We start from the raw sequence: 56467 nt of genomic DNA, 5'->3' as shown, positions 1-56467 counted from the left end.
TGGCGCTCGGTGACTCGATCACCGGGTCGCCGGGCTGCTGGCGGGCGCTGCTGTGGCAGAAGCTGCCGGCCGCCGCGGTGGACTTCGTGGGCACGTTGCCGGGGCAGGGGTGCGGATTCGCGTACGACGGGGAGAACGAGGGACACGGCGGGTTCCTGGTGACCAACGTGGCCAACCAGAACCAGCTCGTCGGCTGGCTGTCCACGACCGACCCGGACGTCGTGCTGATGCACTTCGGCACCAACGACGTGTGGAACAACATCGCGCCGGCCACGATCCTCACGGCCTACACGAAGCTGGTCCAGCAGATGCGCGCCTCCAACCCGTCCATGAAGATCATCGTCGCGCAGATCATCCCGATGAACGCGTCCAACTGCGCGGACTGCGGGCAGCGGGTGGTGAATCTGAACGCGGCCATCCCGGGATGGGCGGCGTCGACGAGCACGGCGGCGTCACCGGTGACGGTGGTGGACCAGTGGACCGGGTTCAACACGGCGACGGACACGTATGACGGGGTGCACCCGAACGACTCGGGCAACGTGAAGATCGCCAACAAGTGGTACCCGGCGGTGGCGGCAGCCATCTCGTGAAGCCAGTCGCGGGCGGGCCGGGTCCCGCGACCCGCCCGCGACACCCACGGTCACGCCACCTTCATCTCGCCCAGCTCGCTCCAATCGTCCTGGTCGAGGGACTGGCTGACGATGCGCGGTGTGGCCGTCAAGTACTGCGGCAGGTCCTGCTGGGCCTGTTTGAAGTGGGCGGAGCCGACGTGCGCGGCACCCGCGTCGCCGTCGCGGAACGCCTCGACCAGTACGTACTCCTGGTCGTTGTCCAGGCTGCGGGACCAGTCGAACCAGAGACAGCCGGGCTCCGCGCGGGTGGCAGCGGTGAAGGGCCCGGCGATGGCCGGCCAGTCGTCGGCGTGCTCCGGCTTGATCAGGAACTTGGCGGTAATGAAGATCATTTGAACACCTTTCGCATCATAGGTCGGACCGCTTCCTTCATCATCGTCGGCGACGCAGGCTGAGGGGCATGAGCGGCAAAGGCGCCGGACTGCTGCAATCCGTCGAACGAGCGATGCGCGTGCTCGATCACGTCGCCTCGGCGGGCGGTCCGGTGGCCGCCAAGGACGTGTCGCGGGCGCTCGGTCTCACCCTGCCTACCACGTATCACCTGCTCACCACGCTGGTCACCGGCGGTTATCTGGTTCATCTGGCCGAGGAGCGGGCATACGCCCTCGGCCACCGCGTCGACGACCTGGCCCGCGCCCTGCACCGGCAGATCGCCGCACCCGCCGAGGTGTGCCGGGTCGCGGCGGTGGTGCACCGGCAGGCGCACGCCGCCGCCTACTACGCCGCGCTGCGCAACGCCGAGATGATCGTGGCGCACGTCGACGAGTGCCCCGCTCATCCGCGGATACGGATCCTCGGCGTCGGGTTCCATGAGGCGCCGCACGCCACCGCGTTCGGCAAGCTGATGCTCGCCACCCTGGAACCGGCGGATCGTGAGGCCGTGCTGGACCGCACCGGCACCCCGGCGGTCACCGCGGCCACCGTCACCGACCGGCGGCTGCTGCACCGGCAGCTCAGTCAGGTACGCGGCACCGGCCTCGCCGTCGAGGTCAACGAGTTCCAGCCCGACCTGAGCTGCATGGCCGCGCCGGTCAACGATGCCGCGGGACGGTTCGTCGGTGCGGTCGCCGTCTCGCTGCCCACCGGCCGGATGCGCGCCGACCGGTGGGCCGTGGAACGGGTGGTAAGGCTGGGCGCGGTCCGGGCCTCGCGAGCGGTGGCCCTGGAAGCAGCGATCAGAACCGGACGAGCTACCCGGTGAGCCCGTAGCGTGTCGAGAGCAGCCCACGGCAGAGCGCGGTGTTGCCGTCGACGCTCACCCGTACAGTGCGAGCGAAGCGCAACCACGCACCCAGCCGGTCCGCGGCGATCGGCCCGCCCTCGTCGTCGCAGATCGCCAGCTCACTGACCAGCCCGAGCCGCTCCCGGCGCCGGACCACCGCCGACGCCGCGTCCGGTGCGAGCAGCAGCGCCTCCGCCAGGCTCATGTCCGCCCGGAGCTCGGGACCCAGCGCCCGCGCCAGCCGCTCCTGCGCCGCCGTGTGCGCCTTGCGATCGAAAACGGCCCGCAAATCCGAGAGCGAGGGGTCCGAACCGTCGGTGTCGAAGCGGTCTGCGAAACCTCCCGCCGCCGCGTTGATCTCCTCAGCGGCGAAGTGATCAAGGAGGACGACGTCGACGTGGGCGGCGACCGTCAGGAGCGCGTCCCGCGCGTCAGCCACCATCAGCCAGGCGAAGTTGGGCGCGCAGAAATACGTCGGCAACCGTAGTTCTGCGCGTATCCCCTCGTCGTCGCAGGTCAGTGCGGCGACGAAGCCCAGATCGGTGATCGGCTGGTCCAGCTCGGGGTCGCGCACCGTGCTGAGCGCCGACCAGGCGAGGTCCCTCACAGCGAGGCCGATCCGACCGCCGGCCCGGTGTCGGCGGGTTCCTCCGGGACGTCGAACTCGCCGGGCACCTTGATGTCGTAGAGGCGAGCGGCGTTCAGTCCCAGGATCTTCTTCTTGATCGTGGGAGTCAGGACGCCGTACTCGCTCTGCATGTCCTCCGGGATCTGGAAGTCCACGAACTTCTCGATCAGCCACTTCGGCTGCCAGATCGCGTAGTCGCTGCCGAACAGGATCCGGTTCTCGTCGAGCCAGTAGAGCAGCTCGCCGATGATCTGCGCGAAGTAGCGCGGCCGGCTGTGGATGAACGGCATGGCCACGGCGAGCCCGCCGTACACGTTGGGCTCCTGGGTGGCGATCCAGCAGAAGTCCTCGAGGCGGGGCAGGCCGACGTGCTCGACGATGAAGTTCAGCTGCGGGAAGGCGGTGGCGGCGTCGTCCACGTCGGCCACGTCGAAGGCGTCCCGGTTCATCGGGTAGACGGTCGGGCCCTTGTGCACGTGGATATTACGTATCCCTAATTCCTGACATTTCTCTAGATATCTGTATGCCCATGGGTCGGAGAGCTTCCAGCCCTTGGAGTCGCCCTTCCACTCGGCGGTGTACAGCTTCACGCCACGAAGCTGCCACCGCTCGTGCAACTGCTCCAGCGTCTCCAGGCCCGCCTCGCCGTCACGCGGGTCCCACCGGCCGTTGACGATGAACCGCCCCGGATGCCGCTCGGCGAGGGCACCGTTCTGCGCCGTGGTGTTGAAGCCGTTGACGTACCAGTCGGTCAGGTACGTGGACTGCAGGATCGCGACGTCGTCGTACCCGTTCTCGAACAGGTCACGAATCATCCGCTCCTCGGAGTAGCGCTCGAACTCCTCGAGGCTCCACCTGTACTCGTCCGGGGAGAGGTTCGAGTGATAGTCGTGGAAGCACTTGATGAAGCCCTCGCCGTACCGGTTGATCTGATTGGCCGGGCTCCCGTCCCAGAAGTGGGTGTGGGCATCAACAATGAAGTTGTTTTGGTACATGTCCGATAAATCCTCTCAGGGAACCAGAATCGCACGGCCGGCGAGGCGACCAGTCGAGAGGTCGTCGATCGCCTCGTTGACAGCGGCCAGGGGATACGTCCTCGTGTGGAGCGTCACCCGGCCCTGAGCGGTGAGCGTCATCAATTCGTCCAGATCGGTGTACGACCCGACGAGATTCCCGACGATGTTCCGCTCCGTGGAGATCAGGTCGATCGTCGGAATGTGAACCGACCCGCCGTACCCGATCACGTAGTAGCTGCCCGCACGCCGGGTCATCGCCAGCCCCGCCGCCTCCGCACCCTGCTCCCCCACGAAGTCGAGCACCACGTGCGCGCTGTCGGCCAGGTCGTCGGCGCGGTCGAACACCTCGTGCGCGCCCAGCTCACGGGCGAGTTCCCGGGCCCGCGAACTCGGGTCCACCACGACCACTCTCGCCGCGGTCATGGCGAGCAGGCACTGGATCCCGATGTGGCCGAGCCCGCCGGCACCCACCACGACGCAGGTCGTGCCGGGATGAAGCAGCGGCACCGCCTTGCGTACCGCGTGGTAGGCGGTGAGCCCGGCGTCGGCGAGCGCGGCCACCGCGGCCGGTTCCAGCCCGTCCGCCAGCCTCACCACCGCGCGGGCGTTGGTGAGCAGCAGTTCCGCCATGCCGCCGTCGCTGTCGATGCCGGGGAACCGGGAGTTCTCGCAGTGCACGTCGTCGCCGCGGCGGCACGGCAGGCAGAGGCCGCAGGTCGCGAGCGGGTGGAGGATCACCGCGTCGCCCACGGCGACACCGGTCACCGCGGTGCCCACCTCACGCACCCAGCCCGCGTTCTCGTGACCGATGACGTACGGCAGAGCCACACCGGACTTCTCCGCCCACTGACCCTCCACGATGTGCAGATCCGTGCGGCAGAGGCCGGCCGCCCCCACCTGCACGAGCACGTCCATCGGACCGGTCACCGCCGGCTCGGGCACGTCGTCGACCGTGGGCCGCTTGCCGTAGGCGTGGACTCGGACAGCCTTCATCGGCCTCATCCCCTTTCGTACCGTGTCCCTGCCGGGACTCTGCGCAACCGGCACGGGCGGCGGAAAGCTCGCGTTCAGACTGTGACAACGCGGTGACGCGCGCCTATGGTGACGGGATGGCTGAGCTCAAGACGCAGCGCAACGACGACGATGTCGCGGCTTTCCTGGCCGCCGTGACGGACGAGAAGCGGCGCGCGGACGCCGAGGCCGCCTGTGCGCTCCTCGCCGAGGTGACCGGTGCGAAGCCCACGATGTGGGGCTCAGCGATCATCGGGTTCGGGACGTACCACTACCGGTACGCCACCGGGCGGGAGGGCGACTGGCCGGCGGTCGGGCTGTCCCCGCGCAAGCAGGCACTGACGCTCTACATCTCGGACGGCTTCGACGAGCGCGAAGATCTGATGAGCCGTCTCGGGCCGCACCGGACCGGGAAGTCGTGCCTTTATCTCAAGCGACTCGCCGACGTCGACCAGGCCGTGCTGCGTGACCTGATCAAAGCCAGTTTCGAGCACCTGGACGGGCGCACGGTCACGTCGGAACCCGGCTGAGACGGCATAATCATCCGGTGGACAATTGGGAATACGCGCGGCTGGAATACCGCGCGGCGGGCACGCTCGGCGGCGACCGCTACATGGACTGGACCGCGACCTTCCACCACCCCAGTGGCGTGCTGCGCTGGGGCACCGACGAGCGTTTCGACGACGTCCGGCACCTGAACCGGGCGGGTCAGGCCGGCTGGCAGGCGTACGACCGGGCGGTCATCCATGTGAAGGACGAACCGCACCGGCTGAGCAGCGTGACGTATTCGATGCGCCGCCCCATCCCGGCCGAGCCGCCGTCCACCCCCGGCGTGGCCTGAAGCGATGCCCCGTGAGACCGGAACCAAGCTGATCGCCTCGAACAAGAAGGCGCGTCACGACTACGCGATCCTGCGGACGTACGAGGCGGGGCTCGTGCTGGCCGGCACCGAGGTCAAGTCGCTGCGCCTGGGCCGCGTGTCGCTGGTCGACACGTTCGCCCAGGAGCACGAGGGCGAGATCATGCTGTACGGGCTGCACATCGCCGAGTACGGCTTCGGCAGCTGGACGAACCACGCGCCCCGGCGCACCCGCAAGCTGCTGCTGCACAAGGCCGAGATCATCAAGATCCTCAACCAGCTGGGCAACGGTCAGGGCCTGACGCTCGTGCCGTTGTCGCTCTACTTCAAGGACGGCTGGGCCAAGGTCGAGCTCGGGGTGGCGCGGGGCCTCAAGGCGTACGACAAGAGGCAGGTCATGGCGGAACGGGACGCCAAGAAGGAGATCGCCAGGGAGATGGGCCGGCGCCTGAAGGGCCGCCGTTAAGATCGTCCGGTGGTTGACTTCGGGCTCGACACCTTCGGCGATGTGACCACCGGCGCGGACGGCACGCGTCTCCCCTACGCGCGGGTGATCCGAGACGTGGTCGAGCAGGCCACCCTCGCGGACCGGCTGGGGGTGGACGCGTTCGGCGTGGGTGAGCATCACCGCGACGACTACGCGATCTCGGCACCGGAGATCGTCCTCGCGGCGATCGCCGCGAGGACCGAGCGGATCACCCTGGGCACGGCGGTCACGGTTCTCAGTTCCGACGATCCGGTACGGGTCTTCGAGCGCTTCGCCACCCTGGACGCGGTCTCGGGCGGCCGCGCCGAGATCATCCTCGGCCGAGGCTCGTTCACCGAGTCGTTCCCGCTGTTCGGCTACGACCTGGCCGACTACGAGCGGCTGTTCAGCGAGAAGCTGGACCTGATGACGCACCTGCTCGACGAGGGCCCGGTGACCTGGGAGGGCTCGATCCGGCCGCCGCTGCGCGACCAGCAGGTCTACCCGAAAACGGAGTCCGGCCGGATCCGCACCTGGATCGGCGTCGGCGGCAGCCCCGAGTCGGTGGTCCGCGCCGCGCAGTACGGCCTGCCGCTCGTCCTGGCGATCATCGGCGGCGCCCCGGCCCGGTTCGCGCCGTACACCGAGCTGTACCACCGGGCGCTCAAGGAGCTGGAGCAGGAGGAACAGCCGATCGCGGTGCACTGCCCCGGTTTCGTGGCCGCCACCGACGACGAGGCGGTCGAGGTGCTCTGGCCGCACGCGCGGCGGATGCTGGACCGGATCGGCAGGGAGCGCGGCTGGCCGCCGATGACCCGGGACCGCTTCCAGGCCGACGTCGAGGGCGGAGCCTGGCACGTGGGTTCGCCGGAGACCGTCGCTCAGAAGATCGCCGATACCGTACGCACACTCGGCGTCCAGCGGTTCGACCTGAAGTACTCGCACGGCACCCTCCCCCACGACCGCCTGATGACCTGCGTCGAGCTGTACGGCAGCCAGGTCATCCCACGAGTGCGGGAGCTTTTGTCCTAGGGTTCTGTTTCATGACCGAACGTCTGGACTGGGCCGACCCGACCGTACGCGAATGGGACTGCACCGTGGTGTGGTCCGACCCCGCCGACCCGGAGGCCGGCATCGTCCTGGACCGCTCCGCGTTCTACCCCGGCGGTGGCGGGCAGCCCCCGGACCACGGCGTGCTGCTCTGGGAGGGCGTGCAGACCCGGATCCTGGACACGCGCAAGGCCTCCGGGGGATCCCATGATCATTATTTGATTCCCGCTCCCGGTGACCCCGTGCCCGCCGCCGGTACGAAGGTCCGCGGCGCGATCGACGACGAGCGGCGCAGCAGCCTCATGCGGACCCACTCGGGTCTGCACATCCTCTGCGGCACGGTGTTCCGTGACTTCGGCGCGCTGGTGACCGGCGGGAACATGCAGCCGGGCGAGGCGCGGATGGACTTCAACCTGCCCGAGGTGCCGCCCGGTTTCAAACAGGCCCTGGAGGACGCGGTGAACGCCGAGATCGCCGCCGACCGGAAGATCGTCGCACGGGTGCTGCCGCGGGAGGAGGCTCTGGAGATCCCGACGCTGGTGCGGACCCAGGACGCCCTGCCGCCGCTCGATCACCCGGAGATCCGGGTGATCGACATCGTCGGCCTGGACGTGCAGGCCGACGGCGGGACCCATGTCGCCTCGACCGCCCAGGTCGGGCGGGTCGAGGTCGTCAAGGTGGAGAGCAAGGGCCGGCAGAACCGCCGGGTACGGATCCGGTTGTCCGGCCGGCCCTGACGAGAAATCAGTCGATGATGCCGGCGCGCTTGCACGCCGCCCGGTACTTCGCGGTGCAGAGCTCCTGCGCCGAGATGAACTTGTCGTCGACCACGAACTTGACGTTCTTGGCGGTGATGGCGACCGGGTCGAGGCTGACGAACGGCACGTAGGCGCCCGACTCCGGGTCCTTGAGCTTGTCGGTCACCTGCGGCTTGACGTCCTTGAAGAGGTTGATGGCCAGCTTCGCGGCCTCGTCAGCCTCCTTCTGGATGGACTTGTAGACCGTCATGCACTGATCGCCGGCGAGGATGTTCTGCAGGCCCTGCTTGGTCGCGTCCTGGCCGGTGACCGGCACGTCCTTGTTGCGGCCCTTCTCGCGCAGCACTTCGATGGCCGCGTTGCCGAGGCCGTCGTTGGCGGCGAGCACACCGTCGATGTTCGGGTACTGGGCGATCATCTCGGAGAAGATCGCGCGGCCCTCGTCGTTGTCCCACTCGGGCACGAACTGGTCCGGGCCCTTGGTGTAGGTGGCCGAGTCGTAGAGCGGCTGCAGCACCGAGTCGTAGCCGTTCTTGAACAGCGTCGCGTTGTTGTCGGTCCGCGACCCGTTGAGTTCGGCGATGATCGGGTTGGCGACCTTCTTCGCGCTCAGGCACTGCTGCAGATGCTGCCCCTGGAGCCGGCCGACGGCCTCGTTGTTGAAGCTGACGTAGTAGTCGGCGCCGCCGTTCAGCGTCAGCCGGTCGTAGTCGATCACCGGGACGTTGCGGCTCTTGGCGTTGTCGATGACCGCCTTGCCGCTGACCGCGTCGAGGCTGGCGATGACCAGCACCTTGACGTTGGCGTCGAGCATCTGCTCGGCGAGCCGCTTGAACTGCTCCTTGTCGCCCTCGGCGTTCTCGATCTTGTAGGGCACGTTCGCTTTCTTGAACGCCGCCTCGAGGTACTTGTTGTCGGCGGTGTTCCACCGGTCCGAGCTCTTGGTGTCCGGCAGGATCACGCCGATGCCGCCTGCGCCAGACGACTTCTCACCGCTCGATGTGGTCGCCCCGCCGTTGTCGCCACTGTCACCGGGCTCGGAGCCGTCGTCACATGCAGTGAGCGTCACCGATGCGAGGAGGCCGGCGGCGACCAGGGCGAGCAAAGACTTGCGCATCGCGATAGGTGTCCTCTCAGGGGGTACCCGAGCTGCGTGGGGCCGCCGAACGGTCCGCCAAGTATCGGCCAGCGGGACACGGACGCAACATCGGGAGGGGGGCCAGAGGACAAGATTATTCATTTCTCACGGGTGACTGCCAAACCATCACTGAAAGTAGTCACACAGTAATCATCCGTACCCCGCGTGAGGGCCGTTCACCCGATGGCGGGATGGCCCTTTCAGGTCATCAGGTACCGGATCAGGACAATACCCGGATGACCTTGCGAATCCGGCCGGCCGAGCCGTCCGATCTTCCGGCCCTGCGCGAGCTGATGGCCGCCGCCATCGGCGAGCTCCAGAAGGACTTTCTCACCGAGGCGCAGATCACCGCCAGCCACGAGATCATGGGCCTCGACACGCAACTGATCGAGGACGGAACCTACTTCGCGGTAACCGACGGTGACCTCGTCGGCTGCGGCGGCTGGAGCCGGCGGGCCACCCTGTACGGCGGTGATCACACCGCCGGCCGCGACGCCGCGCTGCTCGACCCGTCCCGCGACCCGGCCAAGGTCCGCGCGATGTACACCCATCCGCGCCACGCCCGCCGCGGCATCGGCCGGATGATCCTGGCCGAGTGCGAGCGGGCGGCCCGCGCGGAGGGATTCACCACGCTCGAACTGATGGGCACGCTCGCCGGCCGCCCCCTGTACGAGGCGGCCGGCTTCACGGTGGTCGAGGACCTCGAGGACTCCCGGGGCGGCGTCGCGGTGCCGCTGGTCCGGATGCGGAAGGCGATCCCTACCAGTTGACGGCGATGTACTTGGACTCCAGGTACTCCAGGAGGCCGTCGTGGCCACCCTCCCGGCCGATGCCGCTCTGCTTCACTCCGCCGAACGGCGCGGCCGGGTCGCTGACCAGGCCCCGGTTCAGCCCGACCATGCCGGCCTCGATCGCCTCACTGACCTGCAGTCCACGGGCCAGATCGGTGGTGTAGACGTACGCCACCAGGCCGAACTCCGTGTCGTTGGCGAGCCGGACCGCCTCGTCCTCGCTGTTGAACGTGACGATCGGTGCGACCGGCCCGAAGATCTCCTCGCGCAGGATCGCCGAGTCCGCCGCCACACCGGTCAGCACCGTCGGCGGGTAGTAGAAGCCGGGCCCTTCGGGACGCGTCCCGCCGGTGACCGCGGACGCGCCGCCCTCCAGCGCGCCCCGGACCAGCCCGTCGACCTTCGACACGGTGTCCTCGTTCACCAGCGGGCCCACCTGTGTCTTCTCGTCGGTGCCGGGCCCGACCACCAGGCCGGACATGCGCTGCGCGAGGCGCCGGGAGAACTCGTCGGCGACGGTGGACTCGACGTAGAACCGGTTGGCCGCGGTGCACGCCTCACCGCCGTTGCGCATCTTGGCGATCATCGCGCCCTCGATCGCGGCGTCCAGGTCGGCGTCCGCGAAGACCAGGAACGGCGCGTTGCCGCCCAGCTCCATCGACGTGTTCACCACGTTGTCGGCGGCCTGGGCCAGCAGGATCCGGCCCACCTCGGTGGAGCCGGTGAAGGAGAGCTTGCGGACCCGCTGGTCGCGCAGCATCGCCGAGACGACCTTGCCGGAGCTGCGGGACGGCAGCACGTTCACCACGCCCTCGGGCACGCCCGCCTCGGCCAGGATCGCGGCCATCGCGAGGGCGGTCAGCGGGGTGTCGCTGGCCGGCTTGAGGATCACCGTGCAGCCCGCCGCGAGCGCCGGGCCGATCTTGCGGGTGGCCATCGCTGCCGGGAAGTTCCAGGGGGTCACCAGGACGCAGACGCCGACCGGCTGGCGTACCACGAGGATGCGGTTGGCGCCGGAGGGTGCGGTCGCGACCACACCCTCGGCCCGGACGGCCTCCTCGGCGTACCAGCGGAAGAACTCGGCCGCGTACGTCACCTCGCCCTTCGCGTCGACGAGCGCCTTGCCGTTCTCCAGGCTGATCATCTTCGCCAGGTCGGCGGCCCGCTCGGTCATCAGCTCGAACGCCTTGCGGATCACCTCGGACCGCTGCCTCGGTGACGTCGCCGCCCAGCCCGGACCGGCTGCCGCGGCCGCCTCCACCGCGCTGATCGCGTCCACCTCGCTGCCGTCGGCCACCGACGCGATGACGTCGCCGGTCGCCGGGTCGAGGACGTCGAAGCGGCCACCCGACGAGGCCGGCACCCACTTGCCGCCGATGAACAGTTCGGTCTCCACAACAGCTCCTCACGTCGTTCCCAGGACCAGTCTCGTCCTGATCTCCATGCCCCGCCATGCTTCGGGCACACTGTCGCGGTGGTCGACTGGTGGCGGGCGGGCGTGGTCTATCAGGTCTACCCCCGCTCGTTCGCGGACGCCTCCGGTGACGGGGTGGGCGACCTCGCGGGCCTGACGGCCCGGCTCGGGCACATCGCCGGCCTGGGTGCCGACGCGATCTGGCTGACGCCGTTCCAGCGTTCACCGCAGAAAGATCATGGGTACGACGTGAGCGACTACCGCGACGTCGATCCGCTCTTCGGTGACCTGCCGGCGTTCGGCGCCCTGCTGGACCGGGCACACGCGCTCGGCCTGCGTGTCCTGATCGACCTGGTGCCGAACCACTGCTCCGCGGAGCACCCGGTGTTCCGGGCCGCCCTGGACGGCGACGCGTCCGCGCGGGCCCGCTTCCACTTCACGGACGCTCCCAACAACTGGCCGAGCGTCTTCGGCGGCCCGGCGTGGAGCAGGGCCCCGGACGGCTCCTGGTACCTGCATCTCTACGCGCCCGAGCAGCCCGACTGGAACTGGCGCGACCCGCGTACCGCGTCGTTCTTCGACGACGTCGTGCGGTTCTGGTTCGGCCGGGGCGTGGACGGGCTGCGGATCGACGTGGCGCACGGCCTGTTCAAGGCGCCCGGCCTGCCGTCGCTGCCGCCCGGGGTGGAGCCCGAACCGGGCCGGCTGCGCGGCAACCCCCTCGCCTGCGACCAGCCGGAGACGCCGGAGGTCTACCGGGGCTGGCGGGCGATCGCCGACTCCTACGACCCGCCGCGCGTCCTGATCGGCGAGGTGAACCTGGATCCGGAGCGGGCCGCACGCTACGTCGGCGAGGACCGGCTGCACCAGGCGTTCGGGTTCGGGTTCCTGGTCGCGCCGTGGGACGCCCGCGCGTGGCGGGACACCGGCGAACGGCAGTTGCGGCACCGGCCGGTCACCTGGGTCGTGGAGAACCACGACGTCGTGCGCGCGCCGACCCGGTACGGCAACGCGGACCGGGCCCGCGCCGCCCTGCTCACGATCCTCGGACTGCCCGGCGCCGCCTACCTGTACCAGGGCCAGGAGTACGGGCTGCCCGAGGCCGGCGTGCCTCCCGAGGCTCGGCAGGACCCGGCCTGGGCGCGGTCCGGCCACTCGCGCGACGGCTGCCGCGTGCCGCTGCCGTGGAGCGCGTCGCCGCCCGGCGCGTACGGATTCAGCCCGCCCGGCGCCGCACCGCCCTGGCTGCCGGTCCCGGACGGCTGGGGTGCCCAACTCGCTTCGCCCACGCTGCCGCTGTGCCGCGAGGCCGTCGCGCTGCGCCGCCGCCTGCACGCCGACGGCGTTCTGTCCGCTGACGACCCGGTGGAGTGGTCGGTCGACGGCGACGACCGGCTGATCGCCCGCCGGCCGGGCCTCACGCTGGTGGTCGCGATGGGCGAGGGCCCGGTGCCGCTGCCGCCCGGCACACCCGCGCTGACGAGCACCCCGCTGACCACCGAGGGCCTGCTCCCCCGCGACGCCGCCGCCTGGATTACATAGGTCACTTACATATGTAGTTGAGCTACGTATATGATCCCGGCATGAGCATGCGAGAACCGACCTACTTCATCCTCGCCGCGCTCCAGGACGAACCGCTGCACGGCTACGCGATCATCAAGCGGGCCGAGACCCTGTCCCAGGGTGCGGTGAAGCTGGCGACCGGGACGCTCTACACCGCCCTCGACCGGCTCACCGGAGAGGGATATCTGCACGTCGTCGAGGAGGAGATCGTGAACGGGCGCACCCGGCGGTATTACGCACTCACGCCGGACGGGCTCACCGCCCTCCGCGCGGAGGCGACCCGCCTCGCCGAAGCGGCGCGGGTGGTCATCGACCGCACCTCGCTCAGCGCCCGGCCCGAGGCGGGTCTCGCATGAGCGCGTCCCTGGAGCGGCGCTGGGCGCGCCTGCTGCGGCTCTACCCTGCCGAGTTCCGGCGGGCTCGCGGGGCCGAGGTCCTGGACACCCTGCTGGCCTCGGCCGAGGACGGGCGGATGCGCCCGGCTCGCCGGGAGGTCGCCGCGTTCGTGCTGGGCGCGCTCCGGGCCCACGCCGGCCGCAGCCGCCGGCCGGCCGCGCGCGACAGCTGGCTGACCGCCTGCTGGATCGCGGCCCTGATGCTGCTGGTGTCGGGTGTGGCGGACAACGCGCTGAGCTTCGGCGTCGACCTCGCCGTCCGCGGCCCGGACGAGTGGCCGGCCTGGCCGGCGGCCCCGGCCCTGGCGGCGCTGACGCTCGGGCTCGCGGCGATCTGGATGGTGCTGCGCCGGTGGCACCTCGCCGGTGCGCTGGTCGCCACGGCAGCCGTGGCGATGTCGGTCGTGGTCAGCCCGCCGTCGGCGATGTGGCCAGGGCTCGGTGCGGTCTGGCGGTTCCCGCTGGCCGTGGTCCTGCTCGGGATCGTGGTTCTGGCGCGGCGCCCGCCCGCAGCGCCGGCCGGCCTGCTGCGCTACCTCCCGCTGCTCCCGGTGTCGCTGGTGCTGACCGACCTGCTGTTCGGCCAGGTGTTCACGCAGGTCACCGGGATCCTCACGCGAGGGCTCTCGGTGGCGGTCCTGGCGGGTGCCCTGTTCTGGCTGCTGGTGGACGAGCGGGTCGCGATGGCCGTGGGGCTGTTCCTGCTCAACGGCCTGCTCGTCCAGGCGGTGTTCCTGGGCGGCGAGGGCCTGGGACCGGCCGACGTCGCGCTGCTGCTGGGCTTGAGCGCGCTGGGACCGGCCGTCCTGCTGTCAGCCTCGGCCACGGCGGCCCGGCGACAGGCACGCGTCTGAGGGGTCTAGGAGAACGTGCGGGCGATCGCCTCGAGTTCGGGGGGCTCGAGGCGATCGTCCAGCGTGTGCAGGTCGCCGGGACGGATCCACTCGTGCTCGATCAGATCGCTCTGCTCGTACGGTAAAAGCCCCTCCCGGACCACCGGCGGCCGTGACGTGCTGAACCGCGCGGCGAAGAACTGCTCGGGGCCCACGAAGTGGCGCCCCTTCCACCAGACGTCGCGTTCCACGTCGACGAAGGTCTCCCCGACCGCGGCCGCGGGAAGGCCCGTCTCCTCGGTGAGCTCGCGCCGCGCCGCTTCGAGGGGCGTCTCCCCCGGGTCGATACCGCCGCCCGGCGGCTCCCAGAGACGGGACCCGTTGCTCGGATCCTCCCAGTGCAGCAGCAGAATCCGGCCGTCGGAGTCGAAGCAGATCACGCGGACGGCGGGGCGGTAGACGGGGTCCATGGGAGCGACCCTAAGCTTCCAGGAGTGGCGAGGTACTTCGACGTGCACCCGGACAACCCGCAGCCGCGTTCGATACACCAGGTCGTGGACCTGGTGCGGCAGGACGGGCTGATCGCCTATCCCACCGACTCGTGCTTCGCGCTCGGCTGCCGGATGGGCAGCAAGGACGCGCTGGACCGGATCCGCGCGATCCGGCACCTCGACGACCGGCACCACTTCACGCTGATGTGCCACGACTTCGCGCAGCTCGGCCAGTTCGTGCAGATCAACAACGCGCTGTTCCGCGCGGTGAAGTCGTCGACGCCGGGGCCGTACACGTTCATCCTGCCCGCCACCAGGGAGGTGCCGCGGCGGCTGCTGCACCCGAGGAAGAAGACCGTCGGGGTACGCATCACCAGCCACGTCACGGCGCAGGCCATCCTCGCCGAGCTCGGCGAGCCGCTGGTCTCCAGCACGCTGCTGCTGCCCGGTGAGAAGGAGCCGATGACACACGGCTGGGAGATCAAGGAAGCCCTCGACCACCAGATCGACGCGGTGGTCGACTCCGGCGAGTGCGGCACCGAGCCGACCACGGTCATCGACCTGTCCGACGGCGTGCCGGAGGTGCTGCGGGCCGGCGCGGGCGACCCGGCCCGGTTCACGGACTGAGCTTGTCGCGCAGCGCCGCGGCGCCCGGGTGGTCCAGTTTCTCCAGCAGGGCGAGCGCGGTACGCCACTGGTGCACCGCCGACTCGGCGTCGTCGAAGGCCGCGTACGCGTCACCGAGGTGCTCCCGGATCTCCGCCTCGTTGAGCAGGTCACCGGCCGACCGGTAGAGGTCGAGCGCCCGCCGGTAGGCCTGGACCGCCCGCTGCTGGTCACCGAGGTGGTGGTGTGCCCAGCCGATGCTGTCCCAGGCCGCCGCCTCGCCGTACCGGTCGCCGAGCTCGTGCTGCAGCGCGAGGGCGTCCCGGCAGTGCCGCAGGGTCAGCTCGTAGCGGCCGTGATGCCCCAGGTACCAGCCGAGGGCGTTGAGCGCGCGTGCCTCGCCGACCCGGTGACCGGCCTCCCGGTACAGCTCCAGAGCCCGCGAGGTGTGCCGCAGGCAGTCGTCGTAGCGGCCCTGCTGCTCGCGCATCCAGCTGATGCTGAACAGCGTGTGCGCCTGGCCGACCAGGTCGCCGGTCTGCCCGTAGAGGCGGTCGGCGTCCCGGTAGTGCGGCTCGGCCTCGTCGTACCGGCCCAGCTGCACGTAGCCGCGGGCCAGGACCCGCTGGGCGAGCGCCTCGGCCTTGCGCTCGCCGCGGCGGTGCGCGGCGGCGACGGCGATCTGCCCGACGGCGATCCAGTCGTCCCAGTGCCCCTGCCGGTCGAGGAAGTCGATCAGCACCCAGGGCAGCTGCCAGCCGTAGTCGGCGAGGTCGGCCGCGTACCGGATCAGCGCCATCAGGTTGTCGTGCTCGGCGGCCAGCCACTGCAGCGCGACCGCCTCGCCGCCGACCGGTTCGGGGGTCACGCCGGGCGGGACGGGCGGCAGCGGCAGCGGTTCCCGCTGCGGGTCGAGACGCAGCGCGGCGCGGTGGCCGGTGTGCAGATGGTGGTCCAGCAGGCGGCGCACCGCCGGGTCGCGTTCCCCCGGGGCGGTGAGTTCATCAGCGTACGCGCGGAGCAGATCGTGCATCACGAAGCGTCCCGGCCGGTGCTCGCTGATCAGGCTGGCCGCGACGAGTTCGGCGAGGTTCTCCGCCGTCCGGTTCCCGGTGCTCGCCGAGGCCGCGGCCGCCGCTGACAGGTCCGGCCCGGGCAGCGCGCCGAAGAGCCGGAACAGGCGGGCCGCGTCCGCGCTGAGCGCCCGATAGGACCACGAGAAGACGGTGCGCGGATCGGTCGACTCGTCCGGGCCGTGCACGCCCGCTCCGCGGATCTCCGCCGCCAGCTCGGCGAGCGGCTGCCGGGCCCGCAGCGCCGCCCGGGCCGCGACCGCGACCAGGGCGAGCGGCAGCCCGGCCGTCGCGCCGACCAGTTCCTCCACGGTGCACGGCTCGGCGGCCAGGCGGCCGGGGCCGAGACGGCCGGCCAGCAGCTCGCGGGCCTGGCCGGCGTCGAGCGGCTCGAGCGGCACCGGGACGGCACCGTGCGACGCGACCAGCCCGGCGAGCCGGTCCCGGCTGGTCACCACGACCGCGCAGCCGCCGGCGCCGGGCAGCAGCGGGCGCACGTGGCCGGCGTCGCGGGCGTTGTCGAGCACCAGCAGCATCCGGCGCCCGGCCAGCACGCTGCGCAGCAGCCCGGTGCGCGCGTCCAGCCCGTCCGGGACGGCCCGGTCCGGCAGCAGCGCGACGAGCAGGTTGCGGGCCGCCTCGGCCGGGCTCATCACGTCGTCGCCGCGGTCGTACCCGCGCAGGTTCAGGTAGAGCTGGCCGTCCGGGAAGCGGTGCCGCGCCCGGTGACCCCAGTGGATGGCCAGGGCCGACTTGCCCACGCCGGGTGCGCCGGTGACGGCCGCGACCCGCAGGCCGCCGCCGAGCGTACGGTCCAGATCGGCCAGTTCCTCCCGGCGCCCGGTGAACGCGATCGGGTCGGCCGGCAGCTGTGCGGGTGTGCCGGGGCGCGGGCCTCTCTCCCACGGGCCGGCGTCGCCGCGCAGGATCCGGGTGTGCAGGCCGGCCAGCTCCGGGCCGGGATCGCTGCCCAGTTGCTCGGCGATGGCGTCGCGGGTGCGGGCGAACGTCTCCAGTGCCTGAGCCGGGCGCCCGGCCGCCGCGAGCGCGTTCATCTGCACCGCGATCAGCGCCTCGACGGTCGGGTGGTCGGCCGCGAACGGGGCGAGCCGCTCGGCGACCTCCTCGGCGCGGCCCAGGCGCAGCGCCACCCGGCCCAGTCGGGTCAGCACGTCGAGCTTCTCCCGGCCGAGGGTGTCGCGGACCCGTTCGGCCCAGGCGCCGGGTACACCGGCGAGGGCCTCGTCGCCCCAGTCCTGCAGCGCGGCCAGGAGCAGGCCGGCCGCGCGATCGTCGTCACCGGACTCCTCGGCGGTGCGAGCCTCGAAGACCTGGCGGCGCGCGCGGTGCAGGTCGACGAGGTCGGGGTCGCAGTCGATCAGGTAGCCGCCGGCGGCGTACCGCAGGGTGTCCGGGCCGAACACCGGGCCGAGGATGCGGCGCAGGCGGGTGGCGTACGGTGCGATCGGCGTGCCGGACCGCGGCGGGGTGTCGCCCCAGACCCGGTCGATGAGCGTGCTCGCCGGCACCACCTGGCGCGGGGTGAGCAGCAGCGAGGCCAGGACGCAGCGCTGTTTGCCGGGTCCCAGGTCGATCCCGGGTTCCGTGTCGCCTTCGAGCCGCATCGGCCCGAGCAACCGCCACCGCATCGCGCTTGTTCGCCCCCGTACTCTCGGCCGTTCGCTCGATCTTCGTGGCCGGTGCAATCGTTTTGCAAACGGGCACCGGCACCATGGTTCGGCGTCCACGGGGAGTAACGGGGGACCGTGGGCGCTCGCACGTCCCATTGGGGGGGCGACGCCGGGGACGGGAGTTGTGCCGTCCCCGGCATCCTCTTCCTGTGCCCGGGCCGGGCTCTTCAAATCGTATTTTTCCTGATTTGTTAGGTGAAGAGGTCGGTCGAGATCGCCGTCGCGAGGGCGGCCATGCCGGCGTCGCCGGGGTGCAGGTGGTCACCGCAGTCGTAGGCGGGCAGCATCCGCCTCGGGTCGGCCGGATCCCGGATCGCCGCGTCGAAGTCCACCACCGCGTCGAACTCGCCGGCCGTGCGCAGCCAGGCGTTGAACCGGGCCCGCTCCACCTGGTTGGCCGGGGTGTCGAAGTGTTCGGCGGCGCCGCCGAACGGCAGCATCGTGCCGCCGATCACGCGCAGACCGGCCCGGCGCCCGCGGGCGGCCAGCTCCCGGTGCCCGGCGATCAGGTCCTCGGCGGTGGTCCCCTTCGCACGGCCCAGGTCGTTGACGCCGATCAGCGTCACCAGGTGGCGTACGCCGGGCAGGGCGAGAACGTCGCGGTCGAAGCGGCGCAGCGCGGACTGGCCGACGTGCGCGGACCGGCCGGCGCGGCGGGAGGCGGGCAGTCCGGTGGGTACGTCGTACCCGCTGAGCAGCCGGTTCCCGCTGATCCCGGCGTTGAGCACGCCCAGGTCGCGGCCGGCGGCACGCAGCCGGGCGGCGAACAGGTCCGGCCAGCGGTGGTTGGCGTTCGCGCGGCTGCCGACACCGCAGGTGATCGAGTCACCGAGGGCGGCGATCGCGGTGGCGTCCCGGGTGGACCGGACGCTCACCCCGGCGAGGAGGAACCAGCGGCCGGTGCGCAGCCGCGGCGCGGGGTCGGCGGCAGCGGTGGTGTCGCCCCAGGTGACCAGTGTGGTCTGGAACGAGCGCGGGCTGGCGGTCTCGATCCGGGTCCGCTCCGGGAGGTGGATGCTGATCACCAGGTCGGCGCCGGCCGGCACGACGAGACCCACGGGGTCGCCGGCCAGGGTGCCACCGGCGGGGAGGACGGCGGTGCGCCGCCCGCCGAAGGTGAGCCGGCGCCTGGTCCCGGGCACGGTCCGCGTCTCGTTCCCGGCTCCGCGGGCGCGCAGCGCGACGGTGGCGGCGCCGATGTGGACGGGCTCCGCGCCGAACGCGTTCGTGAGGTGCACGACAGGTTGATCACCCCCGAGGCTGAGGTGGACGACCTGTCGTATCGTCTGGTCGGCCAGCACCAGGACGCGGTCGGGTTCGACGGCGGTGGGTGCGGTGGCCCACGTGGTGGCCCGGGTGGGCGTCCGGCGTACCGGATCCTGCTGCCCGGCCGAGCCGGGTGTGGCGGCGACCAGCGCGGCTCCCGCGCCGCCGAGCAGGAGACCGCGGCGCGTCAGGGCGCGCCCGGTGGCCCGATTGAGAATAATTTTCCGCTTTATGCCGATAAAGCTAAAGAACGCCGCTTCGCCACGTCAAGCCGCCGGACGAGGGACCGGCCCCGGCGGCATCGCCACCGGGGCCGGTCTCAGCGGGTTGTGATCAGGGAGATGTGCAGGTCAGGTTGTTGACCGACGGTGCTGTCGCACCGGAGACCAGGAACCCGAACGTGACATACCCGTTGGCCGGAACGCTGCCGTTCCACGACTCGTTCTTCACACTGACGAGCGAGCCGGTGACGGTGGACTTGCCGCTCCACACCTGTGCCAGCGTCTGGCTGCCGGGGAACGTCCAGTTGACGGTCCAGCCGCCGCTCACCGGCGCGGTGCCGGCGTGCACCATGACCTCGCCCTGGAACCCACCGGTCCAGGCCGACTTCACCGAGTACATCGCGGTGCAGCCGCCGTTGCCCGGGTTCGGGTTGCTCGGCGAGGCGCTCGGGCTGGACGGGTTGCTGGGGCTGGGGCTGGGGCTGGACGGGGTGCTCGGGGAGGGCGACTGGGTGCCGCCGTTGCCGATACCGGTGACCTCACCGTTGCCGCCGTCGAAGACCACGTCCGAGCAGCCGTAGAACGTCTCCGTGCTGTCCGAGCGCGACCACACCGAGTAGATCAGGTGCTTGCCGGTCTTGCCGGAGGGCAGCGTCGCGTTCCAGTAGTAGTGCCCGTCGTCGGTGCCCGGACCGCCGTTGGCCGGCGGGTTGGTCACCTGGTCGAACGGCGTCGGCTCCAGGTCGCCCCAGGCGAGCGGCTTGGTCGGGTCGTAGCCGTTCTTCGTGATGTACAGCGAGAAGGTGCCCGGGTGCTTGGCCCAGTTGTTGTACTTGACCTGGATGGTCCGCCCGGCCGTCAGGTGGGTCGTCGGCCAGTCGTTGCGGGCCAGGTTGAACCCGGTGAAGTTGTACGGCCCACCGGTGCCGCCGCTGCACAGCTGGCCGTCCGGGATGAACCCGTTGACCCGGCCGGCACCGTCCGAGCGGAGTACGGCGAACCAGTTGTAGAGCGAGTTGACCCCGCTCTGCGCCACCGCGGCGGAACAGGCGGCGTTCTTCGGCTCGATCGCACCCGTGTTCGGGTTACGGCCGTCCTGGTAGCAGAACCAGGTCCGGCTGCCCGGCACCTGGATGGCGCCGTGCGCCTCCGCCGGGGATGGCATTACCAGGAACCCGGCTGCCGCGGCGAACAAGGCCACGGCAGCCACGCGAAGGAATCGCATCTTCTCAGCCCTCCGGGAACAGGCGGGCGTAGTCGGCGTAGCCGGTGGCGACGTCGACCTGGGCCCAGAATCGGTGGTAGTTGAACGTGGGCGCCGCCCCGCCCTTCAGGTACGCGTCGACCTTCGGGAAGTCCGGGTCGCTGCGGTAGAAGGACCGGATGTCCAGGAAGGACACGCCCGGCTGGATGACGTCACCGTTCGGCATCTCGCCGCGCCAGCCCTGCGGGATGTAGATGCCCTGGCCGGTGGAGGCGTTGTAGGTGTCGTCCATGCGGTTGTAGTCGGCACGCGTCTCGGTGACCGACACACCCTTCGAGTCCTTGTGCGTCCAGATCGCGTCGAGCAGGTTCTTCGCCGCCGTCTTCGCCGCCGCGTTGCCGGACTTGGCGGCGTAGTAGGTCAGCACCTTGGCGAACGAGCCCGCCACACCGAGGTCCGTACCGTGACTGGAGACCGTCACGTGCAGGTTGGTGTTGGCGGCCGGGCTGGAGGGGTTCCAGGTGGCCGGCGCGCCCGACCAGGCCAGGTCGGACGGGATCGAGAAGCTGCTGGCCGAGATGGTGCTGTTGGCCAGCGCCCACGGCACCCACTTGTCCAGGATCGCCTTGGCCTTGGCGTTGCCGGTCACGTAGTACAGCTCGGCGAGCCGTTCCAGCGACCAGGTCTGCATGCCGAACCAGCGGTTGGACGGCGGGTCGGCGTAGACCGGCGCCTCGACGTAGGCCAGGCCGTAGAACGTCGGGGTGCCCGCCGGGCGGGCCGAGTAGTTGCCGTTCCAGCTGTTCGTCGCACCGCCGGCGATGCCGCCCTCGGACGACTGCAGCCACTGGTAGAACTCGAGCTGCCGGTCGAAGCTGGCCTGCCAGTCCGCCTTCGCGGTCGGCGACTTCGGCGTGAACGCGCTGACGTTGGACAGGACGTACGCCGCGAACGGGTTCTGGTACCCGAAGTGGCTGGTGCTGGAGCCGATCCGCCACGCCCAGCCGGCGTTGGTGTCGTACGCGCCGCCCCAGGCGTAGTACCAGGACATCAGGTGGTTCGAGCTGCTCTTGCCACTGCCCGCGGTGCAGGACGTGGAGGCGCAGCCCGGGTTCTTGAAGTACTTGTCGTAGAACGAGTACCTCAGGTAGTCACCCATCTTCGCGGCGTTGGCCACGGCCGCGGAGATCTGCGACGCCTTGCCCTGCGCGGTGGCCCACTGGTGCGCCCAGTAGGCGACCTGCACGACGCGGGCGTCCGCGTCCGGGGCGTTGGTGTACTTCCACTGCTTGGCGTACGAGGCGTCCTTGGTGAACAGGTCGAGGTAGCCGTTCGGGCCGCCGTGCGCGAACGTGTCGCAGGACGGCTGCGGGACGGTCTCGAACGTCGACTCCTGCGGGCCGCGCTGGAACGTGTTGATGTACGCGACGCGCGTGGTCCCGTCACCGCAGTGCCCGAAGCCGTACGTGTTGTCGACGTCGAGCAGCCAGTGCATGCCGTAGATGTCGTCGGTGCCGTACGCCGACTTCAGCTCGGCCGCGAGCGGGTCGGTGCCGACCGACACGCCAGTGTCCAGCTGGGACGGGTACTGCGACGGCGACGGGTACTCCGCCGCGTAGGTCGCCGGCTTCGACGCGTTGTAGTTCGCGTTGGTCGGCTGGTCGGCGTGCGACGGGATGATGTACTTCTCCATCGACGCCCAGGCGGCGTTGAACGGCGCCCAGTCGCCGCTGACCTGGCCGTGCTCGGCCTCCAGCCAGAGCCAGTAGCTGAACGCCTCACTGGTGGTCTCGTGGCCGTGGTCGGGCGCCTCGTCGATCAGCGTCTCGATCGAGTGGTACGGCACGCCCTCCGGGCTGAAGTACCCGTTGGCCGGGTTCTTCAGGTCGTTGTAGAGCTGCGTGAACCGGGCGTCGACCGAGCCCTCCTGGATCACCGTGACGCCGAGGTTGGCCGCGGTGTATCCGCTGGAGGTGGCCGAGATGGTGGCCGTCGCGCCGATCGCCGCCGTGGAGGCGGCCGCGACCGTCACCGCCTTGCCGGTGCTCCAGTCGGTCGGGGTGAAGGTGAGCGACGCCGGCGTCGCGGTGACGGCCGTGCTGCCCGCGCTGCGGGCCACCGCCACGGTGACGTTCGCCGTCGGCGCCTTGCTCAGCGCCACGGTGTAGGTGCCGCTCTTGCCGGGCGCGATCGCCAGCGAGGTGGCGCTGGCCACGATCGACGGCGTGGTCGACGCGTCGACGAAGACCGGCACGTCGGCGGTGCTGCTCTTGAGCCCGGCGTTGTCGTACGCCACCGCCTGCACGTGGTAGGCCGCCGACTGCGCGGGCACCCCGTCCCAGGAGTAGGTGTACGGCGACGAGCTGTCGCTGCCCAGCAGCAGGCCGTCGTGGTAGAACTCGACCCGGCTGATGCTCTGCCCGCTCGCCGCGGTCGCGGTGGCCGCGATCGGGATCGACGCCGGCGCGGTGTACCGGGTGTTCGCGGCCGGGCTGGTGATCTGCACGGTCGGCGCGTTCGCCGACTGGTTGCAGGCGGTGCCGTTGAGCGTGAACGCGGTGGGCACCGGGTTGGCGGAGGTGAACGTGCCGTTGAAGCCGGTCCCGACCGTGCCGTTGGTCGGCAGGTTGCCGTTCCACGCGGCGTTGTTCACGGTCACGTGCTGGCCGGTCTGACTGTAGACGCCGCTCCAGCCCTGGCCCGCCTTCTGGCCGGCGTCGGGGAAGTCGAACTCCAGCCTCCAGGTGGTCAGCGGGTCGCCGGTGTTCTTGATCTGGATGTCGCCGGTGAAGCCGCCGGGCCACTGGCTCTGCACCTTGTACACGACTGTGCAGCCGGCCGCGGCATAGGCCGGTGCGCCGGCTGCCAGGACCGCGCCGGCGCCGAGGACGGCAACGCCGGTGGCGGCCAGCCTGCGTCGCAGGCGTTGACGGACTGGTGTCACGGTGTTCCTTTCCGCCGGGGTGGTGGCGTCCTCGCGGTGTTCCGCACACCGCGAGGACGCCACCATCCCGTCAAGTGGGAGCGGGAGGGTGTTACCGGATGGAGCAGGTGATGGGGGACGGGACGGGGTTGGTGGTACCGGTGTTGCTGCCGAGGAACCCGAAGGTCGTGGATGCCCCGGACGAGAGGGCGCCGTTGTAACCGGCGTTGACGACGGTCACGGCGCTGCCGGACTGGGTGGCGGTGCCGCCCCAGCTCTGGGTGACGGCCTGGCCCGCGGTGTAGCTCCAGCCGACGGTCCAGCCGGTGGTGGTGGCGGTGCCGTTGTTCTTGACGGTCACCTCGCCCTGGAAGCCGCCACCCCACTGCCCGGTGACCCGGTACGTCGCCGTGCACCCTGATCCGGTGCTCGGGCTGTTACTCGGGCTCGGGCTGTTACTCGGGCTCGGGCTGTTACTCGGGCTCGGGCTGTTGCTGGGACTCGGGGAGACGGATGTCGACGGTGAGGCCGAGGACGAAACGGACGGTGAGGGCGAAACAGGTCCGCCGGTGCGGTCGGCGTAGAGGATGCCGCGGCCGTTGGTACCGAGGTACACACGGCCGTAGATCCGCGGATCACCGGCCAGGGCGTCACCGGCGTTCCCGTACTGATGCTGGTCGTCGTTGATCCGCACCCAGCTCGACCCGGCGTTGTCGGAGCGGAACACGCCCGTGACGCCGTCGACCGTGCCGACCAGGAAGACCGCGAGGTGACTCTGCCCCGGCGCGGCCTTGCCGAAAGCCACGTTGATGCCCGAGGTCACCGTGGTGACCTTGGTGAACGTCACCCCACGGTCAATGGACTTGAGCAGCCCGGTCTCCCCCGCGAGCCAGACCTCACCGGCCGTACCGGACACGGCCCTGAAGTTGACTCGCCCGGTCGTGGGCATCGCCGCCGCGGAGGCCGTGAAGGTGGCCCCGCCGTCGGTGCTCGTGTAGAACTTGCCGGCCGCGTACCCGTAGAAGGTCTTCGGCTCGACCCGGTCCGACTCCACCTTGGCGCCCGCCGGGATGCCGGACGACGCGGTCCACGTGCTGCCGCGCGTGGTGGAGTAGTGCACGCCAACACCCGCCGGGGACCAGACCACCGCGTTGGCGTCGGCGCCGACCGCCACCGTGCCGCCGCCGGTCACGCCGGACGGCTCCTGTCCCTGGTACCAGTTCTGGCCGCCGTCGTTGGAGATGCCGATGTGCGGCGCGGCGTCCGCGTTGCCGACCCGGACGAAGAACGACGGGCTCGCCTCGGCGAAGTCCAGGCCGGTGTTGCTGCCCAGCGCCGGGGTGTCGTGGAAGCTCGCCGGCACCGCGTCGAGGTTCGAGTGGTGGAAGCCGCCGACGTCGTACAGCGCGCTGACCAGCGGCGCCCCCGTGGGCGGGCTGGCCAGGTCCTGGACCGCGGTCTCCTCGATGCCCTTGGCGAACGGCCTGATCGAGAAACTCGTCCCGGCGTCCCAGTTGGTCAGCTGCGTGGTGCCGTAGATCGTGGCGCCCGTTCCGTAGAGCAGCCGGTTGGAGTCGAACGGGTCGATGGCGAGGGACTCGTTCATCCAGCCGAGCTTCGGGCTCTCCTCGGGCGCCTGCGCGGTGCTGTTGAAGTCCAGCCACGGGTTGGCCGAGATGTCCATGGTGTAGCGCTTGGCACGGCTGGGGTAGCCGTTCCAGTCCCAGATCCGGCTCCACGTGGCGCCGTAGTCGGTGCTGCGCCAGAAGATCGCGTCCGGCCACCAGGAGATCTGGGTGGCGACCATCAGCGTGCCCGGCTTCTTCGCGTCGACCGTCAGGCCGGAGTACCCGAAGTAGCGGTCGGCCACCGGCATCGGCGAGATGTCGGTCCAGGTGCCGGTCGTGGTGTCCAGGCGGGCGACCTGGCCGGCCGCGCCGTCGTACGGCCCGCCGGTGTCACTGGTCGCGATGAACAGGTACTTCCCCTGCACGACACCCTTGTGCGCGAGGTACCCGGTGGGCTGGCCGGGGATCCGCTCCCAGGTGGCGCCGGAGTCGAGCGACCGGTAGACCGGGTTCTCCTTGTCGGCGACGCCCACGTACACCGCCGGTGACGCGGGGTCGAAGGTCACCCAGGTCAGGCCCTGGTTCTGATTGAGGTAACCGTTCGTGTCGGTGGGGTCCTGCACGTAGTTGCCGACGTTGGGGAAGTTGCTGACTTTCGCCCACGTCACGCCGTAGTCGGTGCTGCGCCAGAGCCCGTTTCCGCCCTCGGCGGCGAAATAGACGTTCCGGTTGTTCCGCGGGTCGACGGCGAGCCGCTCCCCCATGCCACGGCCGGGCATGTTGCCGCCGACCTTGAACGGCAGAGCGGTCTTCTGCCAGGTCGCACCCTTGTCGGTGGAGCGCAGGATCGCACCGTTGTTCGGGTCCCAGCTGTTCGTGTACATGCCGACAGCGGCGTAGACCCGGCCGGTGGCGACCGGGTCGGGCGCGATGCTGAGGACGCCGTTGTGGCCCCAGTCGCTCTGGCCGACCCAGTCGAGCAGCGGGGTCCAGCTCTGCGCGGACTGGTTCCAGCGGTACGCGCCCCCGATGTCCGTGCGCGCGTAGATGAGGTTCTGCTCGCCGGGGTTGAAGACGATGCCGGGGACGAAGCCACCGCCGTCAATCCGTACGTTCTTCCAGGTGTACGGCTCGCTGGGAGCCGCCGTGGCGGAGTGTGGGCCGGACACGACCGCGACCGCCGTGGCGGCCGTGACGAGGGCGGCTATCAGCGCGCCGGCGGGGGACCTTCGCATGCAAAACCCTTCCATCGATGAACGTTCATCTGGGAGCGCTCCCAGAAGCGTCATGCGCCGTCATCGGTATGTCAAGAGCCGGAAACTTCGCGTTGATAACTGGCGACTTCTAAGCGACTACGCAGAGCGACGTCTCGCGCGGGACCTCGGTTCGCCGGCCGAATAGTGGGGTAGTCAAGCTCTCCGGAGGCCTCGCAGGCACGGACGAATACGGCCAGACATTGACAAAAGGACGGCTTTTCGTCTGTGTATCATTCGGCGGAACACGCAGGCCGACGCCACCGGAACGTCGCCGGCCGGCCCGCCGAGGGGCCGGCGGGACGCAGCCGGCGGTACGTGGCGTAACCGCGGCCGGCGTATCGGTGGAGGAGATTGCATGAAGGTTTGCGTTGTCGGAACCGGCTACGTCGGACTGACCACCGGTGTCAGCCTCGCTTTCCTGGGCCACGAGGTGACTTGCGTGGACCTCGACCAGGCGAAGGTCGACATGCTCCGGGCCGGGCGCTGCCCGATCTACGAGCCCGGCATGGAGGACCTGCTCGCCGAGGCCGCGCAGAACCTGACGTTCACCACCTCGTACGCGGAGGCGGTGCCCGGCGCCGACGTGGTGTTCGTGGCGGTGCAGACCCCGTCGGCCGACGACGGCAGCCCCGACCTGCGCTACCTGCGCAGCGCGGCGGAGAGCGTGGCGCAGTCGCTGGACAACGAGTTCACCGTCGTGGTGAACAAGTCGACGGTCCCGATCGGCAGCGGCAACTGGGTCGACGCCATCCTGCGCGACTCGTTCGAGCAGCGCGCCGAGCGCCCGGCCGGCGCCGAGTTCGCGGTCGCGTCGAACCCGGAGTTCCTGCGCGAGGGCAACGCGATCGCCGACACCCTCTATCCGGACCGGATCGTCATCGGCTCGGACAACCCGCGCAGCCTCGAGGTGCTCAACCGCCTGTACCGGCCGATCATCAACCAGACCTTCACGCCGCCGACCTTCCTCACCCGTCCCGAGGACGTCAACGCGGTGCCGCTGGTCTCCACCGACCTGGCCTCCGCCGAGCTGATCAAGTACGCGGCCAACGCGTTCCTGGCCCTGAAGATCAGCTACGCGAACGAGATCGGCCAGCTCGCCGCGAAGGTCGGCGCCGACATCACCGAGGTGGCCCGCGGCATGGGCCTGGACCAGCGGATCGGCTCCCGGTTCCTGCAGCCGGGCGTGGGCTGGGGCGGCTCCTGCTTCGGCAAGGACACCAAGGCGCTGATCGCCACCGCCGCCGAGTACAACCTCGAGATGCCGATCGTGAAGGCGGCCCGGGACGTCAACACCCGGCAGCGCGCGATCGCGGTGGAGCGGCTGCAGGACGAGCTGCGCATCCTGAAGGGCCGCAAGATCGGCCTGCTCGGCCTGGCGTTCAAGCCGAACACCGACGACCTGCGCGACGCGCCCGCGCTGGACATCGCGAACTCACTGCTCGCCCGCGGCGCCCGGGTGAAGCTGCACGACCCGGTGGCGACCGAGCGGTTCCGCGCCGAGCAGCCCGACCTCGCGCCGTACCTGAGCGAGACCATCGACGACCTGTTCGCCGACTGCGACGCGGTCGTGCTGGTCACCGAGTGGGCGCAGTACCTGGAGCTGGACTGGTCGAAGTTCGTGGGGCTGATGCGCTCGCCGATCGTGCTCGACGGGCGGCACGTGCTGGACGCCGAGCGGATGCGCCGGATCGGCTACAAGTACCTGGCCGTCGCCGGTTGATCGACACACTCGGATAGACTCGACCGCCGTGGTGGCGTTGCCACCGCGGCGGTTCCTTTTTGCGGCTTCGAGCGCCTTCCCCGAAGGATAACAAAACCGACTCACCGCCGCCGATAAGCCGGTTTAACACCGCAAAATCAGGGTATAACAGTTCGGATGGGCCACGCTCCCACGGTCCTCTACCGCCAATCTTCTTAACCGGTTAAGGTGCGCGGGTCTCGCCGCTATATCGTTACCGACTCGATCACGCGGAAATCATTGCGCAACGTGGCGGTTACCTCTTGACTGTTGGTCAAGAAGCGCTTCGGACGGCGACGTCGTCAAGACGTCGGAGGCGCTATATGACATAGGGAGCGGTATGTTCGGTCACAGTGGGAGTTCGCGATCCCGGGTCGCGCTCGCTGGTGCCCTCAGCGTCGGGCTGGCGTTCAGCCTGACCGCTTGCGGCGGCAGCGACGACTCCGAGGGCGGTTCCACCGACAGTTCGGCGGCAGCCATCGACTGCGCGCCCTACACGGCGTTCGGTGACCTCAAGGGCAAGACAGTCACGATCTACACCGGCATCGTGACCCCGGAGGACACCCCGCACAAGGAGTCCTACAAGCCTTTCGAGCAGTGCACCGGCGTCACGGTGAAGTACGAGGGCGACAAGGCCTTCGAGACCCAGATCCTGGTCCGCGCGCAGGCCGGCAACCCGCCGGACGTCGCGTTCGTGCCGCAGCCGGGTCTGCTGCAGCAGCTGGTCGCCACCGGCAAGGCCGTCGAGGCCCCGAAGGAGACCTCCGACAACGTCGACAAGTTCTTCGGCGCCGACTGGAAGGCGTACGGGACGGTCGACGGCAAGTTCTACGCCGCGCCGCTCGGCGCGAACGTGAAGTCCCTGGTGTGGTACTCGCCGAAGGAGTTCACCGACTCCGGCTACACCGTCCCCACCACGCTCGACCAGCTCAAGGCGCTCACCGACAAGATGGTCGCCGACAAGAAGAAGCCGTGGTGCGCGGGCATCAGCAGCGGTGAGGCGACCGGCTGGCCGCTCACCGACTGGATGGAGGACTTCATGCTCCGGCTCTCCGGGCCGGAGACCTACGACAAGTGGGTCAAGCATGAGATCCCGTTCAACGGCCCCGAGTCCACCGCGGCCCTCGACGCCGTCGGTGCGTACCTGAAGAACGACGCCTACGTGAACGGCGGCCTCGGCGACGTCAAGAGCATCGCCAGCACCACGTTCCAGGACGCGGGCCTGCCGATCCTCGACGGCACCTGCTCGCTGCACCGCCAGGCCTCGTTCTACGCGGCCAACTTCCCGGCCGGCACGAACATCGCCAAGGACGGCGACATCTTCGCCTTCTACCTGCCGGGCAAGGACGAGACCGCCAAGCCGGTTCTCGGTGGCGGCGAGTTCGTCCTCGCGTTCGCGGACCGTCCCGAGGTCAAGGCGTTCCAGACCTACCTGTCCAGCGACACCTGGGCCAACGCCAAGGCCAAGCTGTCGTCCGGCTGGGTCAGCGCCAACAAGGGCCTGGACCCGAACAACCTGAAGAACCCGATCGACCAGCTGTCCGCGACGATCCTTCTGGACCCGAACTCGCAGTTCCGGTTCGACGGCTCGGACATGATGCCCGCCGCGGTCGGATCCAACGCGTTCTGGAAGCAGACCACGAACTGGATCACCGGCCAGGACACCAAGACGACGGTGGACAACATCGAGAAGGCTTGGCCGAAGTAATGCACTAGCACCACCGCGGGGCCGGTCGGGATAGCCCGACCGGCCCCTAGCAGTCTCGGCATTCCTGCATTTCACTAGTCTTCTCTCGCTTGGAAAACCGCCCCAAGGAGGAACGGGCAGCGTGTTCACCACCGCCTCCACCACCTCAGACAAGATCCTTCAGATGTTCGCGGCGATCCTGATCTTCGCCGCGGTTGTCGGGGTGATCCTGTTCATCGCCGGTCGCTTTACCGGCAAACGTGACAAAGCGGTCGCCTATCTCTACCTCTTCCCCGTTCTGCTGATGCTGAGCGTGGGACTGCTCTACCCCGGCGTCCGCACCATCTACCAGTCGTTCTTCGACGCGGCCGGCAACGCCTTCATCGGGATCGACAACTACAAGACCATCTTCACCGACTCCGAGCAGCTGGTCGTGCTCCGTAACACCGCGTTCTGGGTGCTCCTCACCCCGTTCGTGGCGACCGGCGTCGGACTGCTCTACGCGATCCTCGTGGACAAGGCGAGGATCGAGTCCTTCGCCAAGGCCCTGATCTTCCTGCCGATGTCGATCTCCTTCGTGGCGGCCTCGGTCATCTGGAAGTTCATGTACGAGTACCGCCCCGACCAGGGCAACGTGAAGCAGATCGGCCTGATCAACCAGGTCATCGTCTGGCTCGGTGGCAAGCCGGTGCAGCTGCTGATCGACTCACCGCTCAACACCTTCCTCCTGATCATCGTCATGATCTGGATCCAGGCCGGCTTCGCGATGACCGTGCTGTCGGCGGCCATCAAGGCGATCCCGGACGACATCGTGGAGGCCGCCCGCCTGGACGGCGTCACGCCCTGGGGCATGTTCCGGTTCGTCACGCTGCCCGCGATCCGCCCGGCGGTGGTCGTCGTGCTGACCACCATCGCGATCGGCACGCTCAAGGTCTTCGACATCGTGCAGACGATGACCGGTGGCCGGTTCGACACGAGCGTGATCGCCAACGAGTTCTACAGCCAGAGTTTCCGCAGCGCGAACACCGGTCTCGGTGCGGCGCTGGCGGTGGTGCTGTTCGTGCTCGTGGTCCCGATCGTCGTGTACAACATCCGGCAGCTTCGCCGTTCGGAGGCGTGAGATGACCACCGCAACTCCCATCGTCGCCGCCACCGGCTCCAAGGAGAAGATCGGCAAGGTCTCCGCCGGTGAGAAGGCGAAGAAGAAGCTCACCTCACCGTGGGCGTCCCTCGCCGCGCTGATCATCGCGGTGCTCTGGACGCTGCCGACGTTCGGCCTGCTGATCTCCTCGTTCCGCGAGGAACGGGCGATCAAGACGACCGGCTGGTGGACGTTCTTCTCGAACCCGCAGTTCACGCTGGACAACTACCGGGCGGTGTTCGACCCCGACGCCATCAACCTGGCAGACTTCTTCCTGAACTCGATCGTCATCACGCTGCCCGCGGTGATCATCCCGCTGTGCCTGGCGTCGCTGGCGGCCTACGCGTTCGCCTGGATGAAGTTCCCCGGCAAGAACTTCCTGTTCATCGCGATCTTCGCGTTGCAGATCGTTCCGCTGCAGGTCACGCTGATCCCGCTGCTGTCGCTCTACGTCGACATGGGCATCGCCAACACGTTCTGGACGCTGTGGCTCTCCCACTCGGCCTTCGCGCTGCCGCTGGCGATCTACATCCTGCACAACTTCATCAAGGAAGTCCCGTCCAGCCTGATCGAAGCCGCCCGCATGGACGGCGCCGGTCACGTGGCGATCTTCTTCCGGGTGCTGCTGCCACTGCTCACCCCGGCCCTCGCCGCGTTCGGCATCTTCCAGTTCCTCTGGGTCTGGAACGACCTGCTGGTCTCGCTCACGTTCGCCGGCTCACCGGAGATCTCCCCGATCACCGTGCAGCTGTCCAACCTGAGCGGCACCCGCGGCACCGCCTGGCACCTGCTCTCCGCGGGCGCCTTCGTCTCCATCATCGTCCCGGTGACGGTGTTCCTGCTGCTCCAGCGGTACTTCGTCCGCGGCCTCCTGGCCGGCAGCGTCAAGGGTTGATCGCCGCCGAGGGGCCGCATCCGGATTCCGGGTGCGGCCCTTCGGCCTGTTCAGCGCCGCACGCGGGCGGCGATCGTCACGCCGGCCAGCAGCAGGAGCACGGGGACGACGTAGGCGCCGCCCACCGCCTGAGCCAGATCCGGTCTCGACACCGCGCGCGTGGCCTCGTCGAGCTCCAGCATCTCGGAAACGCCGCCGGGAGTCCGGGTGGTGACGAGGCCGCTGAGCGTCAGCGCGATCAGCGCGACGCCGAGTGCGGAGGCCAGTTGCTGCAGGAGGGCGAGCAGCGTCGTGCCGCGCGGGGTCTCGGCGCCGTCGAGGTCGCGCAACGCCACCGTCATCGTCGGCATGATGGTGGCGCCCGCACCCGCGGTGAGAAGCACGGACGAGGCGATGATCAGCGGGTACCCGCTGTCGGTCACCGTGGTCGCCAGGAGCCCGGCGGCGCCGGCGAGGCCCGTGGCCGTTCCGGTCAGCATGATGCGCCGCGCCGGCACCCGGTCCACGAGGCGGGTGGCGATCTGCGCGACGACACCGACCACCATCGCCTGCGGCAGGACGAGCAGTCCGACGAGGGCGGCACTGTCGCCGTGCACACCCTGCACGAACAGCGGCAACACCGACATCGACCCGAAGTAGGCCGCGCCGAAGCAGACCAGCACCGCGGCCGCCGCCCGGAACTGCCGCCGCGCCAGCAGGCCGATGTCGACCAGCGGGGCTTGAACACGGCGCGCTCGCCACAGGAACGCGCCCACCACACCCAGCCCCGACAGCAGCACCGCCACCGCGGCCACGGACGGCCCGCCCGGCCGGTCGAGCAGCGTGGCACCCAGCACCAGGGCCACCGCGCCGCCGGACAGCTGCGCCAGCCCCACCCAGTCCACGCGGGGCGCCGCCGTGCGGTCCGGGGTGTCCAGCGGCAGGACGCGGGCACATACCAGCAGGGCAACGGCTCCCAGCGGGACGTTCATCAGGAAGATCCAGCGCCAGGAGGCGGCGTCGATCAGCCAGCCGCCGAGCAGCGGGCCGAGCGCGGGCCCGATCAGCAGCGGCAGCACGAGCAGGCTCATCAGACGGCCGCGCTGCTCCCGGGGCGCCGCGCGCAGCCCGATCGCCTGGCCCACCGGGTTGAGCAGGCCACCACCGAGCCCCTGCAGGAACCGGAAGACGGCCAGCGACAGCGCGCTCCAGGCGAGACCCGCCAGCGCCGAGAAGAGCGTGAACGCCACCAGCGCCGTGAGATAGACCCGCCGGGCCCCGAACCGGCTCATGGCCCACCCACCGACCGGAATCACCGCGACGATGCCGAGCAGATATCCGGTGGTCACCCACTGCGCCACCGCCAGCGGCGCGTCCAGCCCCGCCACGATCGCCGGCACCGCCACCACGGTCACGGTCGTGTCCACCACGACCATGAGCCCGCCCAGGGCCAGCGTGAGGCCGATCCGCCGCACGCTGACCTGCCCTCGCGTCGTGGCCCGCGTGCTCATCGGCGAGCGAAGGGGCGATCGTGGCGGGCACTGCGCAGTACACCGGCCCACCAGGCGAGCTCGTGGAGGGCGTCGTCGAAAGCGGCCGTGACGTCCGCCGGTGGGGTGAAGCCCGGCGGGCTCAGGTGGTTCCAGGGCTGCCGGAGGCCCACAACCCGGCGGGTGGTGACCATGTTGAGTTCGGCCAGGACGCCGCGCAGGTGCTCGGTGGCGAGCAGGCCGCCGTGCACGCCGTAGGACAGGACCGTCGCCGGCTTGAACATCCACTCGCGGTAGTGCCAGTCGATGAGGCGTTTGAGGCTGGCCGGGTAGCTGTGGTTGTACTCCGGTGTGACGAACACGAACGCGTCGGCGCCGTTGATGCGCCCCGCGACAGGCGTGTCGGCGCTGCCACCCGGCCGTAGATCCTCGTCGCCGGGAAGCTCGCACTCCGCACAGTCGATCAGATCCACCTCGGCCTCGGTGGCGGCCGCCCGGAACGCGGCCCACTCGGCGACGGCCCGGCTCATGCGCTGCTCACGGACACTTCCGGCGATCACGGCGAGGCGCAGCGGCTCACCGGCGGAACGCTCCGGCGGCGCGGAGACGGCTGACGATGAAGAAACGGTCATGCGGCCAGGCTCGGCCTTCAACATATGTTGAAGTCAAGCCCGCCGCGGAGGCAGTATGGGCCGATGACCGTCACGCAGACTCACACCCGTACCGTCGGTGATGTCGCGGCCGAAGCCGGCGTCGCGCCCTCGGCGGTCCGCTTCTATGAGCAGCACGGCATCGTCCGCGCCGAACGCACCCGCAGCGACCAGCGCCGTTTCGACGAGAGCGCCGCGTGCCGGATCCGCGTGGCCAAGGTGGCCCAGCGTGTCGGCCTGACCGTCCGCGAGATCGCCGACGTCTTCGCCGGCCTCCCCGCCGACCCCCAGCCGGACGACTGGGGCCGCGTCGCCGACCATCTGATCGCCGAGGCCGAGGCACGCACCGCCGCCCTCAAGTCCTACCTGGCCGACATGTGCTCCGGCGCCAGACTCTGCGAACTCCCCGACCGCGCGGGACGCTGATCCGGGTGCTGAGGCGTCTTGACGGCGCAACGGTGCGGGTCAGGGGATCAGGTGGCCGTCGCGGAGGGTGAGGACTCGGTCGGCTCGGTCGATCAGGGCCGGGTCGTGGGTGGCTACCAGGGCGGTCATGCCCCGGGCGTCCACGACGGCGCGGAGCAGGTCCATGATGGCGCGGCCGGTGTCGGAGTCGAGTTGGCCGGTGGGTTCGTCGGCGATCAGGAGTTCGGGGTCGTTGGCCAGGGCGCGGGCTACGGCTACTCGCTGTTGCTGGCCGCCGGAGAGTTCGCCGGGGCGCTGGTTGGCCTGGGCGCCCAGGCCGACCAGCTCGAGGAGGACCGCTACGCGCTGGTCGCGGTCGGCGGGGTCGCGTTTCGCGAGGCGCATGGGGACGCTGACGTTCTCGGCGGCGGAGAGGATCGGGACCAGTCCGAAGGACTGGAAGACGAACCCGATGACGTCGCGGCGCAGCTCGAGGAGTTCGTTCTCGCCGGCGCCGGTGACCTTGCGGCCGGCCACCGTGATCGTGCCGGCGCCGGGGCGGTCGAGGCCGCCGATCAGGTTGAGCAGTGTGGTCTTGCCGGCGCCGGAGCGACCGCGGACCGCCACGAGTTCGCCCTTGGTCACGGTGAAGGAGACGTCGGTGAGCGCGTGCACCACCCGGTCCCCGCTGCCGTAGTCGCGCCCCACACCGGCCACCTCGACGACGCCCATCAGAGCTTGTCCCCCATATCCGAGTTGTCAGAGATGTCAGCGGAGGGGCGCACCTCGACGTGATCGGGCTCCAGGTTCAGCCTGACCCGATCCTTCAAACTGAGCGCCTCGACGAAAGCGGACGGCAACTGCAGCCGCCCCGCCCGGTCGAGAACGGCATACTCCTCGGTCACGTGATGCTCGGTCCCGTCGGCGTTGACGCGTGCGGAACGCCGTACCTCTGAAGCGGTTTTGCCGTCGCGAATAGCGACAGCTCGCCGCACCTGGCCGGACACGTTCATGTCGTGCGTGACCACGACGACCGTGACGCCCAGCTCGGCGTTGACCGTTCGCAGCGCACCGAACACCTCGTCCGCGGTGGCCTCGTCGAGTTCGCCGGTCGGCTCGTCGGCGAAGAGCACCTCGGGGTCGTTGGCGAGCGCCACCGCGACCGCGCACCGTTGCTGCTCGCCACCGCTCATCTGGTCCGGGCGACGGCCGGCGCGGTCCGCGACACCGACCATGTCGAGCAGTTCGAGGGCGCGGCCACGGGCCTTGCGACCGGCCAGGCGCATCGGGAGCTCGACGTTCTCGCGGGCGGTGAGGTACGGCAGCAGGTTACGTGCCGTCTGCTGCCACACGAACCCGACGATGCCGCGCCGGTACTCCAGCCGCCGGCGAGCCGACATGCCGAGCAGGTCGTATCCGGCCACCCGGGCCACGCCGGCGGTCGGCTCGTCGAGGCCGGAGAGGATGTTGAGCATCGTGGACTTGCCGGAGCCGGAGGCGCCGACGACGGCCAGCAGTTCGCCGCGGTCGACCACCATGTCGAGGCCTTGAAGGGCGACCACCTCGACACCTTCGGTACGGAAGATCCGCACCAGCCCGTCACAGACGATGTGCCCGGACAGGCGGTCCTGACCGCCCGCCCGCGCGGCCGCCCGCTCAGCAGCGCGCCGCTCGAGATCCGCGAGGTCACTCACACTTGCTCCTCTCCGAGCCGCAGCACCGTGCCGAGGCGCAGGCGGCGATTGGCGGCGTCCTCGACCGCGAGTGCCACGGCCACCGCGACACCCGCGACGACGAGCACCCCGGCGGCGAGCAGCGGGTCGGCGCTGAGACCGGCGGACAGGCCGGCCGTGAAGTCGTCGAGGCCCAGCGCGGGCCCGAGCAGGGTGGGCAGGGCCGCTCCGACGAGACCGCCGACGACCACGGCGACGCCGATCAGCGGGACGATCTCGAAGATCAGCAGACGGCGTCCCTGGCGCGCGGACAGGCCGAGGGTACGCAGCCGCGACAGGGTCCGGCCGCGCTCGGGCGCCCCGGCGAGGACGGTGAGCGCGACGGCGAGCAGGGCCAGCGCGGCCGCGGCCACCACACCGGCGGTGAACGTGAACGTCAGCACCCCGTCGACGCCGCGTTCGTCGAGTTCGGCGCGGTAGCCGTCGTGGGTGGTGACGGTGGCCGGCATGGCCAGTTCCCAGTCCTCGAGTTCCCGCCCGAACGTGATCTTCGTCTGTTCGCGCTGCCCGGCGTCGGCGGCCCTCCGGACGGCACCCGTGTCGAAGCCGTCACCCCAGATCAGGACCCGGTTGGGGACGACCGGCTGGAAGGCGGGTACCGGCAGGGCCTGCAGCGGGAGCACGACGAAGTCGCGTACGCCGGCGGCGAACCCGGGCGCGGTGTCGCTGACCTGAGCCACCGTGAACTTGTAGCGCCGGCCCTGGATGTCGACGGTGCCGCCGGATCCCACGCGGGCGGCGAGGTGCGACGACACCAGGGCGGGAGCCGCGGCGGCGCCGGGACGGGCACCCGTGAGCGCGGCCGGCAGGCCGAGCCCGGTGCTGGTGTCGACGACCATGGCCTGCGCCTGGGTGATGATCGGGCTGGCGTCGCCGCGCAGGTTGGCCGCGGACTCCATCCGGAACGCGGACGCCCTGGTCACGCCGCCGACGGAGGCCACCTGGGTGGCGGTGTCCGGTGCGAAGGCGAATCCGGTGACGACGGCGTCGGCGGGTACGGCGAGGTCGGTGGCCCGGTCCCGGGCGTGCCCGACGGTCGTGGTCACGGTGCTGCTGAAGATGCCGGTGGCGATCGTGACGACCAGGACGGCGAGCGGTCCGGAACGCAGTGGCGCGCCCCGCCCGGCGCCGGTCAGGCCGAGGAAGGCGACCGCGCCGCGAGCGCGGGCCGCGAGCTTGCCGAGCCGGCGCAGCGGGAACGGCACCAGGCGCAGCGCGATCAGGGAGGCGGCGACAGCCAGCAGGACGGGGACGCCGATCAGATACGGGTCGATGCCCGCACCCGCGTCGAGTCCCCGGCCGCGGACCAGGTACGTCCCTCCGGCGGCGAGCGCCACCACGAACAGTTCGGCGGTGATCCGCCGGGGCGACGGCCGGTCGGCGACCAGGTCACGGCGGTGACCGGTGAAGTCCGGATGCCGGGCACCCACGGCGGCGTAGCAGGCCGGTGCCCCAGCCGCCAGCAAGACAACTCCCAGAATAAGGTAGATTTCGGAAATGTCGGGCCGGTTGCCGCTCGATGCTCCGGCCGCCCACCCGAGACATGCGGCGGGCACGGCGAACAGAACCGTCTCCGCGAGAGCCCGCCCACCGATCGTCGAGACCGAACCACCACGGGCTCGCAGCAGCGCGTACTCCGAACGGCGCCGGTCGACCGCCAGACGCGCGGCCAACAGGATCAGCCCGGCGAGAGTCGCGAGCAGCCCCGCCTGGACGACCGCGAGCAACGCCCTGATCCCCCGCAACCGCTTGTCGAACTCCGCGAGGGTGCTGTCCACACTGCTCGCCAGCGACGTGAGCTCCGGCGGCTGACGGCGAGCGGCGGCAACCGCCGTCGTCAGCTCGCCGACCCGGTCCGCGGTGAGCTGCTGAGCGTCGAGGCGGTACCGCCAGCGCTCGGAGAACTCGGAGAGGTCGGTGATGCCCTTGGCCAGGTTGAGGGAACCGGCGGCGTCGGTGAGCACGGTGGCCCGGAACCGGGTGCCCTCGGCCGGGTTCGGGCAGGAGATCCGGGCCAGCGCCATGTCGCCCCAGAACGGGTCGGCCCGGTCGACGGCTTCGTAGAGGCCGACCACGGTGGCCCTGGTGATCGCGTACCGGGTCTGCACGGTGATCGTGTCGCCGACACCGGCGCCGATCGCCTTGGCCTCGTCACGGCCGGCGATCGCCTCGACGGTGCCGTCCGGGCGCGACTGCGGCGCGCGGCCCTCGACGATCCTGGTCGCCCGGTCGCTGCCGGTCTGGCGGCGGATCGCGACCAGGTGCGGGCAGGTGTTCGCGGGACGGTCGCCGACGGTCACCGGGGCCGGGCCGACCTCGGCGACGAACCACTCGTTCTCGATCAGGCCGGGCAGCGGGGCCGGCAGTTCGGCGTGGATGTCGTCGAGCCGCACCGAACGGTCGTCCGGCGTTGCGGCCACGTAGCCGCGGTTGTTGTAGGTGAAGGTGAGGTCGCGCTGCGCGGCGGTGAGGCGGCCGATCTCGGTGCGCAGGCCGTCGTCGGTGCGGTCGTTGGCGAGGCGGGGCAGCCCGGACGCCAGGAACGCGGCGAGCGCCACGAGGACCGCGAGCAGGGTGAGTTGCCCGGCGTAGGACCGAGCTCGTTTCGCCGTACCCCTGAATGTCATTGATCCGCACCCAACCGCAACCGCGCCGCGGGAAGCCGGCGCGCCGCCGCGGCCGCGGTCGCCGCGCTCAGCCCGAGCGCCACGCCGACCAGGAGCACGACGCTGCCCAGCGTGGGCAGCCAGCCCACCTCGAGAACCGGCTCGGGCACCGGGCGCACCGCGGCCGGGGTGAGCACCAGCAGCGGCGCCATCGCGCCCGCCACCAGCAACCCGACCGCCAGCCCGGCCAGCGCGCCCACACCGGCGAGGAACGCCTGCTCGACCACGAGCGACCGGGCCAGCAGATGGGGCCCGGCACCCAATGTGTGCAGCACCGCGAGCTCGCCGGAACGCTGCCGGGCGGTGGCCCGCGAATCGGCCGCGATGCCCGCGGCGGCGAGCAGGACGGCGCCGAACGCGGCCAGGAAGAGCGCGACCCGGGCGCCGGAGCCGAACGGGTCGCGGGTGGCCTCACCGACCAGCTCCCGGCGGTCCAGGACGCGCAGCCCGGCCAGGTCCCGCACGCCGCGCGGGTCGCCGCTGAGCCACCACTCGGCGGTGTTCTGCACGATGCCCCAGCCCTCGAAGAGGCGGGCGTCGAGCGCGGCCCGGTCGGCCAGGATCGCGTCGCCGCCGGACGTGCCTGGCACCCGCCGCACCTCGGCGACCACCTGGACCGGAACTCCGGCACCGGCGACCGTGAGGAAGGACTTCCCGCCGACGGTCGCGTTCATCGCGGCGAGGGCGCCCGGTGTCATCGCGACCGGCACCGGCGAGCGGGAGTCGGCCCGGGTCACCGCGAACCGCCCGGCTGACCTCAGTGTCCCGTCAGGCCCGGCCGCGTGAATGCTCCCGGAGCGCTCGACCGCGTCCCACATGCCGTCCTGGCCGGAGATACGCCACGTGACCTCAGAGATGCCGGCGTCGACCACGAAGCCGCGCAGCCCAGGGCCCGAGGCGGTGAAGGTCAGCGGGCGGCCCCGGTCGCTCTCCCCCAGGTCGACGCGCCGGCCGTCGGCGAAGATCGCCGTGGTGCGGGCCTTGCCGCTGGTGACGATCCGGCCCGGCCGCAGCGAGCTCAGCGGGTTCTCGGTGCCGCGCGCCGCGGCGAGCCGGCCGAGCAGGTCCGCCGGGGACCCACCGGTCGCGTCCTCGCGGGCGCGCAGGACCCCACCGGCGGCCGCGGCGTCCAGAACCACCACGTCGGCGGGTTCGGCACCCGCGGTCAGCGGCATGCTCTCGCGCCAGCCCGGCACGATCGCCCCGGCGCCGGGCAGGGCGCTGAGCTCCTCGAAGCGGTTCACCGGAGCGGCGCCGCCCACCTCGACCAGCCGCAGGTCCGCGCCGACCTGCTGTTCGGCCTGGTCGGCGAGGGAGCCGCGGGCGGTGCCGGCGAAGCCCCACGAGACGGTGGCGGCGGCGACGGCGAGCGCGAGCATCACCATCGGGCCGGCGTGCGAGCGGCGGCCGGCCTGCCAGGTGCCGAGCAGCCGGGCGCGGGTGACGCCGCGGTTCAGGCGGGACGCGGCGAGCCGGGCGATCGGCGGGAGCAGGCGTACCGCGACGACCGCGCCGGTCAGCACGCCGAGCGTGGGCGCGGCGGCGAGCAGCGGGTCGATGCCGAAGCCGGTGCCGACCGGCGAGGAGTACTGCCGCAGCTGCAGCCAGCCGAGCACCGCGAGGGCCACCACGACCAGGTCGAGACCGGCCCGGCGGATCAGCGGCAGCCGGGAGCGGCTGGACGTCTCGGCCACGTAGGTGCGGGCACGGCGCAGCGCCGGCAGGGTGAGCGCCAGGACGCCGCCGATCACGGCCAGGATCCCGGTCAGCCAGACGGTGGCGTCCAGGCGCGGGTCGACGGCCAGGCCGCCGGGGAACGGAACGGTCCGGACCAGGAACACGGCGAGCGGCGGGGCGAGCAGGCCGGCCGGGAGCATCAGGGCGAGGGCCTCGGTCCCGGCCATCGCGGCCAGCCGGGCACGGGACGCGCCGCGGGCCCGCAGCAGGGCGGTCTCGGCGCGGCGGGCCTCGCCGAGCAGCAGGGCGACCAGGGTGAGCGCGTAGCCGGCCAGGACCGCGAGCAGCAGGATCGGGGTGACCAGCGCCGAGCGGCGGACCAGGTCGGCGCGATCCAGGCGGGCGGCGAGGCCGGGAAGGCCGCTGGTCACGGTGGCGGACGAGCTCAGGCCGGTGCGTTCGGCAAGGCCGTCGTTGGTCGCTGACGCGGCTTCAGATGTACGGGTGACCTGCGCCAGAGTCGAGTCGGTGAGGTCCGGTGTGACCAGCCAGCCCGCCGAGGCGCCGGTGGCGTACCCCGCGTCGAAGGCCGCCCTGTCCACCACGATCGGCCCGTGCGTCGAGGTCTGCGGCGCCCGCCCGGCGAAGACGTCGGGGGTCAGCAGCCAGTAGGGGTCGGTCTCGTCCGCCGGCCGCCAGATGCCACTCACGGTGATCGCGACGATACGTTTCGTCCTACGGTCGACCAGGCGCAACGTGTCGCCGGTACGCACGCCGAGCAGCCCGGCGACGGGTTCGGCGAGGGCGGCGGAGCGGGCGCCCGCCGGCCACCGACCGTCGACGAGCGTGGCGTGCGAGGGCAGGTCCTGCAGCGCGACCACGTTGCCGTAGACGACGCCGTTGGAGTCGGGCGTGGCGCCGGGGCCGGGGCGGTCGACCGCCCATCCGGAGCCGTAGACCGCGCCCGCGACCGTGGTCGGCACTCCGCCGAGGCCGCCCGCGTACGCCTCGCGCACCGCCCGGTCGTGCTCGGCACCGCCGGTACCGCGGACGAGCACCGACCGCTCCTGCGGCTCCGCGACGGCGACCGCGGCACGGATGCCCGCCTCACCGGCCGCGCCCGTGTAGGCGGTCAGCCCGGCCAGCAGCAGGACGGCGATGAACATGACCGCCGCACCCGCCGCCAGAAGGCCCTTGGTGGCGGCGGCGCGCCGGACGATCAGCGACATGGGAGACCGGGGTCGGGCATGCGGCGGATCTTGCCATATGGACAGCGGGCCGGTGTGCCCACCGGCCCGCTGCTGCTTCTTTGTCTGATGTTCTGCGGTCGTTGTCCGGATTACGGCTGACTGCGCGGGCTCTCCGGCGACAGGGTGTCGATGAACTCGTGCGGGTCGTGCAGCTTGGTCGTGGCGCGGGCGTCCGCGGCCTCGGCCTTCAGCGTGCTCGCCACCCCGGCGGCGTCGGCACCCGGGATGGCGCCGACGGTGTCGTACGCCTTCTCCGCGAGCGCGTACGCCATCCGGTACTCGTGCTTGGCGAACGCCTTGGCCGCGAGCGCGAGCAGGGCGTCGGCCGTCTTCAGCGCGGTGCGGCCCTTCCCGGCCGGTACGGTGGCGGCCAGCCGGTTCGCGGCCTCCCAGTACGCGGCGGTCAGGAACCGGTCGCTGTTGTCCCGGTCGAACTGGCTGAAGTCCCAGTTCACGTCGATGTAGCTCATCATCGAGTTGTTCTCGTCACCGGCGTTGACGAAGTAGAAGTCGCCGCCGGGGCCGTAGTCGACACCGGTGGCGCTGTCGTATCCGTCGTGCGGGTGGCTCATGCCCAAGTGGTGGCCGACCTCGTGGATCTGGGTGGTGGTCAGGCCGTAACCGCGCTCGACGACCTCCGGGGAGACGAACGAGAACACGTACGACTGGTCGCCGTTCTCCCAGTTGTCGTCGGCGAAACCGAGGCCGGGCGTGCCGACACCGGCGCCGACCGCGTAGTTGAACATCGGCAGCTCGTAGTCGACCCGGCCCTGGTCGTCGTAGATCCGGTCGATGTTCTCCAGGTTGTACAGGTAGAGGTTCGCCCCGGCCGGGAAGTTGAGGTCCGGGTAGCAGGGCTCGTCGGTCAGCACACCGACGTAGCACTGTTCGGCGCGGGCGTCGTACGGCAGGTCCTGGCTGTCGTAGCTGAGCCGGTTGCGCCAGCGCAGCTCGGCCAGCTCGGCCTTGAGCAGGCTCGGCGTCACGTACTGCTCGGACGCGTCCACGCCGGGCCAGCCCTCGTACGTGTTGTCGTCGAGGTTGATCGAGGACGGCGGCTCGCCGGCCGCCGGGATCTCCGCCGGGTACAACGGTGACGTGGTGAACAGCAGGTTCAGTGCCACGTAACGGGTGATCTTGCCGAGGTCGCCGGCGAGCGCGGCCGGTGCCCGGTAGCCGCCGGCCCTGTACTCCCAGGTGGGCGGCATCCGGTAGTCGGGCACGCCGTCACCGTCGACGTCCGGGTTGTCGACGTCGTAGTTGCTGGTCCACGACTCGGGACCGGCCGACAGGTCGTGGAACCAGACACGCCGGGTGGCGCCCAGGCCGGTCTCCTCGTCGTCGGCGGTGGTGCCGCCCCAGGCGATCACCTTGCGGCTCTCCCGGTTGGCACCGAAGTCGTAGCCGGTGTCCGGGTCGGGCTCGCCGATCTTCGTGTAGACGTGGTGCTTGAAGTCCTTGCGCCCGTACCAGTTCACGAAGAAGACGGTGTTGCGGCGGGTGTCGACGCCGGACGGCGGGTGGAAGGCGAGCCACTTCTCCACGCTCGGCGCGTCGATGAGGTGGTTGTCCTTGATGTCCAGGACGTTGTTCGCCTGGTCGTTGTACGCCTGCTGGTACTCCGTGAGCGGCGCCGGCTTCGCCAGCCGGTTCAGCTGCTTGAAGAAAGTGTCCTCGTAGGACTTATTGGCGTACGTCAGCTTGTAGTCATATTTGTAGGTGATGCCGAGCTTCTCGGTGACGCCGTACCAGAGCCGGGACCGCACCACCGGCTCGTAGGAGCCGGACAGCTCGCCCAGGAACCCGCTCCTGGCCACCTGGTCCTGCTCGTAACCGACGAACACCACGTTGACCGGCACCTTCTCCGTCAGGCGGGGCTGACCGCCGGGATCCAGGTACCCGAACTTCGACGCGGGGGCGGCGCCGGCGGGTCCCGCCACGGCCACCACGACAGCCGCGACGAGTGTCACGACGAAGGGGCTTCTCCATCTCATGTGGACACGCTGCCATCAACCACCACCGATGGGAAGGGGTCGTGGTGACGGCTGCGTTACATCGTGGTCAACCTCTGCCCGAAGGCCCGCGCCCCCGGCCCCTCCAGTCGCGACAGCAGAGCGGTACGGCCGGTGACGGCGAGCAGCAGCGCGGCGATCGGCCCGCACACCTCCGGCCCCGCGCCGAACGACCAGGCGGTGTCGGTGGCGGACAGGCGCAGGCCCGCGACCGCCCGCACGGACGGCTGCGGCGGCGGGAAGCGCATGGTGAGCACCCGCTGGGCGCAAGCGGCGGCGGCCTCCGGCGGCACCGGGTGGATGCGGCCGAGCGGCAGCGCGATGTCCTGGCCGTGCACGAGCAGGTCGATGAGCGGCTCCATCGGGGTGAGGCCGACGTTGCGCCGCCTCTCCCCCGCGGTCCGGCGCAGATAGTCCACGATCTGCTCCGGCGCCCACTGCGCGGCCCGCAGGCGAGCCGTCTCGGCGATGGTCGCCTGCATGCCTCCGCGCCAGTGCCGGAGCATGCCGGGGACGTCGCGCAGGCGCAGCATCTGCAGGGTGAGGTGCGCGGCGACGTCATGGACCGTCCAGCCGGCGCAGAGCGACGGCTGTGACCATTCGGCCGAGTCGAGGTCGTCCAGCAGGCCCGCCACGGCGAGCCTCTGACGGTGGATTTCGGGCCAGGGATCCATGGCGCAACTCCGTCCTGATGGGAGCATCGTAGTGGTGAGCACCCGGGTCGCCTACCGCGCCGACCAGGCCTTCGACGGGGATCGCGAGATTCCGGGCGGCGCCCTGGTCCTGGTCGAGGGCGCGCGCATCGTGGGGGTCGAGCAGGGCGGCGCACCCGCGCCTTCCGATTTCTCGATCCGGTACGACCGAGGCGTCACGTTGCTGCCCGGGCTGATCGACGCGCACACGCACCTGTGCGGCGACAGCGGGCCGGACGCCCTGGACCGCCTCCCCGCCCTGACCGGCGCCGAGCTGGACGAGGCCGTCGGTGCTGCGCTCGGTGCCCATCTCGCGGCCGGTGTGACGGCGGTCCGGGACCTCGGTGACCAGCAGTGGGCCGTGGTGGACCGGCACCGCGACCGGCCCGGCAGCCCACTGGTCGTCCCCTCGGGGCCGCCGATCACCGTGCCGGACGGGCACTGCGCGGCGATGGGCGGTGGTGCCCGCGGCACCGAGCGGCTGCGCCGGGCCGTGCGCGAGCGCGCCGAGCGGGGCGCCGCCGTGGTGAAGGTGATGACCACCGGCGGCATGATGACGCCCGGCACCGACATGCGCGCCCGCCAGTTCGGCGACGACGAGTTGCGGGCGGTGGTCGAGGAGGCGCACGAACTCGGCCTCCCGGTGACAGCTCACGCGCACGCCACCGCGGGTGTCGAGCAGTCGGTCGCCGCGGGCGTGGACGGGATCGAGCACTGCACGTGCATGGGGCCGGACGGGATGCGTACGCCGCCGGGGCTGGCCGCCGCGATCGCCGCCGCCGGGATCGTGGTCTGCCCGACCGTCGGCACCACGTTCGGCGCGGCCGGCACCGCGCCGCCGCCGGAGGTCGCCGCCCGGATGGCGCGCGCCGGTTTCTCCCTAGACGGGCGGCGCGCCCAGGTGGGTGAGCTGGCCGCGGGCGGTGTCTCGATGATCAGCGGGACCGACTCGGGCATCAACCCGGCGAAGCCGCACGGGCTCCTGCCGCACAGCATCGCGGAACTCGTCGCCTGCGGTGTGCCGGCGGCGGCCGCTCTCGGCTCGGCGACCGGGCTCGCCGCCGACGCGTGCGGGCTCGCCGGGCGCACCGGGCGGCTGCGGGCCGGGCTGAGAGCGGACCTGCTGCTCGTGCGGGGTGACCCGGTGCGCGACGTGGCGGCGCTGCGGGCGGTGCACACGGTGGTGCTCGCCGGTGAGGTGGTCGGGTGAGAAGAGGGCCGAGGGCCGCACCCCATGGGTGCGGCCCTCGGCCGAGCCTCGGACGGCTACTCAGTTCTTCTTGTAGTCGTAGTGCTGCGGCAGGCCCTTGTCGTAGTCGTAGTCGTGGTTCTGGCCGTAGTGCTTCGGGTAGCCCTGGCCGCCCTTGACGTACCAGGGGCTGTAGACCTTGAGGGCCCACTCGCCGCGGTGGAAGCCGCGCCACACCTGGAAGCACTGGTAACGGGCCCACTTCTCCTTCCACACCCCGGTCTTGCCGACCTTCGCGCAGGTCCGCGGGCTGTGGTAGTAGTCGAAGATCCGCTCCCGGAACTTGGGGGCCTGGTGGTAGGAGGCGACCGGCTTGCCGGAGGCCTCGTCCGCCTTCGGCCCCGCGGGGGACGCCGACGCCGGGCTGACGGCCACGGCCAGGCTCGCGGCGACCGCGACGCCCGTCATGACGAACGCACGCGTGAGCTTGCTCATGAGGATCACCTTCTTTGTCACGCTAATTCGGACATGCGAACCATAAGCGGACAAAGTTCGCGGCGGCTATGACGCCGCCGCCACGATCGGGTGATCACGCGGCGAACAGGCACGCCGGGCGGCGCGGCGCGCTAGCGGCTAGAGGACCGGCGCGGTCGGCCACACGTAGTCGGGGTTCGGCTGCACATAGAGGCCGAACTTGCCGGCCCAGCGACCCTCGGCCTTGTTGCACTGGTAGTCGAACCAGTACTTCTTGGTCTTGCCGTCGTCGCCGTCCTTCTTGCAGTCGGCCTCGGCCGGGTACCAGTCGTAGAACTCGAACTCCGGAACCTCGGCCGGGGTGGACGGCGGCGCGGCGTGCACCGCGCTCGCGCCGATGCTCAGGGCGGCGGCCACCGTACCGGCGGCGACGGCGAGGCGGGTCATTGTATTCATCTCAGCCAGCCTTTCGTGAGGAATCGTGATTGTCGGACCGAACGTCGCGGAAGCAAAACCGGAAAAACAATTTCCGGAATCCTTCGGACATAAATGCGTCATGCCCGGGTACTGGTGCACCCGGGCATGACGGCGAATTTACTCAAGCGGGGTCACGTGATGGACGACGAGACGAACAAAGTCCGCTCAGCGGTCGTACCAGTAGTCGTCCTCGTCTTCGTATTCGTCGTACTCGTAGGCGACCCACAGCGCCCACTCGTCACTGTGCTTGCCGCGACCCTTCTCGCACCGGAAGTCGTACCACTCGTCGTCGTCCTTGCCCTCGATGCCCGCGGAGCGGCACTCACGCTTGGAGTCGTACCAGTCGTGGAATTCCTTCTCGTCGTACGGGTCCAGGGAGACCACACCGGCGGACCTGACGTCCTGGGGAGCGGCCTGCGCGACTCCGGCACCAGCGCTCATTGCGAACGCGGCGGACATACCAGCAGTGAGGAAGATTCGCGTCAGTTTATTCATCGGACGGACCTTTCTGGGTGGAATTTCCTACCGAGCGAGCAAAGCGTAGGAGCCTCCTGACAATCACCACCGGAAAACGGCCAACAACAATTTCCGAAAGTGTTTCGGCGGTATAATCACGCGCTCACCGAAAAGGTCTCACCAAGCCCATGCCTCGGGGCCGGGCCCACCATTTCCGACAGGTGGAAAAATCTCATCGAGCGCGTTCAGCACGTCGTCGCCCAGAGTCGTCGTCAGCGCCGCAAGCGGCAGGTCGAGCTGCTCCGCGCCGCGCGGCCCGAGCACCGGCGCGGTCACCTCGGGACGCGACAGCAGCCACGCGATCGCCACCGTGACCGGGTCCAGGCCGATCTCCGCGCACAGCGCCTCGAACCGCTCGATCGCCGGCCGGTGCGGCGCCACCCGCTCCGGCGCGTGCAGCACCGCCCGGCCACCGGCGCCGTCGCGCTGCTTGCGGAGCGCCCCCGAAAGCGCTCCGAAATGCAGCGGCGAGTACGGCAGCACACCGATGCCCAGCTCCGCCGCGGCCGGCAGAACCTCCAGTTCGACATGTCGCTGTAGGAGGTTGTAGCGGCACTGCTCGGACACCACGCCGAGGAAGTGCCGCCGGTCCGCGGCCGCCTGGGCACGGGCGAGATGCCAGCCGGCGAAGTTGGACGAACCGGCGTACCGGATCTTCCCGGCAGCCGTGAGCGTCTCCATCGCCTGCCAGACCTCGTCCCAGCCGGTGCCTCGGTCGATGTGGTGCATCTGGAACAGGTCGATCCAGTCGGTACGCAGCCGGCGCAGCGACGCCTCGCAGGACGCGATGATGTTGCGGGCGGACAGGCCGCGGTCGTTGGGCGCGTCGCTCATCGGCGCGTACACCTTGGTCGCCAGCACGATCCGGTCGCGCCTACCGGTCCGGTCGAGCCAACTGCCGATGTAGCGTTCGCTGAGCCCGTCGCCGTCCTCGCGGCCGTACATGTTGGCGGTGTCCACGAAGTCGATGCCCAGCTCGAACGCGCGGTCCAGGACGGCGTGGCTCTCCTGCTCGCCGATCTGCCAGCCGAAGTTCATGGTGCCGACGCAGAGGCGGCTCACGGTCAGGCCGGTACGGCCCAGTCGGGTGCGTTGCATGCGGGGACGGTAGGCGGCCGGAGGGGGAGGCGCCCAGCCGTTCGACCGTGCTCGAATGGACCCGTGATCGAGCTCGAGTTCGGCGCCGCCGACCTGGCCGGCCTGCGGTTCGCCCACTCACCGATGGCCGAGGTGGTGGCCAGCGCGTTCGCCCTGCGAGGCGACGGGTGGCCGTACGGGTCGTGGCGGGCCGGGGTGACACCGATGCTGCACCGCTGGCCGGTCCTGCGGGCGGTGCTGCTGGGGCCGCACGGATACGCACCGGATTTCCTGACACCGGTGCCGCGATCGCCGCGGCCGACGCTCGACGAGGAGCTCGCGGTGGTGGCGGCGACTCCACCGGAAACGGTTGTCGCCCAGGTCACCGCCGGGTGGCCGGGGAGCGCACCGCCGGTCATCGTGGATTTCGAGCGCGATCCGCGTACCTCTGTGGGTTTGCTCTGCTCGGAGATCCGGGCCTACTTCGCCGCAGCCGTCGCACCTCTCTGGCCCCGCCTCAGATCCTCGGCGGAAGCCGAGATAGCGGCTCGCGCGCGGGCCGCGACCGAACGCGGCGCCCGGATGCTCGTCGACAACCTGCACCCGCGGCTCGGCTGGGACGGCTCCGTCCTGCACATCCGCTATCCGCACAAACACGGCCGATGGGGCCTGGCGGGACGCGGGCTGACGCTGCTGCCCACCGGATTCGCCGGCGACGAGATCTACGCGTTGCGCGAGTCGCCGCGCGGTGACGCCCTCTGGTACGCCCCGCGCGGCCACGGCAACCTCTGGTCCCCCGCACCGGAGCCGTCCGCCACGCTCTCCGGGCTGCTGGGACCGACCCGCGCGGCGGTGCTGACGCTGCTCGCCGTGCCGCACAGCACCGGGCAGGTGGCCGAACGGCTGGGCCTGGCCGCCGGCACGGCCTCGCACCACCTGACCACCCTGCGCGACGCGCGGCTGGCGGCGGCCGTCCGTGACGGCCGCCGCCTGCTCTACCAGCGCACCGCACTCGGCGACGAGCTGGCCCGCGGGTGACGCTCTCTCAGACCGCGGTCTTCGTGCGGGCGCCGGGCCGCGGTGACGCTTTCAGACCGCGATCTTCGTGCGGGCGCCGGGCCTCAGGTAGACCGCCCAGGTGATCAGCACGCAGAGGGCGTAGAAGCCGATGAAGGCCAGGTAGGCCGCGTCGGCGTCCTTGTAGGTGAGGAAGGACTGGCGGAAGGCCAGGTTGACCAGGACGCCGCCGACCGCGCCGATCGCGCCGGCGATGCCGATGACCGCGCCGGCGATGCGGCGGGACTGGTGCTCGTCGCCGGCGTACTTCTGCCGGAAGATCGCCGGGATCATCTTGTAGGTGGAGCCGTTGCCCAGCCCGCTGAGGACGAACAGGACGATGAAGCCGACGATGTAGAGCGGCAGCGATCGCTGCTGGGCCGCCACCAGGACCACCGTGGCGCCGACCGCCATGCCGATGAAGTTGACGAAGGTGACCTTCGCGCCGCCGAGACGGTCGGCGAGCGCGCCGCCGACCGGCCGGATCAGTGAGCCGAGCAGCGGGCCGAGGAAGGTCAGGTACGCGGCCTTGATCGGAGTGTTGAACTGCTCGGCGAACTGCACCTGCAGCACCTGCCCGAACGCGAACCCGAAGCCGATGAACGAGCCGAAGGTGCCGATGTAGAGCACCGACATGATCCAGGTGTGCGGCTCCTTGGCGGCGTCGCGCATCCCCCGCTTCTCGTTGCGGGCCTGGGTCAGGTTGTCCATGTAGATGGCCGAGCCGAGCGCCGCGAGCACGATGAGCGGGATGTAGATGCCGGCCACGATGCCCGGCGAGCCGGCCCCGAAGACCGCCAGCACGAACAGCCCGACCAGTTGGACCGCCGCGACGCCGATGTTGCCGCCGCCGGCGTTGATGCCCAGCGCCCAGCCCTTGAGCCGGTCCGGGTAGAAGGCGTTGATGTTCGCCATCGAGGAGGCGAAGTTGCCGCCGCCGACACCGGCGAGGGCGGCCAGGATCAGCAGGGTCGAGAACTCCACCCCGGGTTTGATCATGAAGGCCGCGGTCACCGACGGGATGAGCAGCAGTGAGGCGCTGATGATCGTCCAGTTCCGGCCGCCGAACCGGGCCACCGCGAACGTGTACGGGATCCGCAGCGACGCGCCGACCAGTGTGGGAACGGCGGTGAGCAGGAACTTCTGGGCCGGGTCGATGCCGTACTGGGGGCCGAGGAACAGCACCAGCACGGACCAGAGCGTCCACACCGAGAAGCCGATGTGCTCGGAGAAGATCGAGAAGATCAGGTTCCGCTTGGCGACGGCGGCGCCGCCGTTCGCCCAGAACTCCGGGTCCTCGGGACGCCAGTCGTCGATCCAGTGCCCGCGGACGGTCTTCGCGTCCGGTCTGGCCGCGACGGCGGGGGTGGGCAGAGTCGCAGTCACTATCAATCTCCCAGGATGATGTCGTCACCCTCGACCCGGACCGGGTAGACGGTGATCGGAGGCTGTCCGGACTGGGAGCACCCGGTGGCGAGGTCCCAAGCGTTCAGATGGAGCGGGCAGACGACGACCTTGTTGTCGATCTGCCCATCGGCCAGCGGGCCGCCCTTGTGGGGGCAGACCGCGGAGACCGCGCGCAGGGAGCCGTCGCGGAGGCGGAAGACGGCGATCATGTCCCCGTCGACGGAGTAGGTGCGCCCCTCGCCGAGGGGGATGTCAGTGAGCGGGCCGAGAACGACGGCGGTCGGAAGAGTCATGCGCGCACCGGAACCTGAGGGAGGACGGTCAGGGGAAGAGAGGTACGGAACTGGCCGGGCGTGGCCGGTTCGGCCCGCTCCTTCCAGGGGTCCTTGTAGGCCTGCACGGCGTCCTCGACAGCCGCGTCGAGCGCCTCGGCGATCCCGTCGGAGTCCTCGACGACGATCTCCCGGATCCGCTCGATGCCGATCCGCGGCACGAACGAGTACGTGCGCTCCAGCCAGTTCGCGTTCTCGCGGTAGTACTGCAGGAACCGGCCGGTCAGGCGGATCACCTCTTCGGCCGAGCCGACCGTGGCGAGCAGATCGCCCTTGCGGATGTGGGCTCCGGCCGCGCCGCCGACGTAGATCTCCCACTTGCCGCCGTCGATCGCGACCACACCAAGATCTTTGACGTACGCCTCGGCGCAGTTGCGCGGGCATCCGGTGACCGCGAGCTTCATCTTGCCGGGACCCTCGAGGCCCTGGAACCGCTCCTCGATCGCGATGCCCAGCGCCGTGGAGTCGCCGACGCCGAAGCGGCAGAAGTCCGAGCCGACACAGGTTTTGACAGTGCGGAAGCTTTTCGCGTACGCGTAACCGGACGGCATGTCCAGGTCCGCCCACATCGCCGGCAGCTTCTCCTTCGGCACGCCGAGCAGGTCGATGCGCTGGCCGCCGGTGAGTTTCACCATCGGGACGTCGTACTTCTCGGCCACCTCGGCGATCTTGCGCAGCTGTGCCGGTGTGGTGACGCCGCCCTTCATCTGCGGCACCACCGAGAACGTGCCGTCGCGCTGGATGTTGGCGTGCACCCGGTCGTTGATGAACCGCGCGTCGCGCTCGTCGACGTACTCGTCGGCCCACATCATCTTCAGCAGCGAGGCGAGGCCCATCTTGCTCTTGGCGTCGTGGGTGCCGCCGGGTACCAGCTTCTCGAAGACCGCCGAGACGCTCTTCAGCTCGTACTTGCGGATCGCGGCCATCAGCTCGGGCTTGGGCATCGGGACGCCGGGCACGTACCACGACGCGGCCGGGTCCTCCTCGACGTCGCCGCCGGCGGCCCACTCGACGATCCGCTGCACGAGCGGCTTGCAGGTCCCGCAGCCCTTGCCGGCGCGGGTCTTGTCCATCACGCCGTTGACCGTCTTGCATCCGGCGTTGACGACACCGCAGATGGCGCCCTTGCTGACGCCGTTGCAGTTGCAGACCTGCGCGTCGTCCGGCATGTCGGCCGGAGCGACCTCGCCGGCCGGGCCGCCGATGTCGAAGAGCATCTCGGCGCGCTCCTCGGGCAGCGCCTGCGCCCGGTCGAACGACTGGATCAGGTTGGCGGCCTTGCTGTTGTCGCCGACCAGGATCGCACCGGCGAGGGCACCGTCGCGGATGATGAGCTGCTTGTAGACGCCCTTCTTCGGCTCGCTGTAGATGATCACCTCGTCGTCGTCGGTCTCCGGCGCGATCAGGCCCATCGAGGCGACGTCGATGCCGGCGACCTTCAACTTGGTGGAGAGCTTCGAGCCGGTGTACGCGGCCTCGGTGTCCCGGCCGGTGATGTGGTCGGCGAGCACCTTCGCCTGGTCCCACAGCGGCGCGACCAGGCCGTAGAGGTTGCCTCGGTGCTGGGCGCACTCACCGACCGAGTAGATGTCGTCCTCGTCCTGCACCCGCATCTGGTCGTCGACCACGATGCCGCGCTCGACCGGCAGGTCGCTGTTCGCGGCGACCTGGGTGTTCGGGCGGATGCCGGCGGCGATCACCACGACGTCGCAGGGGATCACCGTGCCGTCGGCCAGCTTGACACCGGTGACCCGGTCCTTGCCGAGGATCTCGGACGTCATCGCGTTGGTGATGACCTTGATGCCGAGCTTGTTCTCGACGCTGGCCTGCAGCATGTGGCCGGCCTTCTCGTCCAGCTGCCGCTCCATCAGGTGGCCCATGGCGTGCAGCAGGGTCACCTCGCTGACGTGGTTCTGCAGGCCGCGCGCCGCCTCCAGGCCGAGCAGGCCGCCGCCGATCACGACCGCCCGCTCGTGGTCCCGGGCGTACCGGATCATGCCGCGGGTGTCGTCGAGCGTGCGGAACGCGAAGACGCCCTGGTGGAAGCCGCGCTTCGGGTTGTGGATGTTCTTGATCGGCGGCGTCCACGAACTGGAACCGGTCGCGATGATCAGCTTGTCGTACGGGGTGGCGGTCCCGTCCGACGCGTAGACCGTCTTGGCGAACCGGTCGATCCGCTCGATCTTCACACCGGCGTGCAGGGTGATCCCGTTGTCCTGGTACCACGCCAGGTCGTTCAGGAAGATGCCGTCCTCGGTCTCCACGCCGGCGAGCAGGTTGGAGAGCATGATCCGGTTGTAGTTGCCGTACGGCTCGTCACCGAACATCGTCACGGTGAAGTCGCCGTTGCGGGCGAGGATCTCCTCCACCGTGCGGGCACCGGCCATGCCGTTGCCGATCACCACAAGTTTCTGGGGCATCAGATCTCCACGAGTCCGAGGTCGACGATCACATTTCCGGACAGGCCGGCCGGCGCGGCGAGCCACAGCTCGACCGTGGTGCCGCCGGGCAGGTCCTCGAGCACCCGCAGCGGCACGTGGACGTCGCCCTTGGCGCCGACCGGGAAGTACCGCATGGGTACGCCGTCGCGGACGAGCACGACACAGATCAGTTCGGCGGTCGCGTTGCCGCCGCGGAAGTAGACGGCCTGCGCGGTCGCGCCGCCGGGGACCGTCCAGGCCAGGGCCGGGCTCAGCGGCCCGGGCTGGTCCAGGCCCTTGCCCTCGAAGGCGAACACGCCCTGCAGGAATCGGGGTGTGGAATACATGTCAGGAGTCCCCTTCCACTTTCTGAAGAGCGATCGCGCACGCCTTGAAGGCGGGCATCCGGGAATGCGGGTCAAGGGCCGGGTTGGTCAGCGCGTTGGCTCCGGGCCAGTGGAACGGTGCGAACACCGTGTCCGGCCGGATGCCGTCGCTGAGCCGGGCCCGCAACGTCGCGGTGCCCCGGCGGCTGCGGAGCTCGACCATGTCGCCGTCGGCGATGCCGTGGCGGCGGGCCAGGTCGGGGTGGATCTCGGCGCGGGCCTCGGGCAGCGCCACGGTGAGCGCCCTCACCCGCCGGGTCTGATTGCCGCTCTGGTACTGCTGCATGTTGCGGCCGGTCGTCAGCACGTACGGGAAGGCCGAATCGGGAAGCTCGGCCGGGTCGCGGTGATCGACCCGGACGAACCGGGCGCGGCCCGACGCCGTCGGGAAGCTCTGCTCGAACAGCCGCGGCGTGCCGGGGTGGTCCTCGCTCGGGCAGGGCCAGAAGACGCCCTGCTCGTCCTCGATCCGCTCCCACGTGATGCCGGCGTAGTCGGCGATGCCGCCCGCGCTGGCCCGGCGCAACTCCTCGAAGACGGCACGCGGGTCGTCGGTGAAGTACTCGCCGCGGCCCAGCAGGCCGGCCAGTTCGGTGAGGACGGTCAGGTCGGGCTTGACGTCCGGCGGCGGGGGCAGCGCCATCTTCCGCCGGATCACGCGGCCCTCGAGGTTGGTCATGGTGCCCTCCTCCTCCGCCCACTGGGCGGTGGGGAGCACGACGTCGGCGAGCTCGGCGGTCTCCGAGGCGAAGATGTCCGAGACCACCAGGAAGTCCAGCGCCCGCAGCCGGTCGATCACCCGGTTGCTGTGCGGCGCGGAGACAGCGATGTTGCTGGCCAGGACCATCAGCACGCGGACGCCGCCGTCGGTGCCGAGGCGGTCGAGCATCTCGTACGCGGACCGGCCGGGCTGCGGCAGCTCGTCCGGGTCGATCCCCCAGACGGCGGCGACGTGCGCGCGGGCGGCCGGGTCGTCGAGCCGGCGATACCCGGGCAGCTGGTCGGCCTTCTGGCCGTGCTCGCGGCCGCCCTGCCCGTTGCCCTGGCCGGTGATCGTGCCGTATCCGGAGAACGGCCGGCCGACCAGGCCGAGCGCGAGGGCCAGGTTGAGCCAGGCCTGGGCGGTGTCGGTGCCGTTGCTGTGCTGCTCGGCGCCGCGGGCGGTGAGGATCATCGAGGGTTTCTCGGTGGCGAGGAGTCGCACGGTTTCCCGCAGCTGAGCCTCGGGAACGCCGGTGAGCCGCTCGACTCTCTCCGGCCAGTACGCGTTGCTGCTCGCTTTGACGGCCGCGAAGTTCTCCGTCCGATTTTTTATGAAATCCTCGTCTATATAGCCGCTTCTGACGGCGATATGGAGCATGCCGTTGGCCAGGGCCAGGTCGGTGCCGGGCAACGGCTGCAGGTGCAGGTGGGCGCCGTTGGCGGTGTTCGTGCGGCGCGGGTCGACGACGATGTGGCGTGCGCCCTCGGCCCGGCCGGAGTCCAGGTACTGCATGGACGGCGGCATCGCGTCGGCCGGGTTCGCGCCGACCAGCAGCACGGTCCGGGCCTGCGCGACGTCGGCGAGCGGGAACGGCAGGCCGCGGTCGATGCCGAGCGACCGGTTCGCGGCGGTCGCGGCGCTCGACATGCAGAACCGGCCGTTGTAGTCGATCGCGGAGGAACGGAGAGCGACACGCACGAACTTGCCGAGCGCGTACGCCTTCTCGTTCGTCAGCCCGCCTCCGCCGAACGCCCCGACGCTGTCCCGGCCGTACTTCTCCTGACTGTGCCGGATCGCGGAGACGATCTGTTCGTAGGCCTCCTCCCAGGACGCCTCGCGCAGCGGGCTCTCCCGGTTGCCGGGCTCCTTGCGGACCAGCGGCGTCAGCAGCCGGTCCGGGTGGTCCAGCAGGTCCGCCGCGGTGAAGCCCTTGGCGCACAGGCCGCCCCGGTTGACCGGGAACTCGGCCGGCTCGAGCCGCACCCCGGGGATTCCGGGCGTCAGCGTCATCCCGCACTGCAACGCGCAGTAGGGGCAATGCGTCTGGGTCGCCGTCACGAGAGGTAGCCTCTCGGTCGCCCGTTAACCCTTTCGACGTGTTGTGGTGACGCTGTTGTCAGCAAATCCCTACAACGCGCTGCCGGCCGTTGTGAGCCGGACGGCATCGAACCGACGCAGAACGAGATCGGCCACTGCCGGGTCGTGGCAGAGCGGCGGCGTCACCGAGTCGGCGCCGGCGGCGTGCAGCGTACGGTAGAAAAGCCCTTCGGCCAGCAGGTACGCGGCCACCGCAACGGTCCGGTTCGTCCGGCGCAGGCCCGCCACGACGTCGGCCACCCGCGGTCCGCTGCCCGACGTGTAACCGACCGCCGCACCCAGTTGGTCGGCGACGCTCTCGATGTCCGCGCGCCACAGCGGGTCGGACGAGCCGGCCGCGGCCAGGACCACGGCGTCGGCCTTCGGGAGGTTGCGGCGCAGGGATTCGAGCAGGATCGGATCGGGGCCCAGCGGCGCGGTCACCGGGAAGTCCGTGCCCGCGACGGCTTCGGCGATGTCGACGCGCACGTGGTAACCGCAGGAGAGGAGCAGCGGGACGACGACGGCGTTCTTCGCCGTCCGCACGATCTCGGCGACCTTGGGCTCCTGCACGTCGACGTAGCAGAGGCGGACGTCGAGGCCGGGACGGCGGCGGGCCACCGCGGCGGCGAGGTTCTGGATCTGGCGGCGCCCGGCCGGGGACCGGGTGCCATGGGCGACGGCGATAAGGGTTTCGGGCACAGTCGTCTCCCCTTTTGTCGAGTTACGTCTACCTCAGGCGGCTTCGTCGACGCGCAGGCGGTAACCGCGTTTGATGACGGTCTCGATGTGTTTGCCGGAACCGAGGGCGGCACGCAGACGGGCCACCGCCACGTCGACCGCGTGCCCGTCGTTCCCCCGGGGCAGTGCCTCGGCCAGCTGTTCCTTCGACACCACGGCGCCCGGGCGGCGGGCCAGCGCGGTGAGGATCGCCATCGCGGCCGGTGCGAGGGCGTGGATCGTGCCGTCGATCAGGACGGCGTG

General features: G+C 70.5%; 50 protein-coding genes (2 of these 50 cut by a window edge). 19 read left to right on the top strand and 31 right to left on the bottom strand.

Annotation, left to right across the window (positions count from 1 at the left end):
* A protein-coding gene (locus AB0M02_RS35430) for a cellulose binding domain-containing protein (protein WP_364235113.1) crosses the window boundary here: on the top strand, positions 1-590 show its 3' portion. 490 nt of this gene lie to the left of the window's left edge; the window shows 590 of its 1080 coding nt (coding positions 491-1080); its start codon lies beyond the left edge, outside the window; the stop codon is at positions 588-590.
* 50 nt (positions 591-640) lie between these two features.
* On the opposite strand, the gene AB0M02_RS35425 is transcribed toward AB0M02_RS35430, so the two are convergent.
* Complete coding sequence (locus AB0M02_RS35425; protein WP_364235112.1) at positions 641-964, bottom strand: putative quinol monooxygenase; 324 nt, start codon at positions 962-964, stop codon at positions 641-643.
* 68 nt (positions 965-1032) lie between these two features.
* Between AB0M02_RS35425 and AB0M02_RS35420 the strand changes: the two genes are divergently transcribed.
* Positions 1033-1833 (top strand): IclR family transcriptional regulator C-terminal domain-containing protein, encoded by an 801-nt coding sequence (locus tag AB0M02_RS35420; protein WP_364235110.1) that lies wholly within the window; start codon positions 1033-1035, stop codon positions 1831-1833.
* Here AB0M02_RS35420 and AB0M02_RS35415 read toward each other — a convergent pair.
* Genes AB0M02_RS35415 through AB0M02_RS35405 form a run of 3 tightly spaced genes read right to left on the bottom strand, consistent with a single transcriptional unit; the run spans position 1823 to position 4491 of the window.
* Positions 1823-2461 (bottom strand): iron-sulfur cluster assembly protein, encoded by a 639-nt coding sequence (locus AB0M02_RS35415; RefSeq protein WP_364235107.1) that lies wholly within the window; start codon positions 2459-2461, stop codon positions 1823-1825. The genes AB0M02_RS35420 and AB0M02_RS35415 overlap by 11 nt on opposite strands.
* Complete coding sequence (locus AB0M02_RS35410; protein ID WP_364235106.1) at positions 2458-3477, bottom strand: amidohydrolase family protein; 1020 nt, start codon at positions 3475-3477, stop codon at positions 2458-2460. The genes AB0M02_RS35415 and AB0M02_RS35410 overlap by 4 nt, the downstream gene beginning before the upstream one ends.
* A gap of 15 nt (positions 3478-3492) precedes the next feature.
* Complete coding sequence (locus AB0M02_RS35405) at positions 3493-4491, bottom strand: NAD(P)-dependent alcohol dehydrogenase (protein ID WP_364235104.1); 999 nt, start codon at positions 4489-4491, stop codon at positions 3493-3495.
* Between the two features lie 116 nt (positions 4492-4607).
* Between AB0M02_RS35405 and AB0M02_RS35400 the strand changes: the two genes are divergently transcribed.
* Genes AB0M02_RS35400 through AB0M02_RS35380 form a run of 5 tightly spaced genes read left to right on the top strand, consistent with a single transcriptional unit; the run spans position 4608 to position 7621 of the window.
* The gene (locus AB0M02_RS35400; RefSeq protein WP_364235101.1) at positions 4608-5039 is read left to right on the top strand and encodes a DUF1801 domain-containing protein; all 432 of its coding nucleotides are present in this window, start codon (positions 4608-4610) and stop codon (positions 5037-5039) included.
* 17 nt (positions 5040-5056) lie between these two features.
* Positions 5057-5350: a hypothetical protein gene (locus AB0M02_RS35395; RefSeq protein WP_364235098.1), complete on the top strand. Its 294-nt coding sequence runs from the start codon at positions 5057-5059 to the stop codon at positions 5348-5350.
* Positions 5351-5354: 4 nt separating this feature from the next.
* Entirely contained in the window at positions 5355-5834 is a 480-nt protein-coding gene (smpB, locus tag AB0M02_RS35390; RefSeq protein ID WP_364235096.1) for an SsrA-binding protein SmpB, read from the top strand.
* A 9-nt stretch (positions 5835-5843) separates the two neighbouring features.
* Entirely contained in the window at positions 5844-6866 is a 1023-nt protein-coding gene (locus AB0M02_RS35385; RefSeq protein WP_364235094.1) for an LLM class flavin-dependent oxidoreductase, read from the top strand.
* Between the two features lie 11 nt (positions 6867-6877).
* A complete protein-coding gene (locus AB0M02_RS35380) occupies positions 6878-7621 on the top strand; it encodes an alanyl-tRNA editing protein (protein WP_364235092.1) in 744 nt (247 codons plus the stop codon).
* 7 nt (positions 7622-7628) lie between these two features.
* On the opposite strand, the gene AB0M02_RS35375 is transcribed toward AB0M02_RS35380, so the two are convergent.
* Positions 7629-8759, bottom strand: coding sequence for a substrate-binding domain-containing protein (locus AB0M02_RS35375; RefSeq protein WP_364235089.1), 1131 nt, complete (start codon positions 8757-8759; stop codon positions 7629-7631).
* Between the two features lie 257 nt (positions 8760-9016).
* Between AB0M02_RS35375 and AB0M02_RS35370 the strand changes: the two genes are divergently transcribed.
* Positions 9017-9550: a GNAT family N-acetyltransferase gene (locus AB0M02_RS35370; RefSeq protein ID WP_364235086.1), complete on the top strand. Its 534-nt coding sequence runs from the start codon at positions 9017-9019 to the stop codon at positions 9548-9550.
* Here the strand turns inward: AB0M02_RS35370 and AB0M02_RS35365 are convergent.
* Positions 9540-10967 (bottom strand): NAD-dependent succinate-semialdehyde dehydrogenase, encoded by a 1428-nt coding sequence (locus tag AB0M02_RS35365; protein ID WP_364235084.1) that lies wholly within the window; start codon positions 10965-10967, stop codon positions 9540-9542. The two genes, AB0M02_RS35370 and AB0M02_RS35365, sit on opposite strands and share 11 nt — an antisense overlap.
* 78 nt (positions 10968-11045) lie before the next feature.
* Here AB0M02_RS35365 and AB0M02_RS35360 point away from each other — a divergent pair, with 78 nt between their 5' ends.
* From AB0M02_RS35360 to AB0M02_RS35350, 3 genes are read left to right on the top strand one after another with little or no spacing between them, the layout of a single operon-like run.
* Complete coding sequence (locus AB0M02_RS35360) at positions 11046-12527, top strand: alpha-amylase family glycosyl hydrolase (protein WP_364235081.1); 1482 nt, start codon at positions 11046-11048, stop codon at positions 12525-12527.
* Positions 12528-12568: 41 nt separating this feature from the next.
* Entirely contained in the window at positions 12569-12904 is a 336-nt protein-coding gene (locus AB0M02_RS35355) for a PadR family transcriptional regulator (RefSeq protein WP_364235078.1), read from the top strand.
* Entirely contained in the window at positions 12901-13797 is an 897-nt protein-coding gene (locus AB0M02_RS35350) for a hypothetical protein (RefSeq protein WP_364235075.1), read from the top strand. The genes AB0M02_RS35355 and AB0M02_RS35350 overlap by 4 nt, the downstream gene beginning before the upstream one ends.
* Positions 13798-13802: 5 nt before the next feature.
* Here the strand turns inward: AB0M02_RS35350 and AB0M02_RS35345 are convergent, their stop codons facing one another.
* Positions 13803-14246: an NUDIX domain-containing protein gene (locus AB0M02_RS35345; protein ID WP_364235072.1), complete on the bottom strand. Its 444-nt coding sequence runs from the start codon at positions 14244-14246 to the stop codon at positions 13803-13805.
* Positions 14247-14270: 24 nt separating this feature from the next.
* Here AB0M02_RS35345 and AB0M02_RS35340 point away from each other — a divergent pair, with 24 nt between their 5' ends.
* Entirely contained in the window at positions 14271-14894 is a 624-nt protein-coding gene (locus tag AB0M02_RS35340) for an L-threonylcarbamoyladenylate synthase (RefSeq protein WP_364235070.1), read from the top strand.
* On the opposite strand, the gene AB0M02_RS35335 is transcribed toward AB0M02_RS35340, so the two are convergent.
* From AB0M02_RS35335 to AB0M02_RS35315, 5 genes are all read right to left on the bottom strand, one after another.
* The gene (locus AB0M02_RS35335) at positions 14884-17571 is read right to left on the bottom strand and encodes a BTAD domain-containing putative transcriptional regulator (protein WP_364235067.1); all 2688 of its coding nucleotides are present in this window, start codon (positions 17569-17571) and stop codon (positions 14884-14886) included. The two genes, AB0M02_RS35340 and AB0M02_RS35335, sit on opposite strands and share 11 nt — an antisense overlap.
* A gap of 257 nt (positions 17572-17828) precedes the next feature.
* Complete coding sequence (locus AB0M02_RS35330) at positions 17829-18875, bottom strand: SGNH/GDSL hydrolase family protein (protein ID WP_364235065.1); 1047 nt, start codon at positions 18873-18875, stop codon at positions 17829-17831.
* 361 nt (positions 18876-19236) lie between these two features.
* Positions 19237-20289, bottom strand: coding sequence for a lytic polysaccharide monooxygenase (locus tag AB0M02_RS35325; protein ID WP_364235310.1), 1053 nt, complete (start codon positions 20287-20289; stop codon positions 19237-19239).
* A 64-nt stretch (positions 20290-20353) separates the two neighbouring features.
* Positions 20354-23272 (bottom strand): glycoside hydrolase family 48 protein, encoded by a 2919-nt coding sequence (locus AB0M02_RS35320; RefSeq protein ID WP_364235062.1) that lies wholly within the window; start codon positions 23270-23272, stop codon positions 20354-20356.
* 91 nt (positions 23273-23363) lie between these two features.
* Entirely contained in the window at positions 23364-26054 is a 2691-nt protein-coding gene (locus tag AB0M02_RS35315) for a cellulose binding domain-containing protein (protein ID WP_364235059.1), read from the bottom strand.
* A 376-nt stretch (positions 26055-26430) separates the two neighbouring features.
* Between AB0M02_RS35315 and AB0M02_RS35310 the strand changes: the two genes are divergently transcribed.
* From AB0M02_RS35310 to AB0M02_RS35295, 4 genes are all read left to right on the top strand, one after another.
* Positions 26431-27795 carry a UDP-glucose/GDP-mannose dehydrogenase family protein gene (locus tag AB0M02_RS35310; RefSeq protein WP_364235057.1) on the top strand — a complete coding sequence of 455 codons (1365 nt, stop codon included), beginning with the start codon at positions 26431-26433 and terminating at the stop codon, positions 27793-27795.
* Positions 27796-28153: 358 nt separating this feature from the next.
* A complete protein-coding gene (locus AB0M02_RS35305) occupies positions 28154-29521 on the top strand; it encodes an ABC transporter substrate-binding protein (RefSeq protein WP_364235054.1) in 1368 nt (455 codons plus the stop codon).
* 163 nt (positions 29522-29684) lie between these two features.
* Positions 29685-30620 (top strand): sugar ABC transporter permease, encoded by a 936-nt coding sequence (locus AB0M02_RS35300; protein ID WP_364235308.1) that lies wholly within the window; start codon positions 29685-29687, stop codon positions 30618-30620.
* 1 nt (position 30621) lies between these two features.
* Complete coding sequence (locus AB0M02_RS35295; RefSeq protein ID WP_364235052.1) at positions 30622-31536, top strand: carbohydrate ABC transporter permease; 915 nt, start codon at positions 30622-30624, stop codon at positions 31534-31536.
* Positions 31537-31586: 50 nt separating this feature from the next.
* Here AB0M02_RS35295 and AB0M02_RS35290 read toward each other — a convergent pair whose 3' ends face one another.
* A complete protein-coding gene (locus AB0M02_RS35290; protein ID WP_364235050.1) occupies positions 31587-33026 on the bottom strand; it encodes a DHA2 family efflux MFS transporter permease subunit in 1440 nt (479 codons plus the stop codon).
* Positions 33023-33637, bottom strand: a complete 615-nt coding sequence (locus AB0M02_RS35285) for an NAD(P)H-dependent oxidoreductase (protein WP_364235048.1) — start codon at positions 33635-33637, stop codon at positions 33023-33025. Before AB0M02_RS35285 ends, AB0M02_RS35290 begins: the two co-directional genes overlap by 4 nt.
* Positions 33638-33700: 63 nt before the next feature.
* Here AB0M02_RS35285 and AB0M02_RS35280 point away from each other — a divergent pair, with 63 nt between their 5' ends.
* Positions 33701-34081: a MerR family transcriptional regulator gene (locus AB0M02_RS35280; protein ID WP_364235045.1), complete on the top strand. Its 381-nt coding sequence runs from the start codon at positions 33701-33703 to the stop codon at positions 34079-34081.
* Between the two features lie 39 nt (positions 34082-34120).
* Here AB0M02_RS35280 and AB0M02_RS35275 read toward each other — a convergent pair whose 3' ends face one another.
* The 6 genes from AB0M02_RS35275 to AB0M02_RS35250 form a co-directional block, all read right to left on the bottom strand.
* Positions 34121-34792, bottom strand: coding sequence for an ABC transporter ATP-binding protein (locus tag AB0M02_RS35275; RefSeq protein WP_364235043.1), 672 nt, complete (start codon positions 34790-34792; stop codon positions 34121-34123).
* On the bottom strand, positions 34792-35754 hold the full coding sequence (locus AB0M02_RS35270; protein ID WP_364235040.1) for an ABC transporter ATP-binding protein: 963 nt from the start codon (positions 35752-35754) through the stop codon (positions 34792-34794). The genes AB0M02_RS35275 and AB0M02_RS35270 overlap by 1 nt, the downstream gene beginning before the upstream one ends.
* Complete coding sequence (locus tag AB0M02_RS35265; RefSeq protein WP_364235037.1) at positions 35751-38420, bottom strand: FtsX-like permease family protein; 2670 nt, start codon at positions 38418-38420, stop codon at positions 35751-35753. Before AB0M02_RS35265 ends, AB0M02_RS35270 begins: the two co-directional genes overlap by 4 nt.
* Positions 38417-41365: an FtsX-like permease family protein gene (locus AB0M02_RS35260; protein ID WP_364235036.1), complete on the bottom strand. Its 2949-nt coding sequence runs from the start codon at positions 41363-41365 to the stop codon at positions 38417-38419. Before AB0M02_RS35260 ends, AB0M02_RS35265 begins: the two co-directional genes overlap by 4 nt.
* A 110-nt stretch (positions 41366-41475) precedes the next feature.
* Complete coding sequence (locus AB0M02_RS35255; protein WP_364235033.1) at positions 41476-43380, bottom strand: hypothetical protein; 1905 nt, start codon at positions 43378-43380, stop codon at positions 41476-41478.
* 56 nt (positions 43381-43436) lie between these two features.
* Positions 43437-44072 (bottom strand): maleylpyruvate isomerase family mycothiol-dependent enzyme, encoded by a 636-nt coding sequence (locus AB0M02_RS35250; RefSeq protein ID WP_364235031.1) that lies wholly within the window; start codon positions 44070-44072, stop codon positions 43437-43439.
* Between the two features lie 34 nt (positions 44073-44106).
* Between AB0M02_RS35250 and AB0M02_RS35245 the strand changes: the two genes are divergently transcribed.
* The gene (locus tag AB0M02_RS35245; RefSeq protein WP_364235029.1) at positions 44107-45300 is read left to right on the top strand and encodes an amidohydrolase family protein; all 1194 of its coding nucleotides are present in this window, start codon (positions 44107-44109) and stop codon (positions 45298-45300) included.
* 60 nt (positions 45301-45360) lie between these two features.
* Here AB0M02_RS35245 and AB0M02_RS35240 read toward each other — a convergent pair whose 3' ends face one another.
* The 4 genes from AB0M02_RS35240 to AB0M02_RS35225 all read right to left on the bottom strand — a co-directional run bounded on the left by AB0M02_RS35240 (position 45361) and on the right by AB0M02_RS35225 (position 47844).
* The gene (locus AB0M02_RS35240) at positions 45361-45774 is read right to left on the bottom strand and encodes a hypothetical protein (RefSeq protein ID WP_364235027.1); all 414 of its coding nucleotides are present in this window, start codon (positions 45772-45774) and stop codon (positions 45361-45363) included.
* Positions 45775-45912: 138 nt separating this feature from the next.
* The gene (locus AB0M02_RS35235) at positions 45913-46200 is read right to left on the bottom strand and encodes a hypothetical protein (protein WP_364235024.1); all 288 of its coding nucleotides are present in this window, start codon (positions 46198-46200) and stop codon (positions 45913-45915) included.
* Between the two features lie 195 nt (positions 46201-46395).
* On the bottom strand, positions 46396-46725 hold the full coding sequence (locus AB0M02_RS35230; protein WP_364235021.1) for a hypothetical protein: 330 nt from the start codon (positions 46723-46725) through the stop codon (positions 46396-46398).
* A gap of 138 nt (positions 46726-46863) precedes the next feature.
* Positions 46864-47844 carry an aldo/keto reductase gene (locus tag AB0M02_RS35225; RefSeq protein WP_364235018.1) on the bottom strand — a complete coding sequence of 327 codons (981 nt, stop codon included), beginning with the start codon at positions 47842-47844 and terminating at the stop codon, positions 46864-46866.
* Between the two features lie 63 nt (positions 47845-47907).
* Between AB0M02_RS35225 and AB0M02_RS35220 the strand changes: the two genes are divergently transcribed.
* On the top strand, positions 47908-48861 hold the full coding sequence (locus AB0M02_RS35220) for a winged helix-turn-helix domain-containing protein (RefSeq protein ID WP_364235016.1): 954 nt from the start codon (positions 47908-47910) through the stop codon (positions 48859-48861).
* Between the two features lie 51 nt (positions 48862-48912).
* On the opposite strand, the gene AB0M02_RS35215 is transcribed toward AB0M02_RS35220, so the two are convergent.
* From AB0M02_RS35215 to AB0M02_RS35185, 7 genes are all read right to left on the bottom strand, one after another.
* Positions 48913-50265 (bottom strand): nitrate/nitrite transporter, encoded by a 1353-nt coding sequence (locus tag AB0M02_RS35215; protein WP_364235014.1) that lies wholly within the window; start codon positions 50263-50265, stop codon positions 48913-48915.
* Positions 50266-50267: 2 nt separating this feature from the next.
* Entirely contained in the window at positions 50268-50579 is a 312-nt protein-coding gene (locus tag AB0M02_RS35210) for a Rieske 2Fe-2S domain-containing protein (RefSeq protein WP_364235012.1), read from the bottom strand.
* On the bottom strand, positions 50576-53038 hold the full coding sequence (nirB, locus tag AB0M02_RS35205) for a nitrite reductase large subunit NirB (protein WP_364235010.1): 2463 nt from the start codon (positions 53036-53038) through the stop codon (positions 50576-50578). The genes AB0M02_RS35210 and nirB overlap by 4 nt, the downstream gene beginning before the upstream one ends.
* Complete coding sequence (locus AB0M02_RS35200) at positions 53038-53385, bottom strand: molybdopterin oxidoreductase (protein WP_364235008.1); 348 nt, start codon at positions 53383-53385, stop codon at positions 53038-53040. The genes nirB and AB0M02_RS35200 overlap by 1 nt, the downstream gene beginning before the upstream one ends.
* Position 53386: 1 nt before the next feature.
* On the bottom strand, positions 53387-55465 hold the full coding sequence (locus tag AB0M02_RS35195; RefSeq protein WP_364235006.1) for a molybdopterin oxidoreductase family protein: 2079 nt from the start codon (positions 55463-55465) through the stop codon (positions 53387-53389).
* 69 nt (positions 55466-55534) lie between these two features.
* On the bottom strand, positions 55535-56185 hold the full coding sequence (locus tag AB0M02_RS35190) for a CbiX/SirB N-terminal domain-containing protein (RefSeq protein WP_364235003.1): 651 nt from the start codon (positions 56183-56185) through the stop codon (positions 55535-55537).
* 33 nt (positions 56186-56218) lie between these two features.
* A protein-coding gene (locus tag AB0M02_RS35185; RefSeq protein WP_364235001.1) for a uroporphyrinogen-III synthase crosses the window boundary here: on the bottom strand, positions 56219-56467 show its 3' portion. 852 nt of this gene lie beyond the right edge of the window; only the last 249 of its 1101 coding nucleotides appear in the window; its start codon lies off the right edge, out of view — the gene reads right to left on this strand; its stop codon occupies positions 56219-56221.

It is taken from the genome of Actinoplanes sp. NPDC051861 (assembly GCF_040681145.1).
Taxonomy (GTDB): Bacteria; Actinomycetota; Actinomycetes; order Mycobacteriales; family Micromonosporaceae; genus Actinoplanes.
This window is presented reverse-complemented; position numbering and strand designations above follow the sequence as displayed.

Coding starts and splice junctions, on each gene's coding strand:
- AB0M02_RS35425 (WP_364235112.1), bottom strand. CDS start 964: ATGATCTTCATTACCGCCAAGTTCCTGATCAAGCCGGAGCACGCCGAC.
- AB0M02_RS35420 (WP_364235110.1), top strand. CDS start 1,033: ATGAGCGGCAAAGGCGCCGGACTGCTGCAATCCGTCGAACGAGCGATG.
- AB0M02_RS35410 (WP_364235106.1), bottom strand. CDS start 3,477: ATGTACCAAAACAACTTCATTGTTGATGCCCACACCCACTTCTGGGAC.
- AB0M02_RS35405 (WP_364235104.1), bottom strand. CDS start 4,491: ATGAAGGCTGTCCGAGTCCACGCCTACGGCAAGCGGCCCACGGTCGAC.
- AB0M02_RS35400 (WP_364235101.1), top strand. CDS start 4,608: ATGGCTGAGCTCAAGACGCAGCGCAACGACGACGATGTCGCGGCTTTC.
- smpB (WP_364235096.1), top strand. CDS start 5,355: ATGCCCCGTGAGACCGGAACCAAGCTGATCGCCTCGAACAAGAAGGCG.
- AB0M02_RS35380 (WP_364235092.1), top strand. CDS start 6,878: ATGACCGAACGTCTGGACTGGGCCGACCCGACCGTACGCGAATGGGAC.
- AB0M02_RS35375 (WP_364235089.1), bottom strand. CDS start 8,759: ATGCGCAAGTCTTTGCTCGCCCTGGTCGCCGCCGGCCTCCTCGCATCG.
- AB0M02_RS35370 (WP_364235086.1), top strand. CDS start 9,017: ATGACCTTGCGAATCCGGCCGGCCGAGCCGTCCGATCTTCCGGCCCTG.
- AB0M02_RS35355 (WP_364235078.1), top strand. CDS start 12,569: ATGAGCATGCGAGAACCGACCTACTTCATCCTCGCCGCGCTCCAGGAC.
- AB0M02_RS35350 (WP_364235075.1), top strand. CDS start 12,901: ATGAGCGCGTCCCTGGAGCGGCGCTGGGCGCGCCTGCTGCGGCTCTAC.
- AB0M02_RS35345 (WP_364235072.1), bottom strand. CDS start 14,246: ATGGACCCCGTCTACCGCCCCGCCGTCCGCGTGATCTGCTTCGACTCC.
- AB0M02_RS35335 (WP_364235067.1), bottom strand. CDS start 17,571: ATGCGGCTCGAAGGCGACACGGAACCCGGGATCGACCTGGGACCCGGC.
- AB0M02_RS35325 (WP_364235310.1), bottom strand. CDS start 20,289: ATGCCATCCCCGGCGGAGGCGCACGGCGCCATCCAGGTGCCGGGCAGC.
- AB0M02_RS35315 (WP_364235059.1), bottom strand. CDS start 26,054: ATGCGAAGGTCCCCCGCCGGCGCGCTGATAGCCGCCCTCGTCACGGCC.
- AB0M02_RS35310 (WP_364235057.1), top strand. CDS start 26,431: ATGAAGGTTTGCGTTGTCGGAACCGGCTACGTCGGACTGACCACCGGT.
- AB0M02_RS35305 (WP_364235054.1), top strand. CDS start 28,154: ATGTTCGGTCACAGTGGGAGTTCGCGATCCCGGGTCGCGCTCGCTGGT.
- AB0M02_RS35300 (WP_364235308.1), top strand. CDS start 29,685: ATGTTCGCGGCGATCCTGATCTTCGCCGCGGTTGTCGGGGTGATCCTG.
- AB0M02_RS35295 (WP_364235052.1), top strand. CDS start 30,622: ATGACCACCGCAACTCCCATCGTCGCCGCCACCGGCTCCAAGGAGAAG.
- AB0M02_RS35290 (WP_364235050.1), bottom strand. CDS start 33,026: ATGAGCACGCGGGCCACGACGCGAGGGCAGGTCAGCGTGCGGCGGATC.
- AB0M02_RS35285 (WP_364235048.1), bottom strand. CDS start 33,637: ATGACCGTTTCTTCATCGTCAGCCGTCTCCGCGCCGCCGGAGCGTTCC.
- AB0M02_RS35280 (WP_364235045.1), top strand. CDS start 33,701: ATGACCGTCACGCAGACTCACACCCGTACCGTCGGTGATGTCGCGGCC.
- AB0M02_RS35275 (WP_364235043.1), bottom strand. CDS start 34,792: ATGGGCGTCGTCGAGGTGGCCGGTGTGGGGCGCGACTACGGCAGCGGG.
- AB0M02_RS35265 (WP_364235037.1), bottom strand. CDS start 38,420: ATGACATTCAGGGGTACGGCGAAACGAGCTCGGTCCTACGCCGGGCAA.
- AB0M02_RS35260 (WP_364235036.1), bottom strand. CDS start 41,365: ATGTCGCTGATCGTCCGGCGCGCCGCCGCCACCAAGGGCCTTCTGGCG.
- AB0M02_RS35255 (WP_364235033.1), bottom strand. CDS start 43,380: ATGAGATGGAGAAGCCCCTTCGTCGTGACACTCGTCGCGGCTGTCGTG.
- AB0M02_RS35250 (WP_364235031.1), bottom strand. CDS start 44,072: ATGGATCCCTGGCCCGAAATCCACCGTCAGAGGCTCGCCGTGGCGGGC.
- AB0M02_RS35240 (WP_364235027.1), bottom strand. CDS start 45,774: ATGAGCAAGCTCACGCGTGCGTTCGTCATGACGGGCGTCGCGGTCGCC.
- AB0M02_RS35235 (WP_364235024.1), bottom strand. CDS start 46,200: ATGACCCGCCTCGCCGTCGCCGCCGGTACGGTGGCCGCCGCCCTGAGC.
- AB0M02_RS35230 (WP_364235021.1), bottom strand. CDS start 46,725: ATGAATAAACTGACGCGAATCTTCCTCACTGCTGGTATGTCCGCCGCG.
- AB0M02_RS35225 (WP_364235018.1), bottom strand. CDS start 47,844: ATGCAACGCACCCGACTGGGCCGTACCGGCCTGACCGTGAGCCGCCTC.
- AB0M02_RS35210 (WP_364235012.1), bottom strand. CDS start 50,579: ATGACTCTTCCGACCGCCGTCGTTCTCGGCCCGCTCACTGACATCCCC.
- nirB (WP_364235010.1), bottom strand. CDS start 53,038: ATGCCCCAGAAACTTGTGGTGATCGGCAACGGCATGGCCGGTGCCCGC.
- AB0M02_RS35200 (WP_364235008.1), bottom strand. CDS start 53,385: ATGTATTCCACACCCCGATTCCTGCAGGGCGTGTTCGCCTTCGAGGGC.